We start from the raw sequence: 57,671 nt of genomic DNA, 5'->3' as shown, positions 1-57,671 counted from the left end.
AGCGGAAAAGCTGCGGGAAGATATTGCTAATGCTAAAGGTCAAAAGCGGGCGAAGTTGATTAAACGCTTGCGAGTGATTGACAACTTCATCGCTACGGGTTCCCATCCCGATTGGATGGTGCTCAATGTGATTCCGGTGATTCCCCCGGACTTGCGGCCGATGGTGCAGCTAGACGGCGGGCGTTTTGCAACGAGTGACCTCAACGACCTATATCGGAGAGTTATCAACCGCAATAACCGCTTGGCGAGACTGCAAGAAATTCTGGCGCCGGAGATTATCATCCGCAACGAAAAGCGGATGCTTCAAGAAGCTGTGGATGCGCTGATTGACAACGGTCGCCGGGGCCGGACGGTGGTGGGCGCAAACAACCGCCCGCTGAAGTCGCTGTCGGACATCATTGAAGGGAAACAAGGCCGCTTCCGGCAAAACTTGCTCGGGAAACGGGTTGACTACTCCGGGCGTTCGGTGATTGTGGTGGGGCCGAAACTGAAAATTCATCAGTGCGGTTTGCCGAGGGAAATGGCGATCGAACTTTTCCAGCCTTTCGTCATCCACCGCCTGATCCGCCAAGGATTGGTCAACAACATCAAAGCTGCCAAAAAACTGATCCAGCGCAACGATGCCAGTGTTTGGGACGTGCTTCAGGAGGTGATTGAAGGACACCCGGTAATGCTGAACCGGGCGCCGACGCTGCACCGTTTGGGGATTCAAGCCTTTGAGCCGATTTTGGTGGACGGGAGAGCAATTCAGCTTCACCCGCTAGTCTGTCCGGCTTTTAACGCTGACTTTGACGGCGACCAAATGGCCGTGCACGTGCCTTTGTCTCTGGAATCTCAGGCGGAAGCGCGCTTGCTGATGCTGGCTTCTAACAACATTATGTCGCCGGCAACCGGAAGACCGATCGTTACTCCTTCTCAAGATATGGTGCTCGGTTGCTATTACTTGACAGCCGAAAATCCTGACGCTCAAAAAGGATCCGGTCACTATTTCTCAAACCTCACCGACGCGGTTGTCGCTTACGAACAAGGAGTCGTTGACTTGCACTCTTATGTGTGGGTGAGGTTTCAAGGTGCCATAGAAAACGCAGAACCCGAGGGAGAACCGCTGAAGGTGGAACGCTCTACCGACGGTATAGTGACGAAAGAATACAAGTTCCGTCGGGTTCGGGAAGACGCAGAGGGCAAGTTGATCAATCAATTTATTCGCACTACTCCGGGCAGGATTATCTATCACCAAACGATCGAATCGGTAATTAACAATTAGGAATTGGGAAGGGTAAGAGGTAAGAGGTAATGGGTAAAAGGTAAGGGGTAAGGGGTAATAACTGACAAAAAATCGCTAACAAATAATAGCGACCGAAGCCGGAAAAATTACCAATTACTAATTACCAATTACCAATTACCAATTAAGTAGGTAGGTGCAAATAAACATTACTATGGGGAGGGCGGGTGAGTGCATTCATCTCCTAGCTTAGCTCTCGTACTTATACGGTAAACCAACGCCTACAAGATAGTTGGTGTTTTTTCCTGCTGCTCTACTTACCAATTACCAATTACCAATTGCCAATTACCAATTACCAATTGCCAATTACCAATTACCAATTACCAATACTCAGAAAAATGACAGAAAAGAAGGAAATTGTTTTTCGCAATCGAGTTGTTGACAAAGGTCAGCTCAAAAAATTAATCTCTTGGTCTTTCATGCACTACGGAACGGCCCGTACAGCCCAAATGGCCGATAAACTCAAAGACTTGGGTTTCCGCTTTGCGACACGAGCCGGAGTTTCGATTAGCGTAGACGACCTGCAAGTGCCCCCGTCAAAACGATCGCTCCTAGATGCAGCCGAAGAAGAAATCCGCATCACAGAACAAAAATACACCAGAGGCGAAATCACCGAAGTCGAACGCTTCCAAAAAGTAATCGACACCTGGAACAGCACCTCAGAAGATCTCAAAGACGAAGTAGTCAAAAACTTCCGAGCCACAGACCCCCTAAACTCGGTCTACATGATGGCCTTCTCCGGCGCGCGGGGGAACATTTCTCAAGTGCGGCAGCTAGTCGGAATGCGCGGATTGATGGCCGACCCCCAAGGAGAAATCATCGACTTGCCAATTAAAACCAACTTCCGCGAAGGACTCACCGTCACCGAATACATTATTTCCTCCTACGGAGCGCGCAAAGGCTTAGTAGATACAGCCTTGCGGACCGCAGACTCAGGCTATCTCACCCGTCGGTTGGTAGACGTATCCCAAGATGTCATCGTCCGGGAAGTAGACTGCGGCACCCAGCGGGGAATTCGAGTGCGACCGATGACAGACGGAGCAACAGTGCTCATACCGCTCAAGGACAGACTCCTAGGGCGCGTTTTTGCCCAAGATGTGGTCCACCCCAAAACCGGGGAACTCGTAGCTTACGGGAGCGAAAAAGCCGTCCGAAATCAGCCAATTACCGAGGAGCTGGCGACAGAAATTGGTAAATCAGGAGTGACAGAGGTGTATTTACGATCGCCCCTGACCTGTGAATCAACCCGATCGGTTTGTCAGCACTGCTACGGCTGGAGTCTCGCCCACTTGAAAATGGTAGACATGGGAGAAGCCATCGGCATTATTGCAGCTCAGTCGATCGGGGAACCAGGAACCCAGCTCACCATGCGGACCTTCCACACCGGAGGCGTATTCACCGGAGAAGTCGCCAAACAAGAACGCGCCCCCTTCCCCGGCACAGTCAAATTTAAGAACCTGCGAACCCGCGCCTTCCGCACCAGACACGGCGAAGAAGCGCTCGTAGCCGAAAACAACGGCAAACTCGTATTTGAAGGCGACGGCTTTGAAGAAGGTAAATCCGGCGCCAAAAATCAAAAACTCAAAATCGAACTAGCCATCGTCCAGGGTTCAACCTTAATGGTCAAAGACGGACAGCGCGCCATACCCGGTCAAGTTTTGGCAGAAGTGCCCATCGTCGGTCGCGCCGCCCGCAAAACAACAGAAAAAGTCACCACAGACGTAGCCTCCGACTTAGCCGGAGAAGCCAAATTTGCCGACTTAGTGCCAGAAGAAAAAACAGACCGCCAAGGGAACACAACCCGCACAGCCAGCAAAGGCGGGCTGATTTGGATACTCTCAGGAGAAGTCTACAACCTGCCCCCCGGCGCCGAACCCGCCGTAAAAAACGGCTCTCGCATTCCCGCCGAAAGCGTAATAGCCGAAACCAAACTCATCTCCGAACACGGCGGCGTAGTCCGCATCGCTGACCCCAGAGAAATCGAAATCATCACCGCCCAAGTCCTGCTCGACCAAGCAGTCGTGCGAGCCGAAAGCGCAGGCGGCCGCGACCACTACACAATCGAAACAGCTTCTAAGCAGCGGTTTTCCCTCAAAACCGCTCCCGGGAGCAAAGTCATCAACGGCGAAGTCGTCGCCGAACTGCTCGACGACAGCTACCGCACAGCTACAGGGGGCATAGTCAAATACGGCGGCGTAGAAGTCCACAAGCGCGGCAAAGCTAAACTTGGCTACGAAGTCGTCAAAGGCGGCACCCTGCTGTGGATACCAGAAGAGTGCCACGAGGTGAATAAAGATATTTCTCTGCTGCTGGTCGAAGACGGTCAGTACGTAGAAGCCGGTACAGAAGTCGTCAAGGATATTTTCTGCCAAACCAGCGGGGCCGTAGAAATCACTCAGAAAAATGACATCCTCCGGGAAATTGTGATCAAACCGGGCACGCTCCATGTAGTTGACCGCCCGCCGCTAACATTCGGAGAAGGTCAAATCGTCAACGCCGGTCAAGAAATTTTCCCAGGCTTGATTGCCGAAGAATTGGGCTATGCCGAGTATATCGAAACTCCCGAGGGTCCAGCTTTGCTGCTGCGGCCAGTCGTAGAATTTGCGGTACCGGATAAGCCGCCAGTGCCATCTCAGACCGCCCTGAACGAGTCAATCTCTTTGAAAGCAGTACAGCGACTGCCTTATAAGGATGGAGAGCGCGTCAAATCAGTCGAAGGATTGGAACTGCTGCGGACTCAGCTTATTTTAGAAATAGGTTCCGGAGCTCCGCAACTGGCAGCAGATATCGAGCTGCTGCCCGATGAGGACGATGCTATGGCTTTTGGGGCAGACGGTTCGGGGCCGGCTTGGGGCTCGCCTGAAGACGTTACTGCGTCCGAAGAGTTGGCCGTGACAGTAGCCGATGGGGGCGATCGAGCTTCCAAGACATTCCGCTTGCAGCTAGTGATATTGGAATCCCTAGTGATTCGGCGGGACGTATCTGCTGACCCCACTCAGGGCAGCACCCACACGCGGCTTTTGGTCGAAGACGGACAGAGAATCGCGCCCGGGGCAGTAGTCGCCCGCACCGAGATTCTCTGCAAAGAAGCCGGTATCGTTCGCGGCATCCGCGAGGGAATTAACGAACCCGTGCGCCGGCTGTTGGTAATGCGAGATGCGGATTCTATAGAAATCTCAGTCGCCGGTACGCCGGATGTGAGTCCGGGTCAACTCCTAGTGGCTGGTACCTCCATAGCTCCGGGGGTTGTTCTCGAAGAGTCCGGCCAAGTTGTGAAGGTTATACCGGCATCGGAAACAGAATCAGCGAAACTCTTGCTCAGGGTAGCTCGTCCTTACCGGGTTTCGGCCGGTGCGGTGCTGCACGTAGACGACGGCGACTTAGTGCAGCGGGGTGACAATTTAGTGATCCTGGTATTTGAGCGGGCAAAGACTGGGGATATCATTCAGGGTTTGCCGCGGATTGAGGAACTGCTCGAAGGGCGCAAGCCGAAGGAAGCCTGTATTTTAGCCAAGCGGCCGGGGACAGCTCGAGTGGTTACCGATGACGATGTTGTGGAACTTGCGGTGATCGAGGATGATGGCCGGATAGAGGAGTATCCTTTGTTACCCGGTCAAAACCCGATCGTTTCCGACGGACAGCGCGTGGGCGTCGCCGAAGCTTTGACCGACGGACCTGCTAACCCTCACGAAATTCTAGAGGTGTTCTTCCACGTGCTCAAGGAGCGGCAGCCTACTTTTGAGGCGGCGTTGGAGAGTTTCCAACAGGTGCAGACATTTTTGGTGAATGAGGTGCAGTCAGTTTATCAGTCTCAAGGCGTGGATATTTCTGATAAACACATCGAAGTAATCGTCCGCCAGATGACTAACAAGGTGAGGATGGAAGATGGTGGCGATACTACTATGCTCCCGGGCGAGTTGGTGGAATTGCGGCAGGTTGAGCAGGTAAATGAGGCGATGTCAATTACTGGTGGAGCGCCGGCGGATTATACTCCGGTGTTGCTGGGGATTACTAAGGCTTCGCTGAATACTGATAGCTTTATTTCTGCTGCTTCGTTCCAGGAGACTACGCGGGTGTTGACTGAGGCTGCGATCGAAGGTAAGTCTGACTGGCTGCGGGGCCTGAAGGAAAATGTGATTATCGGCCGCCTGATTCCTGCGGGTACTGGGTTCAATGCCTATGAGGATGCTGGGGTTCAGGATGCTGGTTTTGATGGTACTGTGTTTGATGACGACATCCAGGATTTGCAGGAAAATGTGGTACTTGATGACCGTACGGCGCGCCGCGCTTATACGATCGAGAGTGGTTTTGAGATCGGGCGCGGGTCTGACCTTGATGCTGATGAGGATTTTGAGGAAGTTGAGGTTGATGAGGACGATTTTGTCGCTGAGACAGAGGATGATTCCTTGGGGGCTGATGCTGACGATGATGATGATATCGGTTTTGACTTCGATGAGGACGAAGACTAATAATAGTTTTGAGATTGCATAAATGAGTGAACAGCGTTGCGATCTTTGAGGATAGATTGGTTCCTAGCCGCAACGCACACTTCAATCTCATGAGTTGAAAAATCTCAAATTTTTCCTCACTAATTAAAAGTCAGAACTCATAGCATTGTGCGATCGGGACATCCAAAGGAAGAAGGAAGAGTCAGAATTCAAGAAAACTTTGTAATTCAAGAGTTTTAACTGTTTGTTTCCACAAACAATTCTTTCTTCCTTGTTCCTTTTTCCTTCTTCCTTCTTCTTCCTTCTTGAGGTAAGGTTCACTCAATCAGGCAGCCAAGCCTTAATCTGATTAACAAAATCTTGATGGTCAAACACAGGTTTAGAGATTAAACCGTCGGCACCGCTTTGATCCAGAAATGTTTCTCGATCGCCGGCCATCATGCTAGCAGCCACCAAAATAATCGGCAGGGAGGCTGTTTGCGGGTCAGTTTTGAGCAGTTGAGTAATCTTAATGCAGTCAACAGATTTGCCCTGGTACACGCTGTGCGAAAGTGACACATCCATTAAAATCAAATCAGCTTCGCCATTGGCAGCAATCTGCATCATCTCTTCAACATTTTCCGTGTGCTTCACCGCTAAGCCCCCCCGCTTAGTCAGAATTTTGGACAAAACCCGAACATTAACCAAATCGTCCTCTACAATCAGAACGGTTTTCATAAATAAATATGGGAATTATAGAAACTTTGTGACTTTAGTCCAAAGAGGAACACGGGACGGGGACTAGATTACCCGTCAAAAATACAGAGTTTTTAGCGCCCTTAGCCCGGAACCCTGCAAAACCCGTATTTATATACTTGCGCCGCTAACTCTGAGAGGGTGTACAGATGCCCTTAAGCATCCAGTACAATCATCATTTAGACTACTACACACAGACAGTTTAGTTGTTTTTTATAACTAGACCTGACATTGGCGAGAGTCTCCTGATTCTCAGGTAGCAGGTTTCTAGTTTTTCCTCACTAATTACAAATCAGAACACTTGACACTCCCCAGCCTAAAGGCGTGGGGATTCTTAATTCATCGACTGACCTTTAAGCACCATGTCCTTGCGGCAGTCCTTAAACCTTTCAACCGTACAATAGTACAAATTGACAAGTCTAATTCACAGTAACCCCAGAGGGTCTATCTCCAAAAGCGTACTAGGATACAAGCCTAGAGTTTGGGTATGCCCTACCCTACTTAACAAATCAAAAAATTGTTTGTTTTTACTGGTTTAAGGATGCGTTGATCCTTTAGCTGTTTTAAGAGTTTTCGCCGCTCTGCGTCCCCCGGTTTATACCTAAAAGTGTGTCTTAACTGTTTCACGATGGTAAAGGAGTTTAACCTTGACTATTTTAGTATACTACAAATACCAGCAATTCCTGATTTTTAGGAAGGGATTTAAGAAATTAAAGCCGCCCTAGAAGGACGGGGTTTTAAACCCAATTTCCTGATAACATTGTGCGAGGGACATCCAAAGGAAGAAGGAAGAGTCAGAATTCAAGAAAACTTTGTAATTCAAGAGTTTTAATTGTTTGTTTCCACAAACAATTCTTTCTTCCTTGTTCCTTGTTCCTTCTTCCTTATTGATGTATGGTTCACTCAATCAGGCAGCAAAGCCTTGATCTGATTGACAAAATCTTGATGGTCTACCACAGGTTTAGAGATGTAACCGTCGGCACCGCTTTGATCGAGAAATGTTTCTTTATCACCGGCCATCGCGTGAGCAGTCACCAAAATAATCGGCAGGGAGGCCGTTTGCGGGTCAGCTTTGAGCAGTTGAGTAATCTTAATGCCGTCCACAGATTTGCCCTGGTACACGCTGTGCGAAAGTGACACATCCATTAAAATCAAATCAGCTTCGCCGTTGGCAGCAATCTGCATCACCTCTTCAACATTTTCCGTGTGCTTCACCGCTAAGCCCCCCCGCTTAGTCAGAATTTTGGAAAAAACTCGAGCATTAACCAAATCGTCCTCTACAATCAGAACGGTTTTCATAAATAAATATGGGAATTATAGAAACTTTGTGACTTTAGTCCAAAGAGGAACACGGGACGGGGAGTACATTCCCCGTCAAAAATGCAGAGTTTTTAGCGCCATCAGCCGGGAACCCTGCAAAACCCGTATGTATATACTTGAGCCACTAGCTCTGAGAGGGTGTACAGATGCCCTTAAGCATCCAGTACCATCATCATTTAGACTAGACTACTACACACAGACAGTTTAGTTGTTTTTTATAACTAGAGCTGACACTGGCGAGAGTCTCCTGATTCTCAGGTAGGAAGTTTCTAGTACAATCATGGACGCCTCGATGACGCCTCGAAACCGGGTTTTCGATCGTTTCGGGGGGCTATAACGAAGTATTGCTATGAAAAAACCGGGTTTCTGACTACCCGTGCGTCCACGACTATAGTATCCTCTCTTTCGGTCAAGCCTCCGGCTTCTACCATTTTAGATTTTAGATGGGGACTGAGTTACTGGATAGGGGTTTGGATCGCGGACCTACAGTTGGATTCTTTTTTGAAACTGGTATTAGAGTCGGCGAGGTGTGACAATTATTTTCTTTCCTGCTCTTAGAATCAAGCCATGTTTATTCACATAGTCCCGCCGCAGCATTCGGAGTAGCGAATCTAGCAGGGATTGTTGGAGATTCCTAATTCTCAGTTTTGACCATCGAGACTGCTTAAAATATCGACGCTTCCGTTCCTCCAGCGTTTGTCCGACTACGAGAGGTCGCGAGGAGAGCTTTTGACTGCTGAATTCTTCTATATCGGCATTTTTGACACTTTCAGCGAGTCACCGCGACGCTCGATTCTTGAATAGCCCAAAAATTGAACTTCACTCATAGTCCAAGCACCTCTACAAGCTCTAAACAAGTACCAGTACCAGAGGTATTGCAATTGCGCTTACTTTTATTTTTTAATGCTTTCCGAGTCCATCACGCTTGCCAAAATACGGTACGATCGCTCTTCTACCATTGCTGGTTGCTCCACGCTACCGCTGTACCGAGACGAGAGCAATCAGCTTTTTTTCCTGAATAGAATATTTCTTCGCGTAGATGGTTATTCCTAATTACAATTAAATTCTATCATAGATTGGCGGGGACTTTAGTCCCTCGTGACGCTTTCCTAGGAAGGGCTAAAGCCTCACTACGTTCTGAGCTTCTGGCATTCCGCGTTCTCCTGTGAATCAACCTTCTGACGGCGGGCGGTAAATAGACAGGTAGGCGCAAATGAAGGCAACATAGAGGTTAGGGTAAGAGTGGAGAGTAAGAGGCAAGTATTGCCCGTCTTCGGCACTCTGATTCTGCTTTCACAAGTTAAGTTTATTTTTATTCTCCAACTGGGCGCTGGGGCCGAAATTTCGGTTCGCCTGCGGCAAACGCTTTTCACTCGAGACAGGCAACCTCGACATTATTGACAGAGGCTGTCTTCACTCAGGAATTAACGGACACAAGGACTCATGGCTAAACAACTCAACCTACTTTCCGGGCAAGTAATTTCTACGGCTCTGCACGCCGAGATGCAGCAATCGTACCTCGAATATGCCATGAGTGTGATCGTCGGGCGAGCTTTGCCTGATGTCCGCGACGGTTTAAAACCGGTTCACCGTCGAATTTTGTACGCGATGCACGAACTCGGTCTGACGCCAGACCGACCTTACCGCAAGTGCGCCCGGGTCGTTGGAGATGTTTTGGGAAAATATCACCCCCACGGCGACCAATCGGTTTACGACGCTCTGGTGCGCATGGTTCAGGAGTTTTCGAGCCGCTATCCTTTGCTGGCGGGTCACGGCAATTTCGGTTCGGTGGACAACGATCCGGCGGCTGCTATGCGCTATACGGAAACGAGGCTGGCACCGATCGCCCACGAAGCGATGCTCACCCAAGTCGGCGATGCAACTGTTGATTTTACTGCTAACTTTGACAGTTCCCAGCAGGAACCGACTGCGCTGCCTGCTCAGTTGCCGTTTCTGGTACTCAACGGCTGTGCTGGCATTGCTGTGGGCATGGCAACTAATATCCCGCCACACAATTTGGGGGAGGTGGTAGACGGTTTAATTGCTTTGATTGAAAACCCGGAACTCTCGGACGAGAAGTTGCTGCAACTAATTCCAGGTCCTGATTTCCCGACCGGGGGGGAAATCGTCGCTACAGAGGGCATTGTTGATGCCTACACCAAGGGTAAAGGTAGCATCTCGGTGAGGGGTGTGGCGGGGGTAGAAGAGGTGCCTGGGAATCGCAAGGTGCGCAGTAAAACGGCGATCGTCGTGACCGAGTTTCCGTTTCAGGTAAATAAGGCGGCTTGGATTGAAAAGGTGGCGGAGTTGGTCAATGCCGGCCGACTTGATGGTATTGCTGATTTGCGCGACGAGAGCGATCGCGAAGGCATTCGAGTGGTGATTGAACTCAAGCGGGAATTTACCCCTGAAGCGGTTCTGGCTCGTCTTTATCAACAAACTGACCTACAAACAAATTTTGGCGCGATTTTGCTGGCAATTGTCAACGGTCAACCCCGACAGTTGACGCTGAGACAATTGTTGCAGGAATTTCTGGATTTCCGGGAAGTGACTCTTACCCGCCGCTACAATTACGAGTTGCAGGCTGCGGAACGCCGCTGTCACATTGTCCAAGGCTTAATGTTGGCTTTGACAAATCTCGATGCTGCGATCGACATTCTCAGAAATTCTCCTGACGGTACTACTGCTAAGCAAACTTTGCAAGTTCGCCTCAATTTGAGCGAAAGTCAAGCTGATGCGATTTTGGCGATGCCGATGCGCAGGCTGACTGGTCTGGAAAGGCAAAATTTGCAGTCTGAGTTTGAGGAGTTGATGACGAATATTCAAGAGTTGCAGCGGTTGTTGAGTGACAGGCGCGAACTTTTGAAGGCTTTGAAGAAGGAATTTCGATCGCTCAAACGCAAGTACGCTGACGAACGCCGCACTAAATTCGTGGATGGGGCAGCAGGACGCGCGGGAACCGCCGAACCACAAGTTTTAAGTAAGAAAAATTCTGCTGTGAAGCCGTTGTCGCCGGCAACCGTTGTCCCTAACTTATTGCCTTCTCCAGAGGCAGAGGAAACTCTTGTTGAATTTACGCACAAGCAGTACGTGCGGCGCCGGGCGGCGGCGGGGGAACGTCCGCGTTCGTCGAAAAGTCGCGAAAAATCAGTTTCAGCTTTAGAAAAAAATGAAGATTTTATTGTGACGGCAAAGCTGACGAAAACCGATCGCACTGTGGTTGTCTTAACTCCTAACGGCAAAGCTTACCCGCTGAAAGTGGCTGATATTCCTACTATTAACGGAAAAGACCGGGGAACGCCGATCGTCAGTTTGTTGTCGCCGAGTGCTACTAAAGAAAGTGCCGGTTCGGCTTTGTCGGAAATCACAGTCGCACACTTTATTTTGCCGGAAAATTCGGAGGCGGCGGATTTAGTAACTCTGACTCAGCAAGGAAAAATTAAGCGCTTGGCGATGCAGGAATTTGCTGATTTGACTAATCGCGGCGTTACTGTTGTTAAACTCAAGGAGGACGATCGGCTGCGCTGCGCGAGCCTGGGTAAAGTCGGCGAGCAAGTGGCGATCGCAACTTCTGGAGGTCGAGTCCTCCGGTTTGAGATCGATGACGAACAACTGCCACCAATGGGCCGCACCGCCCAGGGTTTTCAAGTAACCAGGTTGCGGAAGCAGGAACAGTTGGTCGGTTGCATCACTCTCGACCCGGACGACAGTCTGGTGCTATTTTCTGAGTTGGGTTGGGCAAAACGAATGCCTGCCGGTTCTGTCAGACTTACTAACCGCGGCGAAATTGGCACTCAAGCTTTTCGCTTCGCAGAGCCTAAAGATGCTTTAGTTGGCTTGCTGCGCGCTGTTCCTGATACGGAGGTCAAACTTTTAACTAATTCTGGCCGTCTACTGCGCTCGGCTACTGATGCTATAGCTTTTTGGGGGAAAGATGCTGCGGGCGATCGAGTTTTTGACCTCAATCCGGGTGAAAAAATTATCAAAGTTATGAGCAGTCAATAGTCAACAGTCAGCAGTCATTAGTCAGCAGTCAGCAGTCATTGGGCATGGGGCATGGGGCATTAGTTAGTGGTTGATTCTAATAACCAATGACTAATTACAAATACCCAATGACCAATGACTGATGACCAATGCCCCATTCCCAAATCTAAAATCTAAAATCTAAAATCTAAAATCTAAAATCGTCCGATGGCGCAAGTTGTATTAGAAAATATCTACAAAAGTTTTCCGCTCCGCCAAGGAGAACAGGAAAAAGAAGCAAACAGCGTCGCAGAAAGTCTCTCGCCTGTGGCCGATAGCCCTTCGTCTAACAGCGTTTTGCGACGCATTAACCTGACGGTCGAAGACGGCGAGTTCATGGTGCTGGTGGGGCCCTCGGGCTGCGGAAAAAGCACTTTGTTACGATCGATCGCTGGTTTGGAAGTCTTGACGGCCGGCAATATCTGGGTGGGCGATCGGCTGGTTAACGATTTGCCTCCTAAAGACCGAGATATCGCTATGGTATTTCAAAATTATGCTCTCTATCCTCACTTAACAGTTTACGATAATCTCGCCTTTGGATTGCGCCGCTCGGAAAGGGAGAAGGAAGAAGGAAGAAGGAAGAAGGAAGAAGGAAGAAGGAAGAAGGAAGAAGGAAGAAGGAAGAAGGAAGAAACGATAAGGGGGAAGATACAAGGAGAAGAAGGAAGCATCCCGAAGATAGAAAATATTAGGAAGAAGCTAGAAGAGGTTATTAATTATTTAGCTTCTCATTCTTTTAAAAATTCTCTTATTTATCCTGTGTTTGAGGACTTTTTAGGAGGAGCAACTCGCAAGCTGCCTCCGGGTTTGCGCTATTTGTCGGAACGGGAAAAGGCAGTAGGAAAACGAGTACGGGAGGTAGCTGAATTATTGCAAATAGAATCTCTTTTAAATCGCTTGCCGAAACAACTTTCGGGAGGGCAAAAGCAGCGGGTAGCTTTGGGTAGGGCGATGGCTCGAAATCCTGAAGTTTTTTTGATGGACGAACCGCTATCGAATCTTGATGCAAAATTGAGGGCGGAAACTCGATCGCAAATTGTGCAGTTGCAGCGACAGTTGGGAACTACAACTATTTATGTAACTCACGACCAAACTGAGGCGATGACTATGGGCGATCGGATTGCTATTATGAAGGTCGGCCAGCTTCAGCAAGTAGCTCAACCTCTAGAGCTTTACAACAAGCCGGCTAATCTGTTTGTTGCTGAGTTTATCGGTTCTCCGCCGATGAATTTTTTGTCGGTGCAATTTACTGCCCCGTTGTTGATTTATCACCCGCAATTTCGCTTTACTTTACCCGATATTTGGGCAAAAAGTCTACAACAATATGACGGACGAGGGTTAATTTTGGGCATTCGGCCGGAACATCTGAGCATTCACCCCCCTGCGACGAAAAATCTTTCGGTACAAGTGGAAATTGTAGAGGCTTTGGGACACGAAACTTATTTGCGGGTCTGTTTGACGGATGCTCCGGCCGTGCGGATGCAAGTGCGGGTTCCTCCTGAGCGATCGATCCGAGTTGGCGAGGAGCTTTGGTTGGCCATCGCCCATGACAAAATTCACTTGTTTGACCCCGATACCGAGTTGGCTATTTTTCCTCGTTAGGCAAAATCATCAAGGTCGATCGACCCTTGTGACCTAGGTCACCATACACAAGCTTGCACTTTTTTCAAGTCACTGTTATATTTATTTACATAAGCCTTACAAAAGTTAACGAAAGGAGTTCGCACTATGCAAGAACAAAAACGCAACGCTTGGAACTGGGGCTTCAGCGAAGGAGCCGAAAATTGGAACGGTCGTTTAGCGATGATTGGTTTCTCTGCCGCTGTCATCATCGAATTGGTTTCCGGTCAAGGCGTGCTTCACTTTTGGGGCCTGATGTAATTTTCTAGTTAAGACTTTTGTGACACTGCAAAGCTTGGGAGTTCCGTAACGGACTCCCAAAATTTTGGCAGGGCGATTTGGGCAGCAAATAGCAATTGCTCCGTGCAGTTAGCAGCACAAAATTTAACAGCTATAGCTAAAACTCGGGGCGGGGGGTTCCCCACCCCAAAAAAAGAGTGCGAATCACTCTTTTGGGTGATGCTAGAAAATTACTCTAGCGGATATATTCTTTCAAGATGCTGTTCCGGTTGGGATGGCGCAACTTCCGCAGGGCTTTAGCCTCGATTTGGCGAATCCGCTCGCGGGTGACGTTAAAGATTTGACCAATTTCCTCCAAGGTCTTCATCCGTCCGTCATCTAAGCCGTAACGCAGCCGCAGTACATCCCGTTCTCGGGGGCTAAGAGTATCCAAAACGCTTTCCAAGTCTTCCCTGAGCAAGTTTTTCGAGACTTGATCTTCTGGCGTTTCCCCGTCAGATTCAATAAAGTCTCCCAGACGCGAGTCTTCCTCTTTGCCGATCGGAGTTTCTAGAGAGATGGGCAACTGTGCGGACTTAGCAATGAACCGCAACTTCTCGATCGTCATTTCCATGCGGGTAGCAATTTCTTCTTCCGTAGGCTTGCGACCCATTTCCTGAGACAGGAGTTTGGTAGTTTTCTTGATCCGCGAGATGGTTTCGTAAAGGTGAACCGGTAGGCGGATAGTGCGGGATTGGTCGGCGATTGCCCTAGTGATGGCTTGACGTATCCACCAAGTTGCGTAGGTAGAAAACTTGTAGCCTTTTTCGTGATCGAATTTTTCAGCGGCCCGGATCAGCCCCAAAGAGCCTTCCTGAATCAAATCTTGGAAAGACAAACCGCGATTCATGTATTTTTTGGCGATCGACACCACCAAACGCAGGTTTGATTGCACCATTTTCTCCTTGGCGCGCCGACCGACGTGGAGTCGGTGACGGAATGCAGGGAGTGCCATATCTACAGCATTAGCCCATTCGCTGTCTTTGGGTTCGCGGTCTAACTCTTCGAGCAGTTGTTCTCGAACTCGCTCTAAATCCAGCAAATCTGCAATCTTGCGCGCTAGTTCAATCTCTTCGTCAGCTCGCAGCAGTCGAATCCGACCGATTTCTTGCAGGTAAAGACGAATAGAGTCTTCAGTATAATGCTTTTTCTTAGCCTGTGCCCGACGGCGGGCTTTAGCGCCTTTGCCAGATTTACTGTCGTCCTCAGATTGAGAGTCTAAGAATTCTTCTCGATCGTCTTCTTCGTCGATAAAGAGTTCCAACTCGCTCTCAGGTAGAACGCTTTCGGCGCTCCGAAGCAACTCGATTGTTTCCATTTCGGGTGTGATTGTGTTTTCGAGTACGGTGTTAGCCTGGATCATGCCGTCTTCCTCATGCTCCTGAATTAAAGAATAAATAACAGTGGAATAGTGTCTGTTTGTAGTTTAGACAAGTTAGCCAGTATTGACATTCCCGCAGGAAAAAATAGTGGGATTTTCGGTCTGCTAGCTGAATCTGTTACAGAAACTGCACCAGTTTTATGAGTCAAAGTTCGAGTTCGGGTTTGAAGCAGCGATCGCATTCAATCGATCGCAGAATTTAACATCGCGACCTGAGATTGAGCGTGCGGCTTTTTCTTTCGGAGCGAGTTACCACATCATCTGCGATACCTTGCCCTCAGAAGCAAACTATGAAATGCGAGCGATCGCACCTCAAAAAATACTGGCTTTTTTACTCGGTACTTCGATCTTTTACCCGTACAAGTTTTCCGGCACGGAACCCTCTAACTTTTGTGTTCGAGGTGTCGAACTCTTGATTCGCCTAGTGCTTTCACTCTGGTTGTCAGACATGACAGTCGCACGGCAAACTTTCGCCACTTTGGATGCGGATCTGCTGCCTCAAATGCAACAGCAGAGGGTCGAAGCACCAAACGGGGAGAATCGGATCTTGCCAAGACCTTTCCGATTGTAGCCTTTCTCACAAAAAATGGAAGTTGTTTTCCATTGTTTGTCAAGAACTAGGAAAACTCTGTGAGCTTAGCTTGACAATAGGGACTCGTGTCCGGATCTGCTAAATCCTGAGAACTGCCCGCAAAAACTTTGACACGATCGAACGGCGCTGTTTTCTGCGCATATCTGGGTGAACGGCTGCGGCGTAGTTGGCCAGACAGTTAGCAGACAGTTTTTGACTTGCCGGAATTGGGACCAATACAATCCGTGTAGATACACCCATCATTACCCTGTTTCCCTGAATTGAATCATACGCAATCTGCGATTGAATAAAGCTCGTAGCTTTAGTTTTAAGCCGGCAACTCTGGATTAGAAACCGACTCTGACCCCAAATGAAGCGTTGCGGGTTGAGTAGTGCAACAGGGGCTTTCTTTGTTAAGTTAGCTCAATTTTCAGAAATTGGGTTTAATTTTGACGTTAAATCACATTAAGTTCTTAACGTCACTTTCTTATTTAAGCAGTTCGACACGAGTTTGTCGCGTCAGCGGCAAAAACCACCCGGATAAATTCTACTGAGAATTAACCCACCGCGCAACTCTCGGCTGCAAACAGCTCTAAAATTTGTTGGCTTTCGGCTCGCACTTGCGCGATCGCACTGTCTCACAAAAAACACAATTCGCCATCTTCCGGAAGTATAACTTCACGATTCCTTTAAATATATCGTAACAGTGTGAAGATTCGATAAAGCCCTTCAATCAATTTTAGGTAGCATTCCCCAATTGTCTTGATAATTTCCAGCAGACGGAACAAAAGCCACAGGGGGCTTTCCTGCAACTGGCGACAGATGATTAGTCTGCAAGGAAAGGAAAAGTTACCGAGTTAGCGATGTGCTTGTTATTGTTGGAGAAGGCATAAGCTGCAGGATGCGCTTAAAGATTTGGATCGATAGGACGCTGGTGCGATCGCTAAAAGTTTTGTTACATTTATTTACAGCGTGTCCTCCGAAAGCGCAGCTCTAGGTTTGAGCTTTAAATCATCGATCGGGCTCCTAGCTCAGCAATGACGAGAGCGAAAATTGTCTATAAAGTTGATTATACCTGCTTACTCTGGATGATTTCTAATAAACCTTGATAAAAGACTTTGAAGCTTTTAGAGCGATTTGATTCAGGATTCATATATTTAGAAATTTCGCTAGAAGCTTTATATTTTTCTAGTCCTCCCGGGTGATATCCAGCTTTTTTCAGGACTCTTTCCAAAGCCTCCCATGTACCCCCTTTAATAGCATCGGGGTCGCGATACGGTTGTTGATTAGCTAAATTGGCAGAGACTTTAGGATAAGCTTGGCAAATTGCTTGAACGTCTCCCAAAAACCATGCTTCTAATTCTTCTACCACAATTCGATTTAAGACTTGAAATGATTTATCTTTTTGACAGGAAGATTTAGTGATTAATCCGGCTGATATTGCTATATCTTCTAGTTGCTTTTTTAATTTTAGACAATATTCTCAATCTTCATCTATTAAAACAACTATTTTCCAATCAGAGGGAAGCCATGCTTGATAACCGTTCAAACGCTTAGGCAATTTAGGAAGTAAATCTGGTTTTCCTCGAAAAACATGAATGTTAGAGGTAATATTTGATGGCAATATTTTCGGCAAAAGCTGGATCGAAGCTGATTATAGGGATGCTTCTTCCACTAAAAACTCAAGATGCAAAATCCTCACCTTCTCTTTATTTTAAGTTTAAAATCATTGCGGTGCACCCGCATTTTTAAGCGGATTCCCCACATCAAAGAAATCTTCCATCCACAGCGAACCCAGTAATGCACCGTGTTCCATAAATTGTTTGACTCCCTGCATATCTGCGGTTCTTTTTGTTTGAGTAAAACCTTTTTCATCTCGATATAATACCCATAATTCCTCTGGCTTCAAACTATCCACAAAAAAAGGAGAATGGGTTGTCACCATTAATTGAGTATTAGCAGAAGCAGCACGACATTCTTCTGCTATATGGGGCAACAAGCGCGGATGTAGATGATTTTCTGGTTCTTCTATTCCTACTAATTGGGGGGGACTAGGATCGTATAAGACTGTTAGATAAGCTAATAGTTTTAACGTACCATCCGAGGCAAATTTTGCCAGAATTGGATGAGAAAAAGGAGCATCTTTAATTTCCAACAAAAGTCTGCCATCCTGCATGATTGAGGCTTCGACTTTTTCGAGGCGTGGAATACGACCGGAAAGGGTTTTTAATATTTCTTCTAACCGTTGGGGATGTTGTTCCTTGAGGTATTGGATAACATTTGGTAAATTATCCCCTGTGGCGGACAATCTTTCCTGTGCACCTGCTTCGGGAAGGCTGCGGGTATGATCTGCGGTTAAATATGATAAATACCAGCCTGTAATAAAACGTCTTAATGCACTAACACGGGGATGTTTGGCAAATTGTCCTAATGTATTTACTGCTAAAAATTCCGAGGATTCTAGTTTTTCGGTGATCCTTTCACTTTCTTCATTAGGACTTTCGCCACTAATGACTTGTCCTTCCCCTTTTTTGAAGTGTAAAAAACGAAAAGGTTGTCCATATTGTCCGCGCCTCCAATGCAACCATTCTTCAGCAATGAAGGGACGATTATTTTCTTCATCTATAGCGAGATGATAGGTAATTAAAGGCGATGCAGATGTCTCTCGATATTTTAATTCAATGATAATGCAGCCTTCGCTGTCTCTGGTGCGTAATTCTCGAAATCGGCCCCGTCTATCCCAGGCTTTTCTTAGGCTTTCGGTGAAACATTCGGATAGGAAAGCGAAAACATCGAAAATAGTTGACTTTCCGCTACCGTTGGGGCCTAAGAAGACAGTTAAGGGGGTGAGATTTTTGAGTTCTAGATTGTGCAAAGCACGGTAGTTTTGGACTTTTAAATATTCTATACGGGGAATATTTTTCATCATCTCACCTCCTGAATTATAATCTTGGTTTTTTTCCTCCTAATTTCTCTTTTAACGAACCGCGAAGACGCGAAGTGCGCGAAGGAAGAAAAGAGAAGAAGAAAAAACTAAAGTCCTGACGGAGAACTTAATTTGACGGCGAGACCAATTACTGCTGATTCCGCAGGCGAGGGTTCACAAATTCGTTTAATCCTTCCCCCACTAAAGATAGTCCCACTACCATTAAAGTCATTGCTAAACCGGGAAACAATGCTGTCCACCAAATGCCTGTAGGTAGCGCATCTAAAGCTAAACGCAAGTCGTGTCCCCATTCGGGTGTTGTTTCGGGAAGTCCTAATCCGAGAAATCCTAATCCTCCTAATGTTAATATTGCATCGGCAGCGTTGAGCGCGAACAGCACGGGTACGCTCTGAATCACATTCAGAAACAGGTAGCGCGAAAGCACTGTCCAAGTGTCCGCACCCATTGCTCGCGCGGCTTCGACAAATAATTCGGTTTTGACGCTGGCGGTGTGATTCCTGACGACGCGGTAGTATTGAGGGATGTAGGAAATGCTCAGGGCGATCGCAGCATTCAATACTCCTTTTCCCACTACAAACGCTAGGGTCAAAGAAAGCAGCAGCCCGGGCAAAGTATAAATTGTATCCATTAAAAATAACAACACTCGATCGAGCTTACCGCCTAAATAACCGCTAACCAGACCCAGCGGCACACCGATAAACAAACTCAAAGATGTGGCTAAAAGCACCACTTGCCAAGCGGCCCGAGAAGCAAACAGGGTGCGGGAAAACACATCGTAGCCGCTGCGGCTGGTACCAAACCAATAATTCGCCGACGGCGGTTCGTGGATGGGGTTAATCAAAGCTTCGGTAGGATTTTGCAGCCATCCCCAAGCTTGCATAGCTGGAGACAAGGTGGCTACTAATATAAACACGGCAGTTATTGTCAAACCTGCCCACATCATTTTCATTGACAGGCTTGACGGTGAGGCAAGGTTGAGAAATCGCGGGAGTCGGAGGCGGCTTTGAGCCATAACTGATAATTAGTGCGTCAGATTTGTTTTCATCAGCATATCAATATTTACCGGAAACCATAAGAAGACTTTTGAACCGCAGATGAACGCAGATACACGCAGATAAGATTACATCAGCGTTCATCCGTGTTCATCCGCTGATATCTGCGGTTCAAAAGTCTTCGCTAATTTGCCTTCCTACAAATTGCTGGCAATTAACTCGCGGTACTGGCTTTTCGGCTTAACTCCTTTGAGCTGGGCCACCAAATCTTTGTCTTTGAAATACTGAATCGTCGGCGTACCGATCACGCCAGCATTTTCAGCAATTTCTGGATCTTCTTCGATGTCAATTTCCACATAATGGATTTTGCCCTCGAACTCATCTACTACTTTGCTCAAAATCGGCTTGAGGCTGTGGCAAGGGCCGCAAGTCGGAGAGGCATATTTGACTACAATCAGTCGATCGCTATCGTGGAACAACTTCCGCAAAGCATAACCTCCTTCGTGGCGCGTGTCTGTGATATCAAAGTTCTCACTGGTTTTGCGCACTTGAGGAGCTTCCGGCGCTGCTGTAGGTTGCTCGGATTCCTGGGTTTGATGGAATTCCTGGGTTAAACCCTTGACTGACAGCCAACGTTCTGCCAGCATCGCCCCCATGCAGCCGCTGCCGGCGGCGGTAATTGCTTGGCGAAACTCGTGGTCTTGCACGTCGCCGACTGCGTAAACTCCCTCGACGCTGGTTTCTACCGAACCGTGTTTGGTAACGATATAGCCTACTTCGTCGAGTTCTAGTTGACCTTGGAACAGTTGGGTGTTGGGAGTGTGACCGATCGCGTAAAACAATCCTTTCACCAGCAAATCGCTCTCGGTGCCGGTCTCGATATTTCTAATTCTCACCCCGTCCATTTTGCCGCCCGCTTCGCCCAAAATATCTACTGCTTCGGTGTTCCAGTGCACGGTAATTTTGGGATTGCTCAGCACTCGGTCTTGCATGGCTTTGCTGGCGCGCATTCGATCGCGCCGCACCAGCATATGTACGTGAGAGCCGTATTTTGTCAAATAAATAGATTCTTCCGCTGCGGTGTCGCCTGCGCCGATTACAGCTAAGTCTACTCCTTTAAAAATTGGGGTAGCGCCGTCGCAAATCGCACAGGCAGAAATGCCGTGACTCCAAAATACGTGTTCGCTAGGCAGCCCCAGCCTTTTCGCCGTCGCGCCTGTAGCGATTACTATCGTGTGGGTTTTGATTTCTCTGTCTTCCGATCGCACTGTAAACGGACGCTGGCTCAAATCCACCGAAATTACATCTTCTGTGTATAATTCCGCACCCCAGCGCGCTGCTTGAGCTTTCATCCGATCCATGAGTTCCGGCCCGGTGATGCCTTCGGGAAAGCCGGGGAAGTTTTCGACTTCTGTGGTGGTCATCAGTTGACCGCCGGGGACGCCTCCCGTTTGGTAGCCTTCAAAGACTACGGGTTTCAGGTTTGCTCTCCCGGCGTAGATGGCTGCTGTGTAGCCTGCTGGGCCTGAGCCGATAATTACTAGGTTTTCTACGGTTTCGTTGGTCATAGCTGTTTAATTAAACTCATAACGACTTCGCTTTACTAATTGTAGCAGAGTTCTAGCTTGGGGTTGATTCCTTTATTGGGCGATCGACTATTCTTACTATTTTTGGGGGGAAAAGGGCGATCGGGACAAGTCAAGCGGGTTTGATAAGCAAAAACAATATAATTGTTGTTTTAGTTTTAAATGTTCAATCACTTGCCGAAAACTCCCAAAATTACCATCCTTGACTATTGATTCTATTCTCATTTATTTGACGTATTTGCGCCGTTTGAGCTATTATCGGATTTTGATACTCCAGGGGCATTATGACTAATTTGCCATTTGTAGCCTGAAACCTTTTAAATTCGTAAAATTAACTCCTCAGCAAATGTAAGATCTACAAATTTTTATGCAAATTACGCATTTTATGTGTTAAGAATTGTAAGCAAAATTTAGGCTTATTTGACAAATTACAGTTTTTGTGGTAAGGGAGGTGCAATGGGGGAATTTTGGATTGAGTTTTTTAACCGCAGATGTAGGCGGATTAACGCGGATTAACGCAGATAAGATGGCATTTGGGTTTTTAAACTGGTGGAAAAAATTAAGATATTGTTTGTTTGCAGCCGGAATAAGTGGAGAAGTTTGACTGCTGAGAGGATTTGCCAGAAGGTTGGTGGCTACAGTGTGCGATCGGCGGGAACGGAAAAAGGTGCCAGAATTAGAGTAACTGAGGGTTTGCTGGGCTGGGCTGATTTGATATTTGTGATGGAGAAAAAGCATGGCGATCGACTGGGCAGCAAATTTCCCGAAAGTCTCACAGGCAAGAATGTTATTTGTCTGCAAATCCCGGACAATTACGAATATATGGAACCTGAGTTGGTGGAGATTTTGGAGGCAAAACTCAGCCGGTATCTGGAAATGTCAGATAATGAGACAACTTTTATGCAGCGTGTTCTAGAACCTGAGGTTATGGATTCTTGGGAAGAAGCTGTTGAGTACGACTCGATGGATTTTACTGAGGTGAATGCTGCTTTTGCTAAAAGTGCGATCGCCTTGGGGCCGATGTCTGGGAAAATCTTAGATGCGGGGACTGGTACCGCGAGAATCCCGATCGCAATTTCTCAAATGCGTCCGACCTGGGAATTGACTTGCATTGATTTGTCGCCAAATATGCTGAAAGTTGGGGCAGAAAATGTGTCCGAGGCGGGAGTTCGATCGCAAATTAAGCTGGAACTGATCGATGCTAAAGCTATGCCGTATCCAGACAGTTATTTTGACATGGTGATTTCTAACAGCATTATCCACCATTTGCCCGATCCGCTGCCCTTTTTGCGCGAAGTCAAGCGTGTCTTAAAACCGAACGGAGCAATTTTTTTGCGCGATTTACTCCGACCTACGCATGAGGAAATCAGGGATAATTTAGTGGAGATGTATGCGGGAGATTGCAACTCGCATCAGAAACAATTGTTCAGCGATTCGCTGCAAGCGGCTTTTACGCTGGCTGAAGTTGAGATGATGGTGGAAACTGCCGGCTTGGAAGGATTGAGGATTTATGACTCTTCAGACAGACATTGGACGGCAGAGCGAGTTTGGTGCGAGTCTTTGTAGAAAGGGGACGATCGCCCGATAAAATTTTATACGCAGTATGGCACACATTCAAGCTAAATACTTGTCCAATCACTTCCAAACTACTAGGACTTACGCATAAATACCAAAGAAACCGGGTTTTTCACGAGTGTTAAAGCCTCAAATGCAGTATCTCGGTAAAAAACCCGGTTTCTGCCGACCGGACTAACTGCTCTACGAGCGATCGCCCGGATCGAACACGACTATTAGGCGAGCTTCCGGCAACAACTGTCGCAAAATGCGGATCTGACCGTCTGCATCCGACCAACTGCGAAACCGACCCACGACGCTTCTCTGTAAATTGGGCAGCAGGCGAACAATAATCCAGGAATTCAGACGCTGTTTCTAAGGCATAATCGATTCATGCTCCTTTCCAAAGGGGTATTACAGCCAGTCCTTGTACTTTCCACGGTTCTGGACTGGCTATTAAACATATTGTCTAATCAATTTATTGTTTAGTCAAGATGCTTAAGCATCTTATATAAAAAATGTGCGATCGAGGTTATGCCGAAAAAGCCCGTTCCGCGACCAGAAGATGAAGAGTCGCATTTGAAGAAGCTCAGGGAAGAACTGGAGATGAGTCAGGAAGATTTGGCGCGAGAGCTTGGCGTTTCGTCGCAAACAATCAGTCGTTGGGAGTTGGGAAAGAATGTGCCGACGTTCACCGTCAAGCAGATGAAAGCTTTGGAGAAATTGCTGGCTAGCATCGGCAGGTCGATCGGCGATTTGCCGGATAATCTGTAATGGAAACGATGACTTTGGTTCGGCGAGCGCCAAGACTGTAAAATTTAAAAGGGCGATCGATGTCGAACATCAGGTTTGCTTGTTCGCTCCGGCAACAACTTAAAGAGCTACTTTAGGCTTAGGGCAATGGAATTACGCGGCGCATGAAATTGCCACTAATGCCTTCATCCAACCACTCAAGTACATCGGGTTGCCAGTAGGCAGTTGCTAGCGGTAACCAACCAAGAAAAGAGCCCGTTCCACCGCAAATGGAGCATCCGCCATCTCCACCTCGGACTGTATGTTTGTCGCTAATTATCTCGCAATCGTAAGGATTTTGGGCGATGTGGAGTCCGAAAAGGTTCGGCTGCAAGTGGAGTTTCCAGTCGGCTAGATTATTAGTTGGGTAGAAATCGCTAGGACTGAAGTCTCCCCAGCGAAATAAAGTTGTGCTTCCTGCACCGCAGGCATACTCCCATTCGTCGAAAGTTAGCAAACGAAGTCCTTCAGTCGCCAATTCAGTCGCGATGTCTTCCTGCGTCTTGCTAATAATTTGCCAAGCCGCAACCGCACCATCCTTACCGCGATCGAATCCGTATCTATCGCCACAATTAACACTCTGACTGTCGGGAAAATCTTGTAATAAATTCTGGATTTTAAGTTCCTCCGAACTAATTGCCTCAAGACCGATTTTTCTTGGTTTAATTTCTACAAGCATCGGGGCAATTGTCACCTTTCGAGGGGGTGTAGTGACGCTTTGTACGTAAGAGTAGATGTCTAGAGCGAACCCGTACTCCTCAGCAGTATTTTGAAATGATTCGATTTGCTCGTCTGTCGGGCGAAAGTTGTCGGCTTCGTATCCGATTTGGACTTCACCCCCTGGCATCAGAGAAAATAAAGCTCCTCCATACTCAAAAATGGCAATAGAGAGTTCGGGGCCGCCATCAGGGTAAAATCGCAAACCTTTAAAAATTACTGACTGTGGCAGATGTGCTGCTAATTCCTCTGAGTAGCGATATTTTTTTTCTTCGCTCAATTTTTGCCATTCCTGCAATTCCATAAGCCAAAAATTCCTCAACTCAACCTCTTCTACTTATCTAATTTGATAGCATCTAAAATTACTCGATCGCGCCCTGCGTTTTTAGCTTGATAGAGGCAACGGTCTGCTGCTGCAATCAAATCTTTTTTTGAAGTTTCCGGCCGAGGAACCGTAGTAGCTACTCCCAAACTCAGTGTAACCCAACAAGACACCGGTGATTTAATATTTTCAATTTCAAGTTTTTTCACCCAGACTCGAATTTCCTCTGCAATCGAGACAGCAAGGTCTGGTGCAATCCGAGGCAAAATTACCGCAAATTCTTCACCTCCGTAACGAGCTACCATCGTCTCCTCCGACACTTCGCCTGCTGCGTAATTTACAGCCTCAACAATAGTTTTGGCTACCTGTTGCAAACAAGCATCTCCCGCCTGATGTCCGTAAGTATCGTTGTATGTCTTAAAAAAGTCAATATCGCATAAAATTAAAGATAGTTCGGCTTCTGCTTCTCCCAATACTTGCCATTCTTTCTGTAAGTATTCGTTAAAACAGTGGCGGTTTGCAACCTGAGTTAACCCATCTGAGTTTGCCAGGCGATACAATTCGGAATTAGCTGCTTTTAATTGAAAATTAGCTGCTTCTAGCTCGGATTGCGTGACCGATAAATTGTAATAAAGTTCGCTAATATACCAAGTAGCTTGTTGGTGAATTTGAGATAAAGCTACCAATACTTGATGCACGTCTAAAAGTCGGTAAACTTGAGGTTCTAACTGCACAACAATCGGCTCGTAAAGCAGTTCCGGCGGCCGCTGCACGGCTCGCTGAGCTGCCATGACAATTAAGGCTATTCCTGGTAAAATTAACAGCTCGGTTTGATCTATTTGATACAAGGCTTTAATCGGTCTGTCAGCAAATATGTCTACTCCGTAAGGGCGGCTCATGCGTTCCATAAATCGCCGACGCGATATCATCCCTAAAAATTCGCCATTTACGGTCAAGATAACTCCCGGAAGCAGCGGGTGAGCTTGAAACAACCGAGCTACGTCTTTGGCGAGAGATGAGGATTCAACCTGAAAATTGAATACAGCCAGATCCTTAAGAGTAGACTCTAAAGATAAATTTTCTGGTGTTTTTTGCGGTGAGTTATATGGCGCGATAAATTCAACAGACACAGCGCAGATCCAAATAAACAATAAAGCAGCAAGAAACCTACAGTCAGCTATTGGCTGATATTAGCTTAATATAGTAGCATTGGCTGTATTGTTGAGGACACGAGTGGGCAGTATCAGAGCTCTGTGTTCGTGCCAGGGGTGTATTTACTTTATTCATTCGTACTCACTGAATAATATAATGATTAAATCCATACTAAGATTTTTAGTAGGAATTTTTATCGGCAAGATGCACTCCTATTTCCTAAAAGCTGGGAGATATAGGAGTTCGATCGACTTAAGCTATATCCTCGGCGGCCTTCAAATAGCACTGATATGCGGATTGACCGAAACAAACCAGAATCACTTGGTCGATCGAGCTATTATTGGCGAGAAACTGCTTAACTTCAGACACGGCTATTTTGGCTGCCCGGTCGATCGGGAAACAAAACGCACCCGTACTGATAGCGGGAAAAGCAATTGTGCGGATTTTGTATTGCTGGGCCAAAGTCAAACTGTTGCGGTAACATTGAGCTAACAGCTCATCCTCTCGACGCGTACCAATTTCCGAGACGGGGCCAATTTTCCAAACGGGGCCGACGGTGTGAATTACCCAGCGACAAGGAAGGCTGTAACCGCCAGTAATCTTAGCCTCACCAGTCGCACAGCCATTCAATTTTCTGCATTCTTCCAACAAACCGCGGCCGGCCGCCCGGTGAATTGCTCCGTCAACACCACCGCCTCCCAAAAGAGTTTCGTTGGCTGCATTGACTATCGCATCTACCTCTTGCTTTGTAATATCGCCTTCAATGACTCTTATCCGGTTTAACATCACAATTCAAAATTTTAAATTTCCAATCTAGCTTAACAAATTGCAAGTAGGGCGCGCAATCCAAACCCCACTCTCCAAACTCCCGGCGACCGAGTTGATATGCCCTTTGTACGGCAATCCTCTGCCGATTTGTGAACGAGACTTTTTTAATGAACCGCTCTTGACACACAGGATACAGAGAAATAGAAGAGAGTTGCAGCAATTAACAGAACCAGTTTTTATCAAATATTCTCGGAATAATCAGCATATCTTCTGTTAGACTGTCATGAATGCAGAAAACTTGTCAATAACTAAAAGTTCGGCTTCTCTATAGTGGACAAAAAATAGTGGCTCTAAACAACTTGTAGCCACATTTCTACTAACCGTGAAAAGCCGATTATACTAGCAGATATAGACGTACCTTATTCTGAAGTATTTTTCAATGTCCACTGGTGTCCTCAAAAACAAAACAAAGCGTTATCGTTATGCGATCGCAATGTGGGATGGGATACCACCTTTCCTAGCAATAGGATTGTTAGATATGGGTTGTCTCAGGATATCTGAAATTGTCTGGATTAAAAGTATCAGGAGCAGCTATGCTGAAGACAAGAAAAATTAGCGAAGAAGGGGCAGGTTCATAATTACTAGGACTGACCCCGCCCAAAAACTGATAAAAGTTTCCGGCAGGAGTCGTGGAGAGGAAAAAATTTTAGAGCCGAGTTCAATCTCCCAGATTCATCTGTGGAGTAAATCTCAAATTTCCCATAAACAATGTCAAATCTGCTAACTGATGCACTTGCTGTATGAAACCTCGTTTCTTGGTAGATTTATCCCCCCCACCTCTTCTTTGTCCTATAAACCAGGTTTCTGCGCCAGTCCTCAACTCAAAACCCAAAACCGCGAAGCGTTGCCAGGGAGGAAAAAATCTCAACATTCCCTCACCACCCCCAAGTTCCTGGTCCTCCCTTAAACGGTCCGACAATATCTTTGGTAATCCAGCCACCGTAAAAATCCCCTGGTTGAGATTGCACTAATTTCCCGTCCACATAACAGGCATCCATTTTGCTCGGATAAAAAGCCACATAATCTTTAATAGCTGCAAAAACCTGATTAGGATTGGGATAAAACCAAGCAGCATTTACTACTTCTTTCGACTCTACCTTCACAGTGTAATAACCGGCTTGTCCCTTCCACTCGCACCAAGAACCCCGTAAAGTTTTGTGCAAATATTGCATTTCGATGTCCTCGGGGGAGATATAGTAGGCAGGAGGGTGACTTGTCTCCAATACCCGCTGAGGGCGGCGCGTGTCGGCGATCGTCACTCCATTAAAAACAATCTGTACGTGTTTGGTCAATTCCTCAAGGCGAGGGGGACGCGGGTAATCCCAAACAGACTCTTGACCGGGGCCGGGCTCTATTCGATCGAAATTCATTCGCACAATCTCCACTGAAAAAAAAACACTTAGCGACTTAGCATTACAATTTAATCTAGCCTTAATCGTTCAGACCCAACCAGCTTTTCTCAACTCTCCGTAATATGAGTATTCGCGGTATAGACGTTTCCGACTACCAGCCCAATGTCAATTGGCAAGCAGTTGCCAGGGAAGGTATTGTCTTCAGTTTTGTCAAATCAACCGAGGGCGCAACGTTAGTTGCCCAAACTTTCGCCCGCAATTGGGCGGCTATGAAAGCGGCGGGGATTCAACGCGGTGCTTACCACTTTTTTCGACCTGCAAGCAGCGTTCAAGGACAAATAGATTTGTTCTTGAAAACTGTAAAACTAGAAGCGGGGGATTTGCCTGCCGTCTTGGATTTGGAAACTACAGGCGGTTTGAGTGGGGAGCAATTGTGCGATCGAGCCGCAATTTGGCTAGAAGCAGTCGAAAAAGCCACCTTGATGCGGCCGATTATCTACACCTACCCCGGTTTCTGGGACAACTTGGGGACAAAACGGTTTGCCGATTACCCACTGTGGATTGCTCACTATACGACTGCTGAGGAACCTTGGGTTCCCGGCGGCTGGAAAACTTGGACTTTTTGGCAATACAGCGACACAGGCACCGTTTCCGGCATCTCGGGCAATGTAGACACAAATATTTTTGAAAGCGTCCGAGAAGGCGCCGTAAGTTATAAAGTTGCAGACATCCAGAAAGAATTAAGAATTAAAGGTTTCTATCAAGGCGCGATGGACGGTAAATTTGGACCCACCACCACAGCGGCGCTCATCTCGTTTCAGAAATCTCAAGGTTTCAATGCCGATGGCATTGCAGGCATCAAAACCTGGGCCGCTTTGATGCGAAAATCTCCCAAAGTAGTTGTCCCGCCTCCAGCGCCGACACCCTCTCCGCGGCCGACACCGGCTCCGACACCGGCTCCGACACCGGCTCCCATATCAGGCGTGCGGCTGACTCAGGTATTCTCGTCTTATCAAGCTAGCGCTAGCCAAGATACTGCCTTAATTTGGCTGCAAAGTCAAGTTTCTACCTCTGTTTTAGGGGAATTTGCTCAAAAATGGCGGGCAACTACCTTACCTCAAGACACTAATTTGCGATTGATAGATGTCGGCAAATTTTATCGCGGTTTAGCAGAACAAGACCAAGCTTTAGATTGGCTGCAAAAACAACTTTCTCCGGCTATTATTGCCGAGTTTGCGCAAAAGTGGCGCTCTCAATCTACTGTCGTAAATTCTCCGATTCGGCTGATAGATGCGTGCAAATTTTATCGGGCAGCACCCAACCAAAACCAGGCTTTAGATTGGCTGGAAGGGCGAATTTCGTCGGCAACTCTATCGGAGTTTTTTCGCAGGTGGCAGAATGCGAATCGATAATAGATTTTAGATTTTAGATTTTAGATGTTAGATTTTAGATTGACTCTACAGATAAATCAGGCGATTTTAGAGTTTTTTAGATTGGAGATTGACTCCACAAATGAATCTGGGGGTTTGACCGAAAGCATCCAGGATACAAGCCCCCGGATTCATTCCTTCGGAGACTCAGGACCCAGAAATAAAAAACCTGTATCCGATGAAACTTGCCCCCCGAATCTATCCGTGGGGTCAATGCTTCAATTCTTTAATCTAAAATCTAAAATCTCAAATCGATTGACCCCTCTGTAATTGAAAAGCCGCCAAATCTTGCTATTTGAGATTTGAGATTTGAGATTGACTCGACATAAAAACTCGTCAAATCTTCTCCCTCTCTCCCCGCATCTGCATTAGACTCTCGAACATAACACACCATCTCTCGCTTAGCTACAGCTTGCTACCATCTTTGACGCCAAAAGAATTATCTGATAAAGTTAGAGCCACTATCAAGGTTTTTTAATCTTATTGGGAAAAATCCAGGGCCGTGCCGAGTTTGTAAGCTGCGCCGAAAATAGCGCCTGCACTCAAATTACCCGCGATCGAACATTTAAAACTGAGCGGGCAGCCTGTAACAATTATATCTATGGAAATCCCCTTTAACATCACCCAGTTGATGGTCATGACCGTCATCTGTGGTATCAGCGCTCAAGTTCTCGCCGCTTATCTGAAAGTTCCGGCGATCGTCTTTTTGCTGTTGTTTGGCATTTTAGCCGGCCCAGACTGCTTGGGAGTGCTGCACCCCCATCTGCTGGGCAGCGGTTTGGAAGTTATGGTATCCCTTTGCGTAGCCTTAATTCTGTTTGAAGGCGGCTTGAATTTGGAATTGCGAGATTTGGGCAAACTTTCCGGCAGCATCCGCAATTTAGTTACAGTAGGCACTTTAATTACGCTAATTGGCGGCGGAATGGCCGCACACTGGTTGGGGGAATTTCCCTGGCCGATCGCATTTCTGTATGCTTCTCTAGTAGTCGTCACCGGCCCGACGGTAATCGGCCCTTTGCTCAAACAAGTATCCGTTGACAAACAAGTTGCCGCCTTGCTAGAAGCAGAAGGCGTTTTAATCGATCCTGTCGGGGCAATTCTGGCAGTATTGGTGCTGAATATTATTTTGAACGGCAATGCTGATTTGTTGGTTTTGTTCCGAGATTTAATCGTGCGACTCTTAGTTGGCGCAGTCATCGGGGTTGCGGGAGGTTGGCTGCTGGGATTCATTCTCAAGCGATCGCAATTTCTCTCAGAAGACCTCAAAAACTTAGTAGTGTTAGCCAGTTTGTGGGGGTTTTTCGGCTTAGCAGAAGAAATCCGCAGCGAATCGGGACTGATGGCAACAGTCGTATCCGGCATCGTCCTCAGAGCCGCTGCTGTGCCGGAAGAAAGGCTGCTGAGGAGGTTTAAAGGTCAACTCACAGTCCTTGCTATTTCCATGCTGTTCGTGCTGCTGGCGGCCGATTTATCCCTCGCTAGTGTGGTCGCCCTCGGTTGGGGAAGTTTGTTTACAGTTTTAGCTTTAATGTGGGTAGTGCGGCCGATCAACGTTTGGCTGTGTACTTGGAACAGCGGACTGAATTGGCGGCAGAAATTATTTGTTTGTTGGGTAGCCCCGAGGGGAATTGTCTCAGCGTCGATCGCATCTTTATTTGCAATTTTGCTCACCCAGCGGGGAATCAACGGCGGCGACTCGATTAAAGCCTTAGTTTTCCTAACAATTATTATGACAGTTTTCGTCCAGGGACTAACGGCCGGAGCGATCGCTCAACTTTTGGGCATCACCTCAAAATCCGCAACCGGTGCTGCAATTGTGGGGTCAAATCCTTTGAGCAGATTAATTGCTCGCTTGTTTCAAGAACGCGGAGAATCGGTGGCAATTATCGACACCGACCCGGAAGCTTGCGCACAAGCAGAACGAGAGGGTTTGCGGGTGTTTTTGAGCAGTGCTCTCGACCACAGCGTGTTAGAAGAAGCCGGACTGGATTCGATGGGAACTTTTCTGGCAATGACTAACAACGGCGAGGTAAACTTAGTGTTAGCTCAGCGAGCGGCCGAAGAATTTGCACCCCCGAGGGTTTTGGCAATATTCCCCAAAGATCCGCAAGCAAATACTCCTGCAAATCAGGCTAAAATCAATCAAGCTTTTGTCTCCGATTTGTCGCTGAAGGATTGGAACGAATATTTGAGCGATGGCGAAGTAAAATTGGGAGAAACTGAGTTAAAAAGTGAGGGATTGCAGTTTCAGATTGCTCACTTGCAAGCTTTGGTTCAAGCCGGGGAGTTGGCGCCGCTGCTGTTGGAAAGGCAAGGGTACTTGCAAGTAGTGTCGGCGACTCAGATTTGGCAAGCAGGCGATCGAATTATTTATTTGCTGTACGATCCGACACCGAAATTGTTGAAAAGATTGTCTGGTTCGTCGCAGTCTCGTTTGACTTTGGAAAAGCATCAGGTAGTTGAAGAAGTGCCGATTCCTCCTCCGGTTTTAGAGCCGGTTTTGGAGGAAATGGAAATAGCAAAAGATGCTGAAATTTTGCAGCCGCCAGTGTCGCGGTAGGAGCAGTATCCCCGATCGTACTCTGTAATCTGCTTGTCGCGATCGTCTTTACTCTGCCTCCCCAATTAAAGTAAATGCCGCCCAATTTCGCGGCCCAGGATGAGTTTTCATCGTAGTTAACATTGCTTGCCGAAGTGCCTGTGCTTTGTCGGGATTATTTTGCAAGTTTTGATAAAACGACTGCATCAATTCGGATGTCGGCGCATCGGGAACCGCCCATAAAGAAACAATCACACTCGGCACTCCTGCTGAAATCAAAGCGCGCGACAAACCAATCACCCCATCCCCAGTAATTCTGCCTTCTCCAGTGTTACAGGCACTCAAAACGACTAAGCTTGCTTGCAGTTTCATGTCAAAAATCTCTTCTGCGGTCAATAAGCCGTCATCGCTACCAGAAGGAGCCATCGCGATCGCACTTGCCAATCCGCGCACATCATCCAGCAATCCATGCGTTGCCAGGTGAATAATAGATGCTTGGGGCATTTTTTGGACGATCTCCGCTTTTGTCCCTTGAGCGCCTGTGATAGCTTGGGTATTGAGTAGAGGGGCGATCGCTCTAGCTTCAGCTTCAGCCCCAGGTAGAGGCGACAATTGCTGTTTGGGAGCTCCCAGATAGGCAGACACGATCGGCATCGTGGGATTGCCCAATACTAGAGCCTTACCGCGACCGTTGGCTGGCTGACTGGCTAACTTCTGGCGTTGCTGTCGGGTTAAATCCAATACTTGAATCGAAGGGGCGGTGAGAATGGTGTGTTTTTCGATTAAGTAAGTGCCGCCAGAGTCTTGCAGGGCGGGAAAAGGCACCTGGAACAGGGAATCTTGGGGAATGAAAATGACGCGAGCATTAGGATCTTTTGGTAAGAGGTTGGCAATGGGCTCGATCAGCAGTTGATGCAGCGTCGGTAAGTTGGGTTGGGGTAGGGTGGAGCCAAGACTGCTGCGACTGCGGACAGCCAGGAATTCTTGATTGCCAACGATCAAGCTTCTTAGGGAGGTGTTGTGCTGTTGCCAGAGGGGTTGGAGGTCAACCTCGCGGAATGCGATCTCGCCTGTCGGTTGAATCACCCAAATGTAGAGCGCGGATTCTCGCCATACTTGTTGGCCCTCGATCTGGAAGCCGTCGTAGATGATGGAATACTGCGCCAAAGTGGCGTTCTGTGCTTTGGCGATTTGGCGAATTTGCTCCTGGTTGGGAGCAGCGGTAATGACCGAACTGGCATCACCAAAGGATAAGCGCTGTGTCAGTAGATCCACAAAGGCACGAGCACGTCCCCGTTCGGCAATTTCTAAGGCGGCGATCGGGTTATTCTGAGCCACTCGGACTTGTTGTAAATTGCGATAGGTCTTAGCTTGTCCTTCAAAGATGGAGACTTTATTCGCGTCGCTGGAGCCGAGCATTTGACGCATTGATTCCCAAACTTGAATCCCATTTATGAGCATTTTTTCAGCTTCTGTTGGGTTGCCAGCTTTCAAGAACGCAAATCCAAGGTTGTTGAGTGCCAAACCCTCCCCCTGGCGGTCTTTAATTTCGCGTGCAATGGCTAAATATTGCTGGATATACTCAATGGCTTTGGCATAGTTGCCCTGATAGAAGTAAGTGACTCCCAAATTGCCCAGTGCCGCACTTTCCCCAAGGCGGTCTTTAATTTCACGGGCGATGGCTAAACCCTGCTGTATATACTCAATGGCTTTGGCATAGTTGCCCTGATAGCCGTAAGCAGCTCCCAAATTGCCCAGTGCCCTACCTTCCACGTAACGGTCTTGAATTTCGCGGGCGATCGCTAACTGTTGCTGCCCATACTCAATCGCTTTGGGATAGTTGCGCAGATTGAGGTAAACGAGTCCCAAATTTCCTAGTGCCAAACCTTCCCCTCGGCGGTTTTGAATTTCGCGGGCGATGGCTAAACTCTGCTGTGTATACTCAATACTTTTGTCATAGTTGCCCAGATGGAGGTAAGCGAATCCCAAACTGCCTAGTGCATAACCTTCCCCAAGGCGGTTTTTAATTTCGAGGGCGATCGCTAAGCTCTGCTGCCCATACTCAATGGCTTTGGCATAGTTGCCCAGCCCGTGGTAAACGAGTCCCAAATTGTTCAGTGCCGCACTTTCACTGTAGCGGTCTTTGATGGCGCGGGCGATCGCTAAACTCTGCTGTGTGTATTCAGTTGCTTTGGCATAGTTGCCCTGATGGAAGTAAGCGAGTCCCAAATCGTTCAGTGCATAACCTTCCCCAAGGCGGTTTTTAATTTCGCGTGCGATAGACAACTGTTGCTGTAAATACTCAATGGCTTTGGCATAGTTGCCTAGATACAGGTAAGCGCCTCCCAGATTGCCTAGTGCCACACTCTCCCCGTAGCGGTTTTTAATTTCGCGTGCGATAGACAACAGTTGCTGTAAATACTCAATGGCTTTGGCATAGTTGCCCAGAGAGTAGTAAGTGACGCCCAAAATGCCCAGTGCCTCATTTTCCCCTTGGCGGTTTTTAATTTCGCGGGCTATGGCTAAATATTGCTGCCCGTACTCAATGGCTTTGTCATAGTTGCCCAGAGATTGGTAAGCACCTCCCAGATTGCCCAGTGCCAAACCCTCTACTTCTCGGTCTTTGATTTCGCGGGCGATGGTTAGCTGTTTTTGCCCATACTCAATAGCTTTGTTGTAGTTTCCCAGAAGACGGTAAGCGATTCCCAAACTGCCCAGTGCTCCACCCTCCCCTCGGCGGTCTCCAATTTCCCGTGCGATCGCTAAACTCTGCTCCCCATACTCAATGGCTTTGGCATAGTTTCCCAGAAGACGGTAAGCGATTCCCAAATAACCCAGTGCCTCAACCTCCCCTTGGCGGTCTTTAATTTCGCGGGCGATGACTAAATATTGTTGTGAATACTCAATGGCTTTGGCATAGTCGCTCAGAGAGAGGTAAGCGACTCCCAAAAGGCCCAGTGCTCTCCCTTCCCCGTAGCGGTATTTATTTTCGCGTGCGATAGACAACAGTTGCTGTAAATACTCAATGGCTTTGGCATTGTTGCCCAGATAGTTGTAAGCAACTCCCAAATTGCCCAGTGCCCTACCTTCCCCGTCGCGGTCTTTGATGGAGCGGAAAATTTGCAGTGCTTGTTGCCAGGAATTCAGCGCTGCTGGGAATTGGCTAGTCTGATATTGTTGAATCCCCTGCTGCATTAGCCGATCGCCCTCTGCTTGACGAGCATCGGTAGTTTGAGCGATCGCTGGGAAGAGAGAGTCAGGAGTAGTTAATAGGGGGATAGTGGCAAGCAGGAACAGGGAAATGGAAGCTAGGAAAACATTAGTGAGCCTAGAGTGGGTTGATTTGAGTCGCTTAAATGGGGAATACAGCATAGGATTCTAGAGTTGGAATTTAGAGAATTAGCCCGATCGCTCTTTCTGCCGTCGTCGTGCGATCGCCTCAATCTGCCACAGGCGATCGACCTTCATAGAAGCTTACTTTGTCTCCCCGATCTCGCCGCAGGAATGGGGACTCTAATCTGAATTAGACGACAATTTTAGCGATCGCCCGATCGGCTTGAATCAAACCAGATCCACTAGCATAGTCAAATCCAACATCAAAACCGGGCGTGTTTGGATCGTCCATCTCCAGAGCCGTCTGCTCTAGTGCTCGATTAATTTCCGCAGGACTTAAGCGGGGATTTGCTTGCAGCATCAAAGCCGCAACTGCCGCTACATGAGGAGCCGCTGCCGATGTGCCCCGAAAGTTGGGGAAACCGTCAGCATCTTGAGGAATGTCTGTGCCAAAGAACGTCGTATTGGTGTTGTCAGGCCCGACAAACTTCGGCTGCGGGCGAAACTCAGGTTTGGGTAAACGATTACCCCTCTCGTCAAACAGAATCGGAGTGCCGCCAGCCGAAGAAAAGTCTTCTAATCTTGCCGGATTTACACCGTAAGCAGGGGTGCCAAAGTAAGGGGCGGCTCCGACTGCTGCAACTCCCCTGGCATTTGCGTTGCCATATATAGTTGAACTATTGGTGTTGTAATTGTTGATTTTGAAGGTAGAGGAACCACTCGCCACGTACTTCATCAAACCGGGAGCAGAACCCGATCGCTGGGCAATCATGAGATTGAACTGATCCGAGCCAAACGAACCATCATTGCGGAATGTGAAATACTCGATCGGATCTCCTCCCACATTTGACAGTCGGCTGCCAGCCAAGATTTTTTGTTTTGTATTGTCAACCAGGTAAATATCGAGGTCGTTGGTTGAACGATCGAGCGGTGAGTCCCATTGGAATGAGATCGCGAGGGAATCGTTTTTCGCCAGTGTAATGCTTTGATAGAAATCGACCCCGGTTCCTGGATCGAAGTCATGAAGTTCTCCATAATCCGCGAAGAACCCAGCCGACTTGAAATCACTTTGATAGCTATCGCGAGCAAAGTTACCCGCAGCAGTAAAGTAGGAAACACCCTTTTTGACGACCTCATCGATCGCTTGGGCAATGATGCCATCCTGGAACATCGGTTGAGATGCGAAGCGCAGGTCGTCTACAATGATTTGCGCTCCTTGAGCTGCCAATGCGCGAATACCATCAGCCATAGCCTTTTCACTTGCTTTGTAGAATTCTAGCTGGCTGTTAAACTGACCGCTGGCATAGCCTGTATGAAACAACAAATCGGCTCCTGGAGCAACATCGTGAATAAGTTGCAGCATGGCTCTGCCTTCATCTATCGGCGTAGAAAAGTTATTTCCCAAATCTTCTGCCAACACCTTGCCTTTTACGGGCAAGTCACCGCTTGCAATGTCTTGGGCCGCCCCACCCAGCCTGTTGAAACTATTAGATAAAACCCCAATTTTGATGCCCGTGCCGTCTACCCGAAAACCATCGCGCGCGACATCCGATCGCATTGCCCGATCGCCCTGGCTGGTTACTAATCCTGGATTCCCCAAGGTGAGAAAGGCTGCATTGCCGATCGTGCTTGCAGGGGTGTTGTTCAGAATTGCCAGTAGCTCACCGGTCTCGGTGCTGATTAATGTATCGTTGCGATTGTCCCCTGTGCCCTGAGAGATGGTCAACTCATCAAAAGTTAACCCTCCAGCTAAACCGATCCGATCGCGCTCACTCAGGTTGAAGTCAACAATCGTATCAGTTCCTTCCTGTGGTTTCAGCGCAAAGATATCGCGATCGCTCCCACCGATTAAAACATCTCGCCCCGCACCGCCCCAGAGTGTATCGTTGTCAGCATTACCCCAAAGTGTATCGCTGTCACCGTTGCCCAACAGTATATCGTTGCCAGCATAGCCCAAGAGTATATCCTTGCCAGCGTTGCCCCAGAGTGTATCGTTGCCAGTAGTGCCCCGCACGATGTCATCACAGCCCTGTCCAGCCATGCGATCGTCGCCGCCTTGTCCATCGATCGCATCGTTTAAGTGGTTGAATCCTTGAATCTGATTGTTCAGATTGTTCGGGAATGCGATCGGGCTAGCGCTGTTGCTGTCGAGAAGAAGATTGTTTTGAGCGAGGGAAGTAGACAAGGTTATATCTGCAAAATCATTTTTCATGGAAGTTGCTCCAAATTACAAAATTTATTCATTAGGACGATCGCACGGGTGGTCAGAAACCGGGTTTTTTAGCGAATCTGCGGGTCGCAACCAAGTATTTTCCTAAAAACCCGGTTTCGAGGAGTCGGAGTGCGTCCAAGACTGTTCCTGCGAAACTAGACAGCACCTGGGCGAGGAAACGGTGCGTGAAATACATCTGAATTGACAAAGCAATCAAGCCTTCAATCCTGTGTGTGCTGTGTTCCATAGATTGAAAAGCCAGTAATGAGTGAACCGAGTCCAAAAAGGACAAAAATGAATGACGATATGAAATCGTTTGTTCTTCGACTTTCAGGACTATCCCCTATATCAATCCGAGCTTTGACGGGGGAAGAGTCTGGGTCATACAATACTGGAACTGTTTGATTTTCCTTCGCAGACGTGCAACTGTTGGAAAACACAATAGTTTTTCCCCAGTCTGTCTGAAATTTCACGGTTACGTCACAACTAGAAGAACAACCGAGTCCTCCTCCATAACAAGTTGTTTTTTGATTTTTTTTAGTGACGATGCCGTCAGTTCTAACTGCCCTAGCTCGAAAGTCCACTTCGGTTCGATAGCGATCGGGAATCGTCACATACATCAGTCCAGCTACTGACCATAAAAAACTAGGCACGAGTATGAAAAAGAATAGCTTTCCCAACCAATCATTGATGTTGCTGTTGTGGTTTTTGGGCGTAGGTCGATTCATTTGATTTCAACTCCTTTCATGAGTTCAAAAGATTGATTAATCAACGCCTTCTTCTTGGCTTCTCCTTCTGTCGGTCATATTCCCTCTGCTGGTTATATTCCAATTCACATTCCGTAGCACTTTTGCCAGCAATACTCTGATAGCTTTGTCTACTTTGAGTTTGGTGGTCAATTCTAGCGGTGAAAGTACCAGATTCAATGATGGTATTACCGCGTTTGATCTCATAGGAAAAGTGGTTTTCTCCGGGTTGCACAGCTAAAAATCTACCACGGTGAATTGTGCCAAGAGACACTTTAAATCCTTCCGAAGTTGGAGGTTTATCGTATTCCCGATCGGTATGGGGAGAAGGGTTTTGGTCAATCCCAGGAGTGACATTTCGGATCGCAACGCGCAAACCGGGAGCAGGCGGCGTATTGCTGGAAATGAATGTTGCGTGCTCGGAGGCTTCCTCCGTGTGAGTATCGGTGTAAGTCTGAAAATTAGAGAAATAAAACTGACCGTGACAACTGCCGGAGTCTCCTTGGTAAGTTGTAGAGACCGATACAGTAGTGACTGCACCCACATTGAATTCCTGAGATTGTTTAAATCTGAATCCGATTTGAGGGGTAGGCGATCCGGATTGTGCATGGGTAAGATTGGACATGAGTGGAACACTCAACAGTGAAAATCCAATGACTTTAGAGACCCATTTTGCTTTGGTTGGTAGAATTGATTTTTGTGTTTTCATCGGCTTTACCTTGCAAATATCTGCAATTAACAGCGACTTTTAGTAAACAGAAGACTGAATTTCAGTAGTACCAAACTATTTTTTAATTCGAGTCTTTCATTACTTAAATTTTAAGCAACCCAGATGGGGATTTCACTCGTTCTACCCACAGACCTGATGAAGAGATGGGTGCAATGTTGATTGCGGGAAAGTGCAACTAATGTAAAAGTATCTTGCCGCCTGATTAACTTTATTGTAGGGACACGGCTTTATTGTAGGGACATGGCAATGCCTTGTCCCTACGGGGAGCGAAAGAAAATTACATGGGGCCCAGAAACGAGTTTTTTTACGAAAATACTACGATCGCCCAACTCTACTGCAACGCACAAACTAACCCTAATCCAAGAGCGATCGCCCTTCATAAAAACTTACTCTGCTTCCCCAATCAACGTAAATGCCGCCCAATTTCGAGGATTGGAATGGTTTTGGTTTTTCATCGTGGTTAACATTGCCTGTCGCAATGCCTGTGCTTTATTCGGGTTTTGCTGAAGATTTTCGTAGAATTCCTTCATTAAAAAGGCTGTCGGCGCATCAGGAACCGCCCATAAAGAAACAATCACACTCGGCACTCCTGCCGAAATCAAAGCGCGCGACAAACCAATCACCCCATCCCCGGTAATCCTGCCTTCTCCAGTGTTGCAGGCACTCAAAACGACTAAGCTTGCTAGCAGTTTCATATCGAAAATCTCTTCTGCGGTCAATAAGCCGTCATCTTTGCCAGAAGGAGCCATAGCGATCGCACTTCCCAATCCGTTTACATCATCGAGCAATCCATGCGTTGCCAGGTGAATAATCGATGCTTGGGGCATTTTTTGAACGATCGCAGCTTTTGTGCCTTGTGCGCCTAAGATCGCTTGAGTATTGAGCAGAGGGGCGATCGCGATCGCTTCGGCTTCAGCCCCAGGTAGAGGAGACAATTGCTGCTTAGGTTCTCCCGGAGAGAGAGACACACTCGGCATCGTGGGATTGCCCAAGACTAGAGCCCTGCCGCTGTTGGCTGGCTTCTGTACTAACTTCTGCCGTTGCTGTCGAGTCAAATCCAATACTTGAATCGAAGGGGCAGTCCGAATCGTATGTTTCTGGATTAAGTAAGTACCGTTAGCATCTTGGAGTGCAGGGAAGGGTACCTGGAACAGGGAACCTTGGGGAATGAAAATGACATGGGCATTGGGATCTTTGGGGAGGAGACTGGCAATGGGATCGATCAGCAGTTGATGCAGGGTGGGTAAGTCGGTTGGGCATTCGGTCAAGCCCGTGCTGCTGCGACTGCGGATATCCAAGGATTCTTGTGTGCAAATGACTGGGTTGGCTAGGGAGACTTTGTGCTTTTGCCAGAGGGGTTTGAGATCTACCTGGCGGAAGGTGATTTCGCCCGTCGGTTGAATCACCCAGATGTAGAGCGCAGATTCTCGCGTTTCTCGTTTGCCCTGAATCTGGAAGCCGTCGTAGATGATGGAATACTGAACCAAAGTAGCGTTCTGTGCTTTGGCGATTTGGCGGATTTGCTCCTGGTTCGGAGAAGTGGCGATTGCCGGATTGGTAGAACCTGACGATAAGCGTTCTGTCAGCAGATCGACAAAGGCACGGGCGCGTCCCCGTTCGGCAATTTCTAAAGCGGCGATCGGATTATTCTGAGCTACCCGGACTTGTTGTAAAGTCCGATAAGTGCGAGCTTGTGCTTCAAAAATGGAGACTTTATTCGCGTCGTTGGAGCCGAGCATTTGCCGTATCGATTCCGAAACTTGAATGGCATCGATCAGCATTTTTTCAGCTTCTGTTAGGTGGCCAGCCTTTAAGAACGCCGCTCCGAGGTTGTTGAGCGCCGCACCTTCCCCTTGGCGGTCTTTAATTTCGCGGGCGATGGCTAAATGTTGCTGTGTATACTCAATATCTTTGGCCCAGTCGCCCAGAGTGCCGTAAGCGACTCCCAAAAGGCCCAGTGTCGCCCCCTCCACTTGACGGTCTTTAATTTCGCGGGCGATCGCTAAGCTCTGCTGTGTATACTCAATGCCTTTGGCATAGTTGCCCAGATCGAGGTAAGCGATTCCCAAATTGGCCAGTGTCCGACCTTCCCCATAACGGTCTTTAATTTCGCGGGCGATGGTTAAATATTGCTGTGTATACTCAATGGCTTTGGCCGAGTTGCCCAGAGATCCGTAAGCTGCTCCCAGATTGCTCAGCGCCACACCTTCACCTTGGCGGTCTTTAATTTCGCGGGCGATGGCTAAAAATTGCTGTGCATACTCAATGGCTTTGGCATAGTTGCCCAGGGATCTGTAAGCGGCTCCCAAATGGGCCAGTGCTGCACCTTCCCCTTGGCGGTCTTTAATTTCGCGGGCAATGGCTAAATATTGCTGTGCATACTCGATCGTTTTGGCATAGTTGCCCAGATAGATGTAAGCGACTCCCAAATCGCCCAGTGCTCCACCTTCCCCAGAGCGATCTTTAATTTCGCGGGCGATGGCTAACTGCTGCTGTTTATACTCAATGGCTTTGGCATAGTTGCCCAGATAGCGGTAAGCGACTCCCAAGTTGCCCAGTGCTGCACCTTCCCTTTGACGGTCTTTAATTTCGCGGGCGAACGCTAAGCTCTGCTGTGCATACTCAATGGCTTTGGCATAGTTGCCCAGGGCTCCGTAAGCGACTCCCAAATTGCCCAGTGCTGCACCTTCCCCAGAGCGATCTTTAATTTCGCGGGCGATCGCTAACCACTGCTGTGCATACTCAATGGCTTTGGCATAGTTGCCCAGATAGCGGTAAGCGATTCCCAAATTGCCTAGTGCATTCCCTTCCCCTTTGCGGTGTTTAATTTCGCGGGCGATAGCTAAATATTGCTGTGAATACTCAATCGCTTTGGTATAGTTGCCCAGAGAGTTGTAAGCGGCTCCCAAATTGCCTAGTGCTGCACCTTCCCCTTGGCGGTTTTTGAGGGCGCGATAAATTTGGAGTGCCTGTTGCCAGGAATTCAGCGCTGCTCTTAATTGGCTAGTCCGATACTGTTGAAGCCCCTGCTGTATCAGCCGATCGCCCTCCGCTTCACGAGCATCAGTAGCTTGAGCACTAACCGGAAGTGTGGAGTGCACGGGAATATAAAAAGCAACAGATAAAACGCAAAAGGCTAGGGGAAAAAGGAAGCCCGATCGCACTTTACGATTACTGGATTTGAGCAGTTTTAGGGAGAAAGGCTGCATGGGATTTTAGGGTTTGGGTTGCGGGGGTTGGCGTTGTTGTTCGATCGCCCTAATTTGTCGCAATCGATCGCTCCATTCCTTCAGCGGTTCGGCTTCGGAACTAGCGAGAGCATCTAGCAATTCCAGCACAGCCACTTGGTTTTGAGAAGTCTCAGAGGCTTTGCGCGCTTCGGCGATCGCGTCATACCACAGCCCGGCCTGGGCATACAGATCGATCCGCTGTTGGGGAGTTTGCGCCGCTGCAAGTTGAGACTGCAACGACTCCGCAGGCTGAACTACTTGGATTTCTGCCGCCGCCACCACATTCCGCGAAGGAACATTCCGATCGCACACCAACACCACTTGCCACTTATAGGATTGCCCGATCGACAGTTGGGGCAGATTTGAGGGCAAAGCAACCGACATAATCCCCGGCTGACTCTGCATCTCGGTTCTGTAGAGTGGTTGTCCCGTAGAGCTGAACAGGCGGAATTGCAGGGGATGAGAAGTGCGATCGGGTACAAACCAGGTAAAGGTGGGATGCCCAGAAATCGTCTCTCCCACATGGCTAAACGGCACCAAGGCAGTCAATACCGCCGGTGAATTAGCTTCGCAACTGCCGCCGCGAGTGGTATTCGTCCCCGTTTGTTTCGGCGCAGAAGGCTTTTTAGGGGGAGTATATTTTGCCAGCGCTACAGGAGCGATCCAGAACGAAACACTCAGCATTAAACTCGCAATGCCGGCAGAGTAAATGGTTCGACGCTTCAATCCGTGAGTCATCATCGCAATTCCCTCTGTAACTATTTCTACAGTAATCAACAGTACACAAACAGAATAGAGGACTGCCCACAAGCTTCGTTTGCGGGAAAGCGCAAAGATATAGCAAGTGCGATCTCAATTCCGGTTGGATCGGAATGATTTAACCGCAGAGAACGCAGAGAACACAGAGGAAGAGAAGAGAGAGATGAATAGTTCGGATGCTAACTCTGAGGAACTAATTACCAGAACCAGCGCCGTTTGGCTGACCAAGTTAACTCGCACACTGTCCCCCTCGGTACATTTGGGTAGCGCCGAAATGTTCCCCCTAATTGTTTGGCTAAATTGTTTGCCAATTGCGTTCCTAATCCTGAAGGTTGGAGTTTAGAGTTTAGATATTGAGTTGTCTCCCTGTCCCAGTTCGTTTCACCGGAACTCAGCGCTTCTGCGTCAGACGGGTTCCCCTTGCCATTATCCGCCACCCGAATCACCTGCCGATCGCCTTCTTGAGAGCAAATTACGGTCAAGCGAGTGGCTTCGATCGCGTGTTTCCCCACATTGCATAGCGCTTCTTCCAGAAAGCGGCAGAGTCCTCGCTTGTGTTCCAACCGCAGATGCGAGGTGTTCAAGGCATCGAACTGCACAATTTTGAATTTGAGCGTTTTGAGGTAAGGCAGTTCTTGTTCTAGCGTGTTGCAATAGACCTTGTAGAGCAATTCATGCAGCGGGGCCTGCAGGGCCAATTCGATCGCGCTTCCCATGCGAAGATGCGGTTCATCCGCGATCGCATCTCGCTGCACCGATCCGTAAACTGCCCGTAATTCTTCATTCAGGCGTTGCAACTCGGGTAAAAATGGCGGCGGTGTGGCTTCTCCCTGAGCAGTTCTCAAAATTCCCACCAATGTTTGTAACGGGCCGCTGTGAATCGCGTTAAAGGTCTGTTCGATCGCAAATTGACGTTCCTCTAACCGCAGTCGGAGTTCCTGTTCGTGGCGATAAAATAACGCTGCCATCAAGCCAGCCCCATTCAACACCAGCACCAACAACACAGGTACGATCGGCACCCACCACCCCAACAGAATTAACCCGTAACATATCCCGATCGGGCTGATACTGGCGATTAAGAGCCCCAACAAAATTTTCCAGGGCGATCGCAGAAATCGCCCCAAACTCATCCCCAAGAGTCCCCAGACCCCAATCCAGAGCATTTCCCAGCCATCCGCCCAAACCCGAAGCAACGATCGCCCATCGAGCACCGCGCTCAGGATCTGGCTGGTGGCGTGGGCCTGCATTTCGACTCCGTAAATCCGTCCGGGATTGATGCCTGCGATCGCACCTGAACTTACCAGATCCTTCGCGCTAAAAGACATCATCCCAATCAGCACAATTTTGCCTCGAATCCAATCCGGGTTGACCTGTCCCGATTTGATTTGCGAGAGAGAAAGCACGCGAAACGGGATTGTCCCGCTGCGAACATTCAGCAAAATCTGGTTGCCGCCTGCATCCGCCCCCACATATCCGCCAGAATTTGGCCGAACTCTGGTCAACTCGGTACTGCCAAACCGCAAGGCCTCCGAGTCGTGGATGCCATTTTCTAGCTCAATGCCCTTTGTCGCGAGATAGCGTTCCGCCAGTCGCAGGGGGAACGAAAAACGGTATTCCTGCTGGGGGTTGTGAGCGTCCAATAAACTGCGGCGCTGATAGCCGTCGGCATCCAGAACGGTATCTGCAAAGCCAATTTGTTCTGGTGGTAGCGCGGGCCCAGGTGCGACGGTAAAGCCACTGCGATCGGGCAGGGCAATCTCCACTCCGATCGTATTCTTGCTGCTGCGAAACACCGATGTCAGTTCCGCATGACCTGGCTCAACCGGAATATCGCGGACAATATCCAGTCCGATCGCAGTCGGTTGATAGGCCTGCAACCGTTTAAGCAAATCGGCAATTTCGCGATCGGGAATCGGATAAGTTCTGGCGCGTTGAATATCTCCCTCGGTGATACTTACGATTACAATCCTTTCATCCATTGGCTCAGGGGGACGCAGCCGCAGAAATCGATCGAGCGTCACCAACTCCCAAAACTGAAGCGCACCCGTCAATCGAGCGATCGTCACAGCGACAATCACCATCACCCCTGGAAGCCCTTCTCGTCCCCAAGTCGTGACACCCGCTTTCACTGCTTGCCATCGATCGCGCTTCACTAATCAATCAATCCTTCTTCCCTAGCTCGCACTTCCGTTTGAATCCGCAGATTCTTATCATCTTCAGGATACACCTCTAGCACATCTCGAATCTTAGTCCAGTAATACTGCACAGTGCGTTCAGAAACATTCATCCGTTTGGCGATCGCAGTATCCTGCAAGCTCTCTTGAAAAGCAAATTGCAACACCTGCATCCAGGCGGGTTTGAGTTGCAGCCCGTTGCGGATCTCTCTGGGTGTATAAATCCGCTCGTGCAGCGCCCAATCAACCATTGCCAGCAAGTCTTTCATCGGCTGGCTCTTATCGACAACTGTGAAGCCGCCCATGTGATTGTCGATCGACGGTTTCAGCCAAACTAAAGTCCGAACATGGGCACTCTGCACCACAATATTCAGGCTCGGATACTGCTCCATCAACGTTTTGAGGAGTTGAAGCCCTGAATTTGCTTGAGCCGTTTCGCCGATCGTCTCTGGCATCACCAGATCCACAATCACCAAATCCGGGGTCGTCTGCGCTATTTGCTCAAGGGCTGCCTGAGCCGTCGGAGCCGTCAGAATGTCTGCCTCTGGATATTCTTGCTTCAGAATGTTAAGCGTGCCACCTAACACCATCGCATGGTCATCCACAACTAAAAAAGTTCGTTTCTCCGGTTGAGGTAAAGTCTGGGGCATAGTTGATTTGTTGCCACACAACATCGTCAGTTTAGGTAATCCGTCAACCCATTTTAGATTTGGGATTTACGATTTTCGATTTGTGACCTAGTTGAAACTAGGGGCTTTAAACCGCTGAAATTCTCATTCAAAATCCCAAATCCCCAATCTAAAATCGTCTCCGTCATCTTCTTACAATAGAGGAATTACCTGGCTCCCGTCCTGCATCTGTCCGCCAACTGCGGTTGTGGATATCCGCAACGAGAATTGCGCTAAAGCGCAGTTCTCTTATAATCTAGGTGTCCAAGCAAGAAGAAAGATGATTTTATGGCAGCAGAAGGTTCGTATCAAGCCAGCACGTACAATCTGGAACTTGACGCAGAAATTCAGCGGTTAAAAGCTCAAGTTCTCCTCAGTTGGGAAAAGGAAGCGCGCACTTTAAAGTGGTTCGGTTTAGCCGACGGGATGAATGTTTTGGAAGCGGGTAGCGGGCCGGGATTTTTCACCGAAAAACTGTTAGAATTGCTGCCAAACAGTTCGGTAACAGCGGTAGAAATTGACCCGGTACTGCACGAAAAAGCAGTAGCATATTTGCAGGACAAAGGCGGCGATCGAGTAGAGCGCATCCAAGCATCGGTTGCGGATACTGGTTTGGCGGCTAACACTTTCGATTTTGCGATCGCCCGTTTGCTGTTCGTTCACCTCCCAGAGCCCGTCGCAGCAGCTAGAGAAATATTCCGCATCTTGAAACCGGGCGGAAAACTGGTGATTATTGATAGCGACGCGGATCTGTTTTGGCTGACAAATCCACCTTGGTCAGTCGAGATTGTCAGGGAGAAATTCAAGCAGGTAATGGCATCGCGGGGCGGCAATTTATGCGTCGGGCGAAATCTGTGCCGCATTCTCAAAGAAGCTGGGTTTGTTAGCGTTGATTTAGAAGCGGTTGTCAGCCACAGCGATATCATCGGAATTGAAGCGTTTCAACCTTTGCTTGACTCCGGGCCCATTTTGCAAATGGTCAAACAGGGGTTGATTTCAGAGTCGGAAATAGAAAGCTATCTGGTTTCGCGGGATAAGTTTGTAGCTGCAGGCGATCGATCGATGATGAGTTTTTGGTTGATGGCTTGCGGGGAAAAAAGCAATAAAATTAAGACAGATATTTCACACAATATTGATATCCCGTCGCAGCACAACCTCTAGCACTCGCTACATTCCCAGCCAACAAAGCAAACTTATTTAACAGCCAACCAGGAAAAACTTCAGAATAAATTATCCCCTCAGCATTAGGTTAAAACTGCACCTATAGCTCTAGAATCGTATCAGATCAAATCCGGTAGCATCGTCGGGCGTCAAATCTAGTCAACAGTCAAAAATCACGAATCCTGCCACCGGATTCGATCTAATTCATCTGCGTTAATCTGTGTTAATCTGCCCTCATCTGCGGTTAAAAAAAGAGAAATTTTTAACCGCAGATGACAATGGATTGACGCAGATTCACGCAGATTAAGAGAAGAGAGAGAGCAATAATTTAGTAACTTTACACCTACAAGTCTAACCAATCGTTGGAGCCGAGCGCGCAAAGGTTGTTTGTGAGAGCCAATGGTTGTCGGTCACATTTTACCTTAACCAATCAAGTCCTTAGCGAAGCCCTCGTAGACGATCGCACTTTTTACCAACTCCTCAGCATTCAACCCACTTGCCGAACCCCATTAAGAAACTCTGTCCTTGCATCAATCCTTGAAGGCATTAAAACGCAGCGTACCAACAATGCTAAATCCAATTCCGGCAGCAACTCACTGCTTGAAATTTGCTCATAATTATCCTCGCGTAGCCCATAAACAGAAAGCCGATTATTTTCCCAAAACCAGACTTCAGGAATGCGAAGTCGCAGATATTTAGCTAGTTTATTTGTGCTACCGCTAGTCATCGTTACTTCCACGGCTAAATCGGGATGCTCTTTTCTTGAACCTATATAATAAGACTCGTCAGGTTCAAATGATACATCTCTTGCCCGGTCTCTGCGAGTCGCACTCCCTACAGGAATATATTCAATTCCCATTTCACAAAAGTAGAGTTGTAGCAAAAAATTAAGAATACAACTGATTGTCTCATGTGCTTCACCCAGTGTCATAAACTCGATCCACCCATCAAGATAAGTTATCCGCAAACCCGGCGAGTCGGCCATCAAAGATTCGAGAGCCTCAAATTGCTCCCAAGTATAATAAGCGGGGAGAATCAATCGCTGTTCTGCAAGCGTACCTATTTCTTCTAAAATTTTTGCTGTCATAGGTATCACCATCCTATTTTAAATATTACTAGCCCCTACCCAGCACAAACCAGGCAGGGGCATTCACTCACATTCTAACTTAATGAACTAGCTCGATCGCCCTTTTAGTCAACGCCTCAGCAGTCAACCCATTAAACGCCATCAACTGACCAGCACTAGCAGTAGTTTCCCCCCGCTTCCAAGCGAAAGTATCCCGCTGGCAATTGCTGCGGAGCATCACAGGTTCCAACATCCCAGAAGCACCGCCTGTCACGCCAATCAAGGCATCTCCGCCAAACAATTCGGCAAATTTCTCATCGCTCAAAAAGCCGCCGTCAGCTTCCGAACAAGTATCCCAAGCAACATCGCTAGCACGATACAAACGCCGGGGATTCACAACAGAAACAATCCGCACTCCAATCCCTTCTGTTTCCAAAAATGCCGCCGCTTCAAACACTGGCATTAACGTCATGTCGCCGACAACTGCAAACACCACTTTCTTGCTCCCCCCTTGATTGTGGGCAGCTTGCGGGGAATCGACTTCGTGCAGAACTATTGCACCGTCTTGCAAACCTTGGCGAGTCTGTTCAAAAGTAGTGCGAATTGGCAGCGGCGACTTGCTTGCAGTAATCACAACTCCCTTATTTTTAGCAGTCAAAGCCCACTCGTAACAAGCTTGAATGCTGTTAGCATCCGGTGGAAACAAAGGAAATACATTTCCGTTCCGCATCATCGCCGCAAAATAAGCCTCAATTTCCGGCCGCTGGTGCGTCCAACCGTTGCGGCCTTGTTCCAATGCACCCGCTGTAAATAAGGTGACAGTTGCCGGAGTTGGACGGCGCAATTCTGCCATTGCTTGGGTTACAGTTTGCCAAATTGGTAAACCGTTGATGGCAAAAGATTCGTAGGAACACCACAAACTCCGCGCTCCGAATAGCGATAAACCTACGGCTAAACCTGCGCAAGCATCTTCGCTCAAAGGTTCGTAAACTTGACCGTTTGGCGATTGATTGTACAGGTCATCTGTCGTCGGGTGAATAATTTTGAGAGCTTGGTTGATATTGGCAATTGCCGATGCTTCGTTGCCGTCAGCATTAGTGACAAGAAAAGTACGATCGCGCTCGCCAACTTTCCCTACCAAAACCCCCATTGCTGTTGTCGAAATCTTCGGTTCTCCCCCAACTGCAAATTCTTCTAAAGGCAATTCGCCTAAATCTGCCAGCGGCAATGTAAACTCAGTAACAACTGTTTTCGCCGCCGGCCCGCCGCCCGCACGCTCGCAATTTGTCCGCACCAACTCCCAAGCAGCAGCAGTCAAAGCGCGCTCTTTTAAAGCACTGATAATGTGCGGAGCATCCAGCGTATCTTTCGGATAAAGGTTGTGAGATTTTGCTCCGCGCGCGTGGACGCCGGCACCTTTCAACTGTTTGATAATAAACACAGTTAATTTGCCGCCGAGAGCAGATTTTGCCGCTTTGTCAACTCCTTGTAAAACAGCTTTGGTAAATGCCATGCGCTGTTCGAGCGAAAAAGCAGTGCTGTCAACATAATCTTCCGGTTGATTTTTATCGTCAAATTTCTTAGCATCAACTAAGATAACTTCTTCAAAACCGTTGCCTTGCCAATAAGCAATCATTTCAGCATTAGTTTTAGTCGAAACCATGCTGTGATGTTCCTGAGAATATCCGTTCCAAACCAACACAGGCAAAAAGTTAGTAACGCTGGGATAAGCAGTGTGGAAATGCGCCATGCTGCTCATCGGATAGGGTTCGCCCATGCCGCCGTCGCCCATTGTGAAAGCAAACAGTTTTTCGCGGTGCAAAAGCGCTCCAGCCATTGCGAAATGCTGCCCTTGTCCGAGGGGACCGGCCGGTGCTAAAAGGCCGGGAATGAAACCGGAAAGATGTCCTAACAAACCGTCTTTTTCTCGGAATTTATCGCGCACTTGCTGCACGTTAACAATTCCCATATCCTCCAAAGATCGATCGAGAAACATGGCGCTGTAAAATCCCGGCGCGTGATGGCCGACTTCGGTGACAATGTTCTTGTGTCCGAGCATCACCAAAGCGGCATAAGCCTCAGCTTGGCTAGCAAAACCCCCCGGATGTCCCGATGCCTTGCTGGCGGTAACTTGCAGCGTCAGGTAGCGCAGGGCATCTGCTCCCAGCATCGTTTGAAAAACGGCGACGGGATCGGCAGGATCGGCGATCGACTTGCTCCCCTCGGCGATCGCAGGTGCTTTCCCGTAAGTCTCAAAACCCGGCACACTCTCGGAGAAATACTGGATTCCTTCGCAAAAACTCGGAATTGCTGACGTTGCCTTCGGCGTAGTTGCAGTCATGCTTTATACCTGAAAAATTTAGATTGGATTAATGTAACAGTAATTTTATAGCTTCCTTGTTGCAAAAAATCATCATTTCTAATATATCGAATGATAAATAAATAAAATATCTCAAAATTTAAGCTGAGAGCGCCCCACTTTTCCAGAAACAAATCAGGGCGATCGAGCCGGAAAAAAAATCATTGCTGAGTACCAATTAGGGTTCGCTAATCTCTAACCCCAGCCGTTCTCCGACATTAATATAAATCGCAGTGCTGCTTTCAAAAAGAGAAGGTCTAGCCTTTTGATTCCCCAGCCAAACAAAAAAACTGCTGAGTGCAGGAGCAGGATCTTGATCGCGACGGAGCGTGTAGATCAAACCTTCGCAGGGCCCGTTAACGCGGTTGCTCGTGCAAATCACTTTCTGGTTATTTACCACACCGACAGTGACATAATTTAGCTGTCGGTTGCGGTTGTAATTTTCCAGGCGCTGACTCACTTGTTGGCAGCGAGTCAGAGGATCGTAGCCAGAACTAGAAAAGAAATTAGAATTCCAGCGAATCCAAGGCTCTCTGAACCCTTGGGGATTTTGATACACAGTCACCGGCTCGCCCGTGGAGGTATCGCACACAAAGCCTCCCTGACCGAGGTTCGGTTGGCTTTGGCTAGAGGCGCGGCTGATAGAAATATTGCTGAGAATATCAAACCCGCTAGGCTTGGTTTGTGATAGCAACGCCGTAAAAGCATCGATCGGGATTGCTGAATTCAACCCGGTTTTAATCTCCTCCATCTGACCGTTCCACTGGCTCTTCACTGTGCCGACAGTATCTCCCTGGCCGTGAATTCCCACAACTCTGCCATCAGCATCAAATACAGGCCCCCCGCTCATACCGCGCCTGGTCACAGCTTGATAGCGCAGTCCGTACCCCGATGATGTGCGATCGAGGCGAGAAGAGACTATACCACCAGTAAACTCGAGTTTTCTTTCCGATCCAAACGCGATGGGCAGCGGATAGCCAGCAACGTAAATACTAGAACCGACAACAGCACGTTCCGACTCGCCCATTGGGGCTACGGGATACTGTTCTCGGCTCTGAAACTGTACCAATGCCAAGTCTATATCCCTGTCATTTTTCGGGAGGCGCTGTATTCTGATTGCTCTATAATTTTTTTCTAAATGAGTGCGAATGCTGTATTCTTGGGCGAGGCTTGCCACTACGTGATTCGTCGTCAGAACAGTGTAAATATTCCCCTGTTTAGCAATAATTACTCCAGAGCCACTAGCAGAAAAACCCAGCGTATTGTTGACTTCCACCGTTGTTAATATCGCTAGCTGGGCAATTTCTTGGGCTGTTTTGGCACAAGCAGCATATTGTTGGCCGACAACTGCAGCCACCGTTACTGCACCGGTCAAGATTATTGTCAGCGCGTCAAACCGCAAACCCGACGAATACATCGCTAACTCCCTAGATGAGACGAGACGAATTGCAAATATATGCTGATAGGAATTCCCCAAGTGGATTTAACCATCTTCTCTAACAATTCTGCTGTGGGTTCAGTTGCATCTTCAAAAGCTTGACACTCCCCGGCGTAAACGCACGAGGATTCTTTAATCTACGAGCCAATTTGCTGAGGCAGGATTTCTCCAGCCAAAGTAGAGATTGAGTCTCCTAAAGCGTTGCTTGCGTCAAGCGCAAAAGTTCCGGTATGCCCTACCGTACCCAATCCTCTCAGGAGAGGATATTTCTAGCGGCGTTTTCATCTCTATCCATTACACACCCACATTTGCAGACGTGCGTTCTAGTAGATAGCGTTTTCTTTACAATTACACCGCAGCTAGAGCATTCTTGGCTGGTATATTGCGGGTTTACCGCAACGGTGATCTTTTTAAATACTTTTGCGAAGTATTCAAGCCCTACACGGAATTGATACCAAGATGCGTCATTAATGGACTTAGCTAAACAATGATTCTTTACCATGTTTTTAATCCTCAAATCAACGCACAGCGACTACATCGTTTGATGAGATTACGCACCGTGCTAATTTCACAGCATGGTCTTTACGCTGCCTACTTATTTTGAGATGGCGTTTACCCAGAATCTGCCGAGCTTTATTCCTGTTCTTTGAACCTTTTACCTTCCTGGATACACGACGCCCTGAACGCTTGAGAATTTTTTCACCTTTGATCGGGAATCTAGGGTTTTCAACCGTAGTTCCGTTTGAATCGGTGTAATACTCTTTCAGTCCCACGTCTAATCCGATAGTGTTGCCAGAGGGTTCTGTGTTTTCTTTTCTATCGACATCCACACAAAATTGGACGTACACGCCATCGGCACTTTTTACCAATCTCACCCGTTTTATTTGGCTGATTTGATAAAAATGTAGATCGCGTGTACCCTTTAGTTTTAACCGCCCAATCCCTTTCTTGTCAGTAAAATTGATTGATTTGAGATCGTCGGCAAGCTTCCATCCAGTTGTTTTGTACTCAACAGAGCGGCAATCTTTCTGAAATTGTGGATACCCTTTCTTGCCAGGAATACTCTTCTTGCAGTTATCGTAGAATCGGGAGATAGAAGACCATGCTCGTTCTGCACTCGCTTGTCTTGCCATTGAGTTGAGCTCTTCAGCAAAGGGGAAATTACGAGCCAGTACAGCACAGTATTTATTCAAATCGTTTTTACCCACCTTTTTGTTGTCCATCCAATACCTTATACAGCTATTGCGGACAATTTTTGCGGTACGAATTGCTTCGTCTACTGCGTTGAACTGATTTGATTTTCCGTAGGCCTTGAACTCGAAAACTAGCATGGTTTTACCTCCCACCTTATACTACACACTCCAGCATAGAATGTTCGGCGAGTTATCAAAGCTTTACAATTAAAGCCGGCCACTGAAGAAGGGGTTTTTAACCCAATTTCCTGATAACCTTGAGGCAAAGATTTGCGCAGCAGCAGTTCTACGAACCCCCGCGCTACAGCCCACACCTGTGCACCTGCAGGGAATCGGGCCGATCGCAGCGGCTCTCCCACCGCTGCCGGCTCGGGGCTAATCGGTGCTACTTTATACTCGATCGCGCACAGAAACTGAACGATCGCCAGATCGGTACCGTCCAGCCGCCTCGGAACTCCCAGCCGTCGGTGGAGGAGGCCGTCGCCGGTGACAATTGTCCGATCGCCCCGGACGATCGCCACAACGTGCCAATTAGTCAGCACCGTATAGGTTTGCCCCTGCCGCCGGACGATCGTCCCGGAACCCGAAGATTTCGCCGTCTCCATGCGTACCGTTGTTTGACGCGCCAAGTTTTCCACATCAACCCCCGGAAGTGGCGATGGGATTGAAAATTTACCAATCTTTAAGGCAGTCCCGACAGCGGGAAAAAAGGGGGCAGTTGCGCCTCATCGGCAGTGTTTTCCTCTAGCTTTCCCCTGACATCAATGTAAGGAATTTTACTGCTTTCATCAAAAGACGGCATCCCGACATATCCTTGGCGCCAAGCCAACAAATTATACAAAGAGCCGATCGGGTCTTGACCGGGTCTGAGGGTATAAATCAAATTTTGACACCGCCCATTGACTTGATTCGCCGTGCAAATGACATTTTGACCGTTCATCTGACCTGCTGTAATATACTTGAGTACCCGTTGGCGGCGATAGGTTTCGAGGCGTTGACTTACTAATTGACACCGAGTTGCCGGATCGTAGCCAGAACCGGAGAAATAATGGGAAGTCCACTCAATCCAAGGCTCTACGGCACCTTGAGAATTTAGGTACACCGTCACCGGCGCACCGGTCGAGGTGCTGCACCTAAATCCACTTTCCCCCGGTAATCGCTGAGCGTAACTCGGTTGAAAAGCAACCGTCAGCCCGCTGAGGGCGCAAGCTGTTGCCGCCAAAACTTTTGTCCATAATTGCTGTTTCATGATGTTCTGACTCTTTTTGATGGGATTTGACACAAAAATTCCCAAATCCTGCGATAACACCCTTGAAGCGCCAGTTCATTAAACAGTCCTGGACGCAAGTGTCACAATTAGTAAGGTGCTCTACAATCCAAAACCATTGATAATCCGTTCATAATCAAAGTAGTAGAGCACCCTACAAGTCGATTCGAGTGTGCCAGTTGGCCTTAGTCCTATTACAGATCCGCTGACTTCGGAATTATTTGGTTCGCGACTTGCCCAGAAACCGGGTTTTTTACGAAAACACTTCGTTGCAGCCGTTAGCCCTGGTTAAAAAATCCGGTTTCTTTGGTCTTGATGCGTAAGTCCTGATATTGTTCGGGACTTGCACATTCGCTATAACTGCGCTTTCGGCCCCGTTACAGGGAATGCGCTGCGAAGGCGAGCTTAAAATGCGCGGGCAAGTCTGAATTCTGTCCTGATTACTACTAATCAAACTCAGGCTTTCGCCAACTGGAAAGAGGCTTTTCACCTCAGACCTTGGGATGAATCGAGTTGCAACCGTACATCACACAACTGACAAGGTATTTGATATCACTTGCGAACTCGGTCGAGAGCTGGATCTGCTGACATACGGCACCGCAGGGTGGGATACTTGAAGGGTAATACCCCTCTTACGTTATCTAACACTAAAATAAAAGTATTAACAAGAACTCTTCACTTGTTTTCTTCTCCGTACTGCCAGAAATACTTCTAAGTGAGTGTAATCAGGGATTAAGTGCTTTCTACCTACCAAAATTTCCCCTCCATACACTGAGCTTTAGTAGAGTATTAAAAAGTATGAACCGTATCTGCAAACAGTTGGGGTATTTAGCAACTGGATTAATTCTGCTCGGCGCTAGCAGTTGTTCTAGCTCAGATGCAGCTAACTCAGCAGAAAACCCGAGCAAAACCCCAGCAAGAACCCGTCAGTTCCCACACCTACAGCTAACGGGAAATCAAATTGACGATCGATCGACTCAAGCACCCCAGCCCTCTCACTCTGTTGCCTCAGTTTTAGGTAGTTCCGCAGGATCGGAAAAGGCTGTCACCGTTACAGTTTATAAGGTAGACAATCTGTGTCAAAATCTGAAGCCGGAAACAGTTACAGGCCCAGACAACCAGTTAATGTCATTGGCCGTTAATGAAGTGTTAAAGCAGCAGATTTTCGATAGTCTTGGTTTGGTTGGTTATCGCCTCAGGATCGATCGCAACCTCGGAATAGCTACCGTGGATCTGCGAGCTTCCGGAAATTTCCGGCAGAAATTGCAAAATCTGTCGAGTTGTCAGATGTTAGGTTTGTTCGGGGGCGTGCGCCAAACTTTAACCAGTTATGCTCCTTGGAAAATCAAAACTGTGCGTTTTACAGAGCTGGGAGAGGACATTTTGAACACGGTTAAAGAATAAGCTATTAAAATTATTGGAGATGGGACTGACGCACTTCTCCCCTTAAAAAAAAGGGTTGGGAGGGATTGAATAAACCTTCAAACCCTTTGAGATTTGTTGATGCTGCTAAGTCCTGCGACCAAAACCCCGGTAATTCCTATGACACTACCTAACGGTCCCAAAGCTCCACCCTTTGTGCAGCTAATTCAATGGATCGGCGATCCCCTGACATACATGGATAAATGTGCCAAGCAATACGGCGACATTTTCACAGCTAAAGTGACCAACGGGGAACCATTTGTGATGATCGACCACCCCCAAGCTATCCAGGAGATGCTCAACAGCAACGCATTTCACGCTCCAGGCAGCCTGAATAGTATTCTCAAACCGCTCGTGGGAGAACAATCCATGTTTCTCCTCTCAGGAGAAAGGCACAAACGTGAGCGCCAATTATTGATGCCACCTTTTCACGGGGAACGGATGCGGAATTACGGCCAACTAATTTGCGATATCGCTCAAGATGTTGCCAGCAAGTGGTCGGTCGATCGACCTTTTGTGGCCCGCAGCGCCATGCAGGAAGTCACCATGCGGGTAATCCTGCAAGCTGTCTTCGGGCTCGATGACGGGCCGCGGTTACAAGCACTCAGACCACTACTTGCCTCATTCGTGGATATGACTGGTTCTCCGTTGCGATCGAGCATACTGTTTCTGAAGTCGATGCAGCAAGATTGGGGCTCTTGGAGTCCTTGGGGACGCATGAAACAGCGGCAGGGGAAAGTTAACGATCTGATCTATGCCGAAATTGAAGAACGCAGACTGCAACCTGATGCCAACCGCACCGACATTCTCAGCTTAATGATGGCCGCCCGCGACGAAAACGGGCAACCGATGACGAAGGTCGAATTGCGCGACGAGTTGATGACGCTGCTGGTTGCAGGCCACGAAACCACAGCAACGGCCCTAGCTTGGGCATTTTACTGGATTCACAGTTTGCCCTCGGTGCGCCAGAAGTTGCTGCAAGAATTAGACAGTTTGGGGGAAAATCCCGACCCGATGGAGATTTTCCGCTTGCCTTATCTGAGTGCTGTTTGTCAGGAGACGCTGCGAATTTACCCGGTGGGAATGCTGACGTTTGCGCGAGAAGTTCTCACGCCCGTGGAACTGATGGGACATCAACTCGAACCGGGCACGGTTGTCGTCGGCTCGATTTATTTGACCCACAGACGGGAGGATTTGTATCCAGAACCCCTGCAATTTAAACCGGAACGGTTTTTGGAGAGGCAATTCTCGCCTTATGAGTATTTGCCCTTTGGAGGTGGCAGCCGCCGCTGTATCGGCTTGGCGCTGGCGCAGTTGGAGATGAAACTGGTGCTGGCAACCATTTTGCGGGATTTCGACCTCGTATTGACCGAGAAAAAGCCCGTACAGGCCAAACGCCGAGGGGTGACTTTAGGGCCAGCAGGCGGCGTGCGGATGGCCCTGCTGGGGCGGCGGACGCCGCAGCACAAGCGTGAACCTGTTGCTACTGGGGTTTAAAGTCGCAGCAGTTGCAGCGGGCGATCGAACTTTCAGCTTTGAGTGCCAACAATTTAGGGAGAATGTGCGATCGTCCGCCAATGCCACCCTTTTTTGTAGCACCCGCTACAGATAAATAGCTATAATCCTTAACCTGTAGCGATCGCACCCTCTGAATTTTCAAATTTTTAGTTTAAAATACTAGGAGCTTTGCAAACACAGCCTAAAAGCAAAAGTGGGTGATTGCAATAGTCCTCTTGATATGTCCAAAGCCTGCCTGCCATACTTTAAAAACATATGCATACCCTGTTATTCAGCAAGGTCGGAAGCGCGTTGGCATTGCCTGCAATCTTCCGGCTTCTTTATTTTTTGGGCTACTTCAGGCCTTCGGCACAATCTGAATTTTCAACTATTCAGTCTCAAATACTAGGAGCTATGCAAACACAGTCTCAAAGCAAAAGCGGGTGATTGCAATAGTCCTCTTGATATCTCCAAAGCCTGCCTGCCATACTTTAAAAACATATGCATACCCTGTTATTCAGCAAGGTCGGAAGCGCGTTGGCATTG

The 57,671-nt window shown here is 48.0% G+C and carries 41 protein-coding genes and 2 pseudogenes (1 of these 43 running past the window's edge); 15 read left to right on the top strand and 28 right to left on the bottom strand.

All coding sequences use genetic code 11. The features are described from left to right. Positions 1-1,264 carry the 3' portion of a DNA-directed RNA polymerase subunit gamma gene (locus tag QUB61_RS03925; protein ID WP_333123892.1) on the top strand. It extends 611 nt beyond the left edge of the window, so 1,264 of the gene's 1,875 nt are visible here — the last part of the coding sequence; the start codon falls outside the window, past its left edge; its stop codon occupies positions 1,262-1,264. A 356-nt stretch (positions 1,265-1,620) separates the two neighbouring features. After that, the gene (locus QUB61_RS03920) at positions 1,621-5,751 is read left to right on the top strand and encodes a DNA-directed RNA polymerase subunit beta'' (RefSeq protein WP_333123890.1); all 4,131 of its coding nucleotides are present in this window, start codon (positions 1,621-1,623) and stop codon (positions 5,749-5,751) included. Positions 5,752-6,051: 300 nt separating this feature from the next. Here the strand turns inward: QUB61_RS03920 and QUB61_RS03915 are convergent, their stop codons facing one another. Then, positions 6,052-6,447 carry a response regulator gene (locus QUB61_RS03915; RefSeq protein WP_333123884.1) on the bottom strand — a complete coding sequence of 132 codons (396 nt, stop codon included), beginning with the start codon at positions 6,445-6,447 and terminating at the stop codon, positions 6,052-6,054. A gap of 921 nt (positions 6,448-7,368) precedes the next feature. Then, entirely contained in the window at positions 7,369-7,764 is a 396-nt protein-coding gene (locus tag QUB61_RS03910; RefSeq protein ID WP_333123881.1) for a response regulator, read from the bottom strand. 1,464 nt (positions 7,765-9,228) lie between these two features. On the opposite strand from QUB61_RS03910, the gene QUB61_RS03905 reads away from it, so the two are divergent. From QUB61_RS03905 to QUB61_RS03895, 3 genes are all read left to right on the top strand, one after another. Beyond that, on the top strand, positions 9,229-11,790 hold the full coding sequence (locus tag QUB61_RS03905; protein WP_333123878.1) for a DNA topoisomerase (ATP-hydrolyzing): 2,562 nt from the start codon (positions 9,229-9,231) through the stop codon (positions 11,788-11,790). A 186-nt stretch (positions 11,791-11,976) separates the two neighbouring features. Further along, entirely contained in the window at positions 11,977-13,410 is a 1,434-nt protein-coding gene (locus QUB61_RS03900) for an ATP-binding cassette domain-containing protein (protein ID WP_333123875.1), read from the top strand. 126 nt (positions 13,411-13,536) lie between these two features. Beyond that, a complete protein-coding gene (locus QUB61_RS03895) occupies positions 13,537-13,689 on the top strand; it encodes a chlorophyll A-B binding protein (RefSeq protein ID WP_194063436.1) in 153 nt (50 codons plus the stop codon). Between the two features lie 214 nt (positions 13,690-13,903). On the opposite strand, the gene rpoD is transcribed toward QUB61_RS03895, so the two are convergent. Next, entirely contained in the window at positions 13,904-15,070 is a 1,167-nt protein-coding gene (gene rpoD / locus QUB61_RS03890) for an RNA polymerase sigma factor RpoD (RefSeq protein ID WP_333123873.1), read from the bottom strand. Positions 15,071-15,359: 289 nt separating this feature from the next. Here rpoD and QUB61_RS03885 point away from each other — a divergent pair, with 289 nt between their 5' ends. Next, complete coding sequence (locus tag QUB61_RS03885; protein WP_333123870.1) at positions 15,360-15,659, top strand: hypothetical protein; 300 nt, start codon at positions 15,360-15,362, stop codon at positions 15,657-15,659. 1,069 nt (positions 15,660-16,728) lie between these two features. Here QUB61_RS03885 and QUB61_RS03880 read toward each other — a convergent pair. The 4 genes and pseudogenes from QUB61_RS03880 to trxB all read right to left on the bottom strand — a co-directional run. Beyond that, positions 16,729-17,112: pseudogene (locus tag QUB61_RS03880) on the bottom strand (DUF4276 family protein); the annotation flags it as partial. Between the two features lie 273 nt (positions 17,113-17,385). Next, positions 17,386-18,588: an AAA family ATPase gene (locus QUB61_RS03875; RefSeq protein WP_333123868.1), complete on the bottom strand. Its 1,203-nt coding sequence runs from the start codon at positions 18,586-18,588 to the stop codon at positions 17,386-17,388. A 145-nt stretch (positions 18,589-18,733) separates the two neighbouring features. Then, positions 18,734-19,618 carry an ABC transporter permease gene (locus QUB61_RS03870; protein WP_333123866.1) on the bottom strand — a complete coding sequence of 295 codons (885 nt, stop codon included), beginning with the start codon at positions 19,616-19,618 and terminating at the stop codon, positions 18,734-18,736. 177 nt (positions 19,619-19,795) lie between these two features. After that, positions 19,796-21,166, bottom strand: coding sequence for a thioredoxin-disulfide reductase (trxB, locus tag QUB61_RS03865; protein WP_333123864.1), 1,371 nt, complete (start codon positions 21,164-21,166; stop codon positions 19,796-19,798). Between the two features lie 618 nt (positions 21,167-21,784). Between trxB and QUB61_RS03860 the strand changes: the two genes are divergently transcribed. Beyond that, entirely contained in the window at positions 21,785-22,750 is a 966-nt protein-coding gene (locus QUB61_RS03860) for a methyltransferase domain-containing protein (RefSeq protein ID WP_333123861.1), read from the top strand. A 522-nt stretch (positions 22,751-23,272) separates the two neighbouring features. Continuing rightward, on the top strand, positions 23,273-23,512 hold the full coding sequence (locus QUB61_RS03855; protein ID WP_172186452.1) for a helix-turn-helix transcriptional regulator: 240 nt from the start codon (positions 23,273-23,275) through the stop codon (positions 23,510-23,512). 118 nt (positions 23,513-23,630) lie between these two features. Here the strand turns inward: QUB61_RS03855 and QUB61_RS03850 are convergent, their stop codons facing one another. The 3 genes from QUB61_RS03850 to QUB61_RS03840 all read right to left on the bottom strand — a co-directional run bounded on the left by QUB61_RS03850 (position 23,631) and on the right by QUB61_RS03840 (position 26,507). After that, positions 23,631-24,551: a hypothetical protein gene (locus QUB61_RS03850; protein WP_333123859.1), complete on the bottom strand. Its 921-nt coding sequence runs from the start codon at positions 24,549-24,551 to the stop codon at positions 23,631-23,633. A gap of 29 nt (positions 24,552-24,580) precedes the next feature. After that, positions 24,581-25,699 carry a diguanylate cyclase gene (locus tag QUB61_RS03845; protein WP_333123856.1) on the bottom strand — a complete coding sequence of 373 codons (1,119 nt, stop codon included), beginning with the start codon at positions 25,697-25,699 and terminating at the stop codon, positions 24,581-24,583. A 274-nt stretch (positions 25,700-25,973) separates the two neighbouring features. Continuing rightward, positions 25,974-26,507 (bottom strand): O-acetyl-ADP-ribose deacetylase, encoded by a 534-nt coding sequence (locus QUB61_RS03840; protein ID WP_333123853.1) that lies wholly within the window; start codon positions 26,505-26,507, stop codon positions 25,974-25,976. 421 nt (positions 26,508-26,928) lie between these two features. On the opposite strand from QUB61_RS03840, the gene QUB61_RS03835 reads away from it, so the two are divergent. Next, the gene (locus tag QUB61_RS03835; RefSeq protein ID WP_333123850.1) at positions 26,929-27,105 is read left to right on the top strand and encodes a hypothetical protein; all 177 of its coding nucleotides are present in this window, start codon (positions 26,929-26,931) and stop codon (positions 27,103-27,105) included. A gap of 102 nt (positions 27,106-27,207) precedes the next feature. Here QUB61_RS03835 and QUB61_RS03830 read toward each other — a convergent pair whose 3' ends face one another. Next, positions 27,208-27,420, bottom strand: coding sequence for a hypothetical protein (locus tag QUB61_RS03830; RefSeq protein WP_333123848.1), 213 nt, complete (start codon positions 27,418-27,420; stop codon positions 27,208-27,210). A gap of 4 nt (positions 27,421-27,424) precedes the next feature. Further along, positions 27,425-27,919 carry a DUF427 domain-containing protein gene (locus QUB61_RS03825; RefSeq protein ID WP_333123846.1) on the bottom strand — a complete coding sequence of 165 codons (495 nt, stop codon included), beginning with the start codon at positions 27,917-27,919 and terminating at the stop codon, positions 27,425-27,427. Between the two features lie 104 nt (positions 27,920-28,023). Between QUB61_RS03825 and QUB61_RS03820 the strand changes: the two genes are divergently transcribed. Next, the gene (locus QUB61_RS03820; protein ID WP_333123844.1) at positions 28,024-29,313 is read left to right on the top strand and encodes a GH25 family lysozyme; all 1,290 of its coding nucleotides are present in this window, start codon (positions 28,024-28,026) and stop codon (positions 29,311-29,313) included. A gap of 498 nt (positions 29,314-29,811) precedes the next feature. Here the strand turns inward: QUB61_RS03820 and QUB61_RS03815 are convergent, their stop codons facing one another. Further along, positions 29,812-29,970 carry a hypothetical protein gene (locus QUB61_RS03815; protein WP_333054830.1) on the bottom strand — a complete coding sequence of 53 codons (159 nt, stop codon included), beginning with the start codon at positions 29,968-29,970 and terminating at the stop codon, positions 29,812-29,814. Here QUB61_RS03815 and QUB61_RS03810 point away from each other — a divergent pair. Beyond that, complete coding sequence (locus QUB61_RS03810) at positions 29,933-31,891, top strand: cation:proton antiporter domain-containing protein (protein WP_333123840.1); 1,959 nt, start codon at positions 29,933-29,935, stop codon at positions 31,889-31,891. The genes QUB61_RS03815 and QUB61_RS03810 overlap by 38 nt on opposite strands. Before the next feature lie 48 nt (positions 31,892-31,939). Here the strand turns inward: QUB61_RS03810 and QUB61_RS03805 are convergent, their stop codons facing one another. Next, positions 31,940-35,242 carry a tetratricopeptide repeat protein gene (locus tag QUB61_RS03805; protein WP_333123838.1) on the bottom strand — a complete coding sequence of 1,101 codons (3,303 nt, stop codon included), beginning with the start codon at positions 35,240-35,242 and terminating at the stop codon, positions 31,940-31,942. 12 nt (positions 35,243-35,254) lie between these two features. Here QUB61_RS03805 and QUB61_RS03800 point away from each other — a divergent pair, with 12 nt between their 5' ends. Continuing rightward, positions 35,255-35,392, top strand: coding sequence for a hypothetical protein (locus QUB61_RS03800; protein ID WP_333123836.1), 138 nt, complete (start codon positions 35,255-35,257; stop codon positions 35,390-35,392). A gap of 1 nt (position 35,393) precedes the next feature. On the opposite strand, the gene QUB61_RS03795 is transcribed toward QUB61_RS03800, so the two are convergent. The 7 genes from QUB61_RS03795 to QUB61_RS03765 form a co-directional block, all read right to left on the bottom strand. Beyond that, positions 35,394-37,415: a S8 family serine peptidase gene (locus tag QUB61_RS03795; protein ID WP_333123833.1), complete on the bottom strand. Its 2,022-nt coding sequence runs from the start codon at positions 37,413-37,415 to the stop codon at positions 35,394-35,396. A 221-nt stretch (positions 37,416-37,636) separates the two neighbouring features. Beyond that, a complete protein-coding gene (locus tag QUB61_RS03790) occupies positions 37,637-38,143 on the bottom strand; it encodes a DUF3592 domain-containing protein (RefSeq protein WP_333123830.1) in 507 nt (168 codons plus the stop codon). A 40-nt stretch (positions 38,144-38,183) separates the two neighbouring features. Continuing rightward, positions 38,184-38,705: a hypothetical protein gene (locus QUB61_RS03785; RefSeq protein WP_333123828.1), complete on the bottom strand. Its 522-nt coding sequence runs from the start codon at positions 38,703-38,705 to the stop codon at positions 38,184-38,186. Between the two features lie 572 nt (positions 38,706-39,277). Then, positions 39,278-42,100, bottom strand: a complete 2,823-nt coding sequence (locus tag QUB61_RS03780) for a CHAT domain-containing tetratricopeptide repeat protein (protein WP_333123825.1) — start codon at positions 42,098-42,100, stop codon at positions 39,278-39,280. A 6-nt stretch (positions 42,101-42,106) separates the two neighbouring features. Then, on the bottom strand, positions 42,107-42,931 hold the full coding sequence (locus QUB61_RS03775) for a DUF928 domain-containing protein (protein WP_333123823.1): 825 nt from the start codon (positions 42,929-42,931) through the stop codon (positions 42,107-42,109). A gap of 146 nt (positions 42,932-43,077) precedes the next feature. Continuing rightward, the gene (locus QUB61_RS03770) at positions 43,078-45,033 is read right to left on the bottom strand and encodes a CHASE2 domain-containing protein (protein WP_333123822.1); all 1,956 of its coding nucleotides are present in this window, start codon (positions 45,031-45,033) and stop codon (positions 43,078-43,080) included. After that, on the bottom strand, positions 45,033-45,704 hold the full coding sequence (locus tag QUB61_RS03765; RefSeq protein ID WP_333123820.1) for a response regulator transcription factor: 672 nt from the start codon (positions 45,702-45,704) through the stop codon (positions 45,033-45,035). Before QUB61_RS03765 ends, QUB61_RS03770 begins: the two co-directional genes overlap by 1 nt. A 306-nt stretch (positions 45,705-46,010) precedes the next feature. On the opposite strand from QUB61_RS03765, the gene QUB61_RS03760 reads away from it, so the two are divergent. After that, positions 46,011-46,883, top strand: coding sequence for a class I SAM-dependent methyltransferase (locus QUB61_RS03760; RefSeq protein WP_333123818.1), 873 nt, complete (start codon positions 46,011-46,013; stop codon positions 46,881-46,883). A 487-nt stretch (positions 46,884-47,370) separates the two neighbouring features. Here the strand turns inward: QUB61_RS03760 and QUB61_RS03755 are convergent, their stop codons facing one another. From QUB61_RS03755 to QUB61_RS03730, 6 genes and pseudogenes are all read right to left on the bottom strand, one after another. Then, complete coding sequence (locus QUB61_RS03755; protein WP_333123816.1) at positions 47,371-47,970, bottom strand: Uma2 family endonuclease; 600 nt, start codon at positions 47,968-47,970, stop codon at positions 47,371-47,373. A 79-nt stretch (positions 47,971-48,049) separates the two neighbouring features. After that, positions 48,050-50,290 carry a phosphoketolase gene (locus tag QUB61_RS03750; RefSeq protein WP_333123813.1) on the bottom strand — a complete coding sequence of 747 codons (2,241 nt, stop codon included), beginning with the start codon at positions 50,288-50,290 and terminating at the stop codon, positions 48,050-48,052. A 196-nt stretch (positions 50,291-50,486) separates the two neighbouring features. Further along, on the bottom strand, positions 50,487-51,725 hold the full coding sequence (locus QUB61_RS03745) for a COP23 domain-containing protein (RefSeq protein ID WP_333123811.1): 1,239 nt from the start codon (positions 51,723-51,725) through the stop codon (positions 50,487-50,489). A gap of 158 nt (positions 51,726-51,883) precedes the next feature. Beyond that, a pseudogene (locus tag QUB61_RS03740) lies at positions 51,884-53,077 on the bottom strand (RNA-guided endonuclease InsQ/TnpB family protein). After that, entirely contained in the window at positions 53,071-53,577 is a 507-nt protein-coding gene (locus QUB61_RS03735; RefSeq protein ID WP_333123808.1) for a serine protease, read from the bottom strand. Before QUB61_RS03735 ends, QUB61_RS03740 begins: the two are co-directional and overlap by 7 nt. Positions 53,578-53,621: 44 nt before the next feature. Further along, on the bottom strand, positions 53,622-54,188 hold the full coding sequence (locus QUB61_RS03730) for a COP23 domain-containing protein (protein ID WP_333123805.1): 567 nt from the start codon (positions 54,186-54,188) through the stop codon (positions 53,622-53,624). 816 nt (positions 54,189-55,004) lie between these two features. Between QUB61_RS03730 and QUB61_RS03725 the strand changes: the two genes are divergently transcribed. Both QUB61_RS03725 and QUB61_RS03720 read left to right on the top strand, forming a co-directional pair. Beyond that, positions 55,005-55,610 carry a hypothetical protein gene (locus tag QUB61_RS03725; RefSeq protein WP_333123803.1) on the top strand — a complete coding sequence of 202 codons (606 nt, stop codon included), beginning with the start codon at positions 55,005-55,007 and terminating at the stop codon, positions 55,608-55,610. A 138-nt stretch (positions 55,611-55,748) separates the two neighbouring features. Next, entirely contained in the window at positions 55,749-57,125 is a 1,377-nt protein-coding gene (locus tag QUB61_RS03720; protein WP_333123931.1) for a cytochrome P450, read from the top strand. On the opposite strand, the gene QUB61_RS03715 is transcribed toward QUB61_RS03720, so the two are convergent. Then, positions 57,112-57,288, bottom strand: coding sequence for a hypothetical protein (locus QUB61_RS03715; RefSeq protein ID WP_333123800.1), 177 nt, complete (start codon positions 57,286-57,288; stop codon positions 57,112-57,114). The two genes, QUB61_RS03720 and QUB61_RS03715, sit on opposite strands and share 14 nt — an antisense overlap. Between the last annotated feature and the right edge of the window lie 383 nt (positions 57,289-57,671).

The organism is Microcoleus sp. C2D2 (assembly GCF_036702495.1).
GTDB lineage: Bacteria > Cyanobacteriota > Cyanobacteriia > Cyanobacteriales > Microcoleaceae > Microcoleus.
The sequence above is the reverse complement of the archived record's forward strand: the minus strand, read 5'-3'. Positions and strand labels throughout refer to the sequence as shown.

Excerpts from the sequence above, each read along its gene's own strand:
- QUB61_RS03920 (WP_333123890.1), top strand. The coding sequence starts at position 1,621 with ATGACAGAAAAGAAGGAAATTGTTTTTCGCAATCGAGTTGTTGACAAA.
- QUB61_RS03915 (WP_333123884.1), bottom strand. The coding sequence starts at position 6,447 with ATGAAAACCGTTCTGATTGTAGAGGACGATTTGGTTAATGTTCGGGTT.
- QUB61_RS03910 (WP_333123881.1), bottom strand. The coding sequence starts at position 7,764 with ATGAAAACCGTTCTGATTGTAGAGGACGATTTGGTTAATGCTCGAGTT.
- QUB61_RS03905 (WP_333123878.1), top strand. The coding sequence starts at position 9,229 with ATGGCTAAACAACTCAACCTACTTTCCGGGCAAGTAATTTCTACGGCT.
- QUB61_RS03900 (WP_333123875.1), top strand. The coding sequence starts at position 11,977 with ATGGCGCAAGTTGTATTAGAAAATATCTACAAAAGTTTTCCGCTCCGC.
- QUB61_RS03895 (WP_194063436.1), top strand. The coding sequence starts at position 13,537 with ATGCAAGAACAAAAACGCAACGCTTGGAACTGGGGCTTCAGCGAAGGA.
- rpoD (WP_333123873.1), bottom strand. The coding sequence starts at position 15,070 with ATGATCCAGGCTAACACCGTACTCGAAAACACAATCACACCCGAAATG.
- QUB61_RS03875 (WP_333123868.1), bottom strand. The coding sequence starts at position 18,588 with ATGATGAAAAATATTCCCCGTATAGAATATTTAAAAGTCCAAAACTAC.
- QUB61_RS03870 (WP_333123866.1), bottom strand. The coding sequence starts at position 19,618 with ATGGCTCAAAGCCGCCTCCGACTCCCGCGATTTCTCAACCTTGCCTCA.
- trxB (WP_333123864.1), bottom strand. The coding sequence starts at position 21,166 with ATGACCAACGAAACCGTAGAAAACCTAGTAATTATCGGCTCAGGCCCA.
- QUB61_RS03855 (WP_172186452.1), top strand. The coding sequence starts at position 23,273 with ATGCCGAAAAAGCCCGTTCCGCGACCAGAAGATGAAGAGTCGCATTTG.
- QUB61_RS03850 (WP_333123859.1), bottom strand. The coding sequence starts at position 24,551 with ATGGAATTGCAGGAATGGCAAAAATTGAGCGAAGAAAAAAAATATCGC.
- QUB61_RS03840 (WP_333123853.1), bottom strand. The coding sequence starts at position 26,507 with ATGTTAAACCGGATAAGAGTCATTGAAGGCGATATTACAAAGCAAGAG.
- QUB61_RS03835 (WP_333123850.1), top strand. The coding sequence starts at position 26,929 with ATGTCCACTGGTGTCCTCAAAAACAAAACAAAGCGTTATCGTTATGCG.
- QUB61_RS03830 (WP_333123848.1), bottom strand. The coding sequence starts at position 27,420 with ATGTTGAGATTTTTTCCTCCCTGGCAACGCTTCGCGGTTTTGGGTTTT.
- QUB61_RS03825 (WP_333123846.1), bottom strand. The coding sequence starts at position 27,919 with ATGAATTTCGATCGAATAGAGCCCGGCCCCGGTCAAGAGTCTGTTTGG.
- QUB61_RS03820 (WP_333123844.1), top strand. The coding sequence starts at position 28,024 with ATGAGTATTCGCGGTATAGACGTTTCCGACTACCAGCCCAATGTCAAT.
- QUB61_RS03810 (WP_333123840.1), top strand. The coding sequence starts at position 29,933 with ATGGAAATCCCCTTTAACATCACCCAGTTGATGGTCATGACCGTCATC.
- QUB61_RS03815 (WP_333054830.1), bottom strand. The coding sequence starts at position 29,970 with ATGACCATCAACTGGGTGATGTTAAAGGGGATTTCCATAGATATAATT.
- QUB61_RS03805 (WP_333123838.1), bottom strand. The coding sequence starts at position 35,242 with ATGCTGTATTCCCCATTTAAGCGACTCAAATCAACCCACTCTAGGCTC.
- QUB61_RS03795 (WP_333123833.1), bottom strand. The coding sequence starts at position 37,415 with ATGAAAAATGATTTTGCAGATATAACCTTGTCTACTTCCCTCGCTCAA.
- QUB61_RS03790 (WP_333123830.1), bottom strand. The coding sequence starts at position 38,143 with ATGAATCGACCTACGCCCAAAAACCACAACAGCAACATCAATGATTGG.
- QUB61_RS03780 (WP_333123825.1), bottom strand. The coding sequence starts at position 42,100 with ATGCAGCCTTTCTCCCTAAAACTGCTCAAATCCAGTAATCGTAAAGTG.
- QUB61_RS03765 (WP_333123820.1), bottom strand. The coding sequence starts at position 45,704 with ATGCCCCAGACTTTACCTCAACCGGAGAAACGAACTTTTTTAGTTGTG.
- QUB61_RS03760 (WP_333123818.1), top strand. The coding sequence starts at position 46,011 with ATGGCAGCAGAAGGTTCGTATCAAGCCAGCACGTACAATCTGGAACTT.
- QUB61_RS03755 (WP_333123816.1), bottom strand. The coding sequence starts at position 47,970 with ATGACAGCAAAAATTTTAGAAGAAATAGGTACGCTTGCAGAACAGCGA.
- QUB61_RS03750 (WP_333123813.1), bottom strand. The coding sequence starts at position 50,290 with ATGACTGCAACTACGCCGAAGGCAACGTCAGCAATTCCGAGTTTTTGC.
- QUB61_RS03745 (WP_333123811.1), bottom strand. The coding sequence starts at position 51,725 with ATGTATTCGTCGGGTTTGCGGTTTGACGCGCTGACAATAATCTTGACC.
- QUB61_RS03730 (WP_333123805.1), bottom strand. The coding sequence starts at position 54,188 with ATGAAACAGCAATTATGGACAAAAGTTTTGGCGGCAACAGCTTGCGCC.
- QUB61_RS03725 (WP_333123803.1), top strand. The coding sequence starts at position 55,005 with ATGAACCGTATCTGCAAACAGTTGGGGTATTTAGCAACTGGATTAATT.
- QUB61_RS03720 (WP_333123931.1), top strand. The coding sequence starts at position 55,749 with ATGACACTACCTAACGGTCCCAAAGCTCCACCCTTTGTGCAGCTAATT.